Origin of the sequence: Mucilaginibacter sp., assembly GCF_965225845.1 — a bacterium.
Lineage (GTDB): Bacteria > Bacteroidota > Bacteroidia > Sphingobacteriales > Sphingobacteriaceae > Mucilaginibacter.
Window position 1 is genome coordinate 288,358 of record NZ_CBDDBL010000002.1, and the last position, 57,671, is coordinate 346,028.

57 protein-coding genes (1 of these 57 running past the window's edge) are annotated in these 57,671 nt (G+C 41.7%); 40 read left to right on the plus strand and 17 right to left on the minus strand.

Features of this window, described 5'->3' with window-relative positions:
- The 5 genes from ACYZ0U_RS05055 to ACYZ0U_RS05075 form a co-directional block, all read right to left on the minus strand.
- Window positions 1-1,085: the 5' portion of a carboxy terminal-processing peptidase gene (locus ACYZ0U_RS05055; protein WP_461450485.1), read on the minus strand. It extends 1,060 nt beyond the left edge of the window; 1,085 of the gene's 2,145 nt are visible here — the first part of the coding sequence; it begins with the start codon at window positions 1,083-1,085; the stop codon falls past the left edge of the window.
- Window positions 1,086-1,274: 189 nt separating this feature from the next.
- Window positions 1,275-1,910 (minus strand): hypothetical protein, encoded by a 636-nt coding sequence (locus tag ACYZ0U_RS05060; RefSeq protein WP_461450488.1) that lies wholly within the window; start codon window positions 1,908-1,910, stop codon window positions 1,275-1,277.
- Window positions 1,911-2,023: 113 nt separating this feature from the next.
- Entirely contained in the window at window positions 2,024-2,869 is an 846-nt protein-coding gene (locus ACYZ0U_RS05065; RefSeq protein ID WP_461450490.1) for an isoaspartyl peptidase/L-asparaginase, read from the minus strand.
- 48 nt (window positions 2,870-2,917) lie between these two features.
- Window positions 2,918-3,823, minus strand: a complete 906-nt coding sequence (locus tag ACYZ0U_RS05070; RefSeq protein ID WP_461450492.1) for a cyanophycinase — start codon at window positions 3,821-3,823, stop codon at window positions 2,918-2,920.
- A gap of 89 nt (window positions 3,824-3,912) precedes the next feature.
- Window positions 3,913-4,173, minus strand: a complete 261-nt coding sequence (locus ACYZ0U_RS05075) for a hypothetical protein (protein ID WP_461450494.1) — start codon at window positions 4,171-4,173, stop codon at window positions 3,913-3,915.
- A gap of 93 nt (window positions 4,174-4,266) precedes the next feature.
- Here ACYZ0U_RS05075 and cphA point away from each other — a divergent pair, with 93 nt between their 5' ends.
- The gene (cphA, locus tag ACYZ0U_RS05080) at window positions 4,267-6,894 is read left to right on the plus strand and encodes a cyanophycin synthetase (RefSeq protein ID WP_461450496.1); all 2,628 of its coding nucleotides are present in this window, start codon (window positions 4,267-4,269) and stop codon (window positions 6,892-6,894) included.
- Between the two features lie 426 nt (window positions 6,895-7,320).
- Here the strand turns inward: cphA and ACYZ0U_RS05085 are convergent, their stop codons facing one another.
- Together ACYZ0U_RS05085 and ACYZ0U_RS05090 are read right to left on the minus strand one after the other, a co-directional pair.
- Window positions 7,321-8,559, minus strand: coding sequence for an MFS transporter (locus ACYZ0U_RS05085; protein ID WP_461450498.1), 1,239 nt, complete (start codon window positions 8,557-8,559; stop codon window positions 7,321-7,323).
- Window positions 8,560-8,608: 49 nt separating this feature from the next.
- The gene (locus ACYZ0U_RS05090) at window positions 8,609-9,211 is read right to left on the minus strand and encodes a TetR/AcrR family transcriptional regulator (RefSeq protein WP_461450500.1); all 603 of its coding nucleotides are present in this window, start codon (window positions 9,209-9,211) and stop codon (window positions 8,609-8,611) included.
- Window positions 9,212-9,465: 254 nt separating this feature from the next.
- On the opposite strand from ACYZ0U_RS05090, the gene ACYZ0U_RS05095 reads away from it, so the two are divergent.
- Together ACYZ0U_RS05095 and ACYZ0U_RS05100 are read left to right on the plus strand one after the other, a co-directional pair.
- A complete protein-coding gene (locus tag ACYZ0U_RS05095) occupies window positions 9,466-9,918 on the plus strand; it encodes a hypothetical protein (RefSeq protein ID WP_461450502.1) in 453 nt (150 codons plus the stop codon).
- Between the two features lie 186 nt (window positions 9,919-10,104).
- Window positions 10,105-10,626: a DsbA family protein gene (locus tag ACYZ0U_RS05100; RefSeq protein ID WP_461450504.1), complete on the plus strand. Its 522-nt coding sequence runs from the start codon at window positions 10,105-10,107 to the stop codon at window positions 10,624-10,626.
- A 157-nt stretch (window positions 10,627-10,783) separates the two neighbouring features.
- Here ACYZ0U_RS05100 and ACYZ0U_RS05105 read toward each other — a convergent pair whose 3' ends face one another.
- The 4 genes from ACYZ0U_RS05105 to ACYZ0U_RS05120 all read right to left on the minus strand — a co-directional run bounded on the left by ACYZ0U_RS05105 (window position 10,784) and on the right by ACYZ0U_RS05120 (window position 14,726).
- On the minus strand, window positions 10,784-11,689 hold the full coding sequence (locus ACYZ0U_RS05105) for a helix-turn-helix domain-containing protein (RefSeq protein ID WP_461450506.1): 906 nt from the start codon (window positions 11,687-11,689) through the stop codon (window positions 10,784-10,786).
- 52 nt (window positions 11,690-11,741) lie between these two features.
- Complete coding sequence (locus ACYZ0U_RS05110; RefSeq protein ID WP_461450508.1) at window positions 11,742-12,554, minus strand: SDR family oxidoreductase; 813 nt, start codon at window positions 12,552-12,554, stop codon at window positions 11,742-11,744.
- A 183-nt stretch (window positions 12,555-12,737) separates the two neighbouring features.
- Window positions 12,738-13,784, minus strand: coding sequence for an LLM class flavin-dependent oxidoreductase (locus ACYZ0U_RS05115; protein WP_461450510.1), 1,047 nt, complete (start codon window positions 13,782-13,784; stop codon window positions 12,738-12,740).
- Window positions 13,785-14,087: 303 nt separating this feature from the next.
- Window positions 14,088-14,726, minus strand: coding sequence for a DNA-3-methyladenine glycosylase family protein (locus ACYZ0U_RS05120; RefSeq protein WP_461450512.1), 639 nt, complete (start codon window positions 14,724-14,726; stop codon window positions 14,088-14,090).
- A gap of 64 nt (window positions 14,727-14,790) precedes the next feature.
- Between ACYZ0U_RS05120 and ACYZ0U_RS05125 the strand changes: the two genes are divergently transcribed.
- The 5 genes from ACYZ0U_RS05125 to ACYZ0U_RS05145 all read left to right on the plus strand — a co-directional run bounded on the left by ACYZ0U_RS05125 (window position 14,791) and on the right by ACYZ0U_RS05145 (window position 20,822).
- Complete coding sequence (locus ACYZ0U_RS05125) at window positions 14,791-16,071, plus strand: replication-associated recombination protein A (RefSeq protein ID WP_461450514.1); 1,281 nt, start codon at window positions 14,791-14,793, stop codon at window positions 16,069-16,071.
- Between the two features lie 28 nt (window positions 16,072-16,099).
- Window positions 16,100-17,575 (plus strand): DUF5687 family protein, encoded by a 1,476-nt coding sequence (locus ACYZ0U_RS05130; RefSeq protein WP_461450516.1) that lies wholly within the window; start codon window positions 16,100-16,102, stop codon window positions 17,573-17,575.
- Between the two features lies 1 nt (window position 17,576).
- Entirely contained in the window at window positions 17,577-18,308 is a 732-nt protein-coding gene (locus ACYZ0U_RS05135; protein WP_461450518.1) for an ABC transporter ATP-binding protein, read from the plus strand.
- 62 nt (window positions 18,309-18,370) lie between these two features.
- Window positions 18,371-18,868: a GNAT family N-acetyltransferase gene (locus ACYZ0U_RS05140; protein WP_461450520.1), complete on the plus strand. Its 498-nt coding sequence runs from the start codon at window positions 18,371-18,373 to the stop codon at window positions 18,866-18,868.
- Window positions 18,869-18,929: 61 nt separating this feature from the next.
- Window positions 18,930-20,822 (plus strand): beta-N-acetylhexosaminidase, encoded by a 1,893-nt coding sequence (locus tag ACYZ0U_RS05145; protein WP_461450522.1) that lies wholly within the window; start codon window positions 18,930-18,932, stop codon window positions 20,820-20,822.
- Window positions 20,823-20,905: 83 nt separating this feature from the next.
- Here the strand turns inward: ACYZ0U_RS05145 and metK are convergent, their stop codons facing one another.
- Window positions 20,906-22,156, minus strand: coding sequence for a methionine adenosyltransferase (metK, locus tag ACYZ0U_RS05150; protein ID WP_461450524.1), 1,251 nt, complete (start codon window positions 22,154-22,156; stop codon window positions 20,906-20,908).
- Window positions 22,157-22,380: 224 nt separating this feature from the next.
- Here metK and ACYZ0U_RS05155 point away from each other — a divergent pair, with 224 nt between their 5' ends.
- The 30 genes from ACYZ0U_RS05155 (at window position 22,381) to ACYZ0U_RS05300 (ending at window position 48,302) form a co-directional block, all read left to right on the plus strand.
- Window positions 22,381-23,271, plus strand: a complete 891-nt coding sequence (locus ACYZ0U_RS05155; RefSeq protein WP_461450526.1) for a diacylglycerol/lipid kinase family protein — start codon at window positions 22,381-22,383, stop codon at window positions 23,269-23,271.
- Window positions 23,272-23,338: 67 nt separating this feature from the next.
- Window positions 23,339-23,677: a translation initiation factor gene (locus ACYZ0U_RS05160; protein ID WP_461450528.1), complete on the plus strand. Its 339-nt coding sequence runs from the start codon at window positions 23,339-23,341 to the stop codon at window positions 23,675-23,677.
- 495 nt (window positions 23,678-24,172) lie between these two features.
- On the plus strand, window positions 24,173-25,009 hold the full coding sequence (locus ACYZ0U_RS05165; RefSeq protein ID WP_461450530.1) for a MotA/TolQ/ExbB proton channel family protein: 837 nt from the start codon (window positions 24,173-24,175) through the stop codon (window positions 25,007-25,009).
- A gap of 91 nt (window positions 25,010-25,100) precedes the next feature.
- Window positions 25,101-25,709, plus strand: coding sequence for a biopolymer transporter ExbD (locus tag ACYZ0U_RS05170; RefSeq protein WP_461450532.1), 609 nt, complete (start codon window positions 25,101-25,103; stop codon window positions 25,707-25,709).
- Window positions 25,710-25,712: 3 nt separating this feature from the next.
- Window positions 25,713-26,249, plus strand: a complete 537-nt coding sequence (locus tag ACYZ0U_RS05175) for an ExbD/TolR family protein (protein WP_461450534.1) — start codon at window positions 25,713-25,715, stop codon at window positions 26,247-26,249.
- Window positions 26,250-26,279: 30 nt separating this feature from the next.
- A complete protein-coding gene (locus tag ACYZ0U_RS05180; protein ID WP_461450536.1) occupies window positions 26,280-27,110 on the plus strand; it encodes an energy transducer TonB in 831 nt (276 codons plus the stop codon).
- A 4-nt stretch (window positions 27,111-27,114) separates the two neighbouring features.
- A complete protein-coding gene (locus ACYZ0U_RS05185; RefSeq protein WP_461450538.1) occupies window positions 27,115-27,345 on the plus strand; it encodes a hypothetical protein in 231 nt (76 codons plus the stop codon).
- Window positions 27,338-28,249 (plus strand): PstS family phosphate ABC transporter substrate-binding protein, encoded by a 912-nt coding sequence (locus tag ACYZ0U_RS05190; RefSeq protein ID WP_461450540.1) that lies wholly within the window; start codon window positions 27,338-27,340, stop codon window positions 28,247-28,249. The genes ACYZ0U_RS05185 and ACYZ0U_RS05190 overlap by 8 nt, the downstream gene beginning before the upstream one ends.
- A 26-nt stretch (window positions 28,250-28,275) precedes the next feature.
- Window positions 28,276-29,964, plus strand: a complete 1,689-nt coding sequence (locus ACYZ0U_RS05195) for a tetratricopeptide repeat protein (protein WP_461450542.1) — start codon at window positions 28,276-28,278, stop codon at window positions 29,962-29,964.
- 75 nt (window positions 29,965-30,039) lie between these two features.
- Window positions 30,040-30,411 (plus strand): NADH-quinone oxidoreductase subunit A, encoded by a 372-nt coding sequence (locus ACYZ0U_RS05200; protein ID WP_461450544.1) that lies wholly within the window; start codon window positions 30,040-30,042, stop codon window positions 30,409-30,411.
- Window positions 30,412-30,527: 116 nt separating this feature from the next.
- A complete protein-coding gene (locus tag ACYZ0U_RS05205) occupies window positions 30,528-31,070 on the plus strand; it encodes an NADH-quinone oxidoreductase subunit B (RefSeq protein WP_461450546.1) in 543 nt (180 codons plus the stop codon).
- Complete coding sequence (locus ACYZ0U_RS05210) at window positions 31,070-31,573, plus strand: NADH-quinone oxidoreductase subunit C (RefSeq protein ID WP_461450548.1); 504 nt, start codon at window positions 31,070-31,072, stop codon at window positions 31,571-31,573. Before ACYZ0U_RS05205 ends, ACYZ0U_RS05210 begins: the two co-directional genes overlap by 1 nt.
- A gap of 3 nt (window positions 31,574-31,576) precedes the next feature.
- Window positions 31,577-32,788, plus strand: a complete 1,212-nt coding sequence (locus tag ACYZ0U_RS05215) for an NADH-quinone oxidoreductase subunit D (RefSeq protein WP_461450550.1) — start codon at window positions 31,577-31,579, stop codon at window positions 32,786-32,788.
- Window positions 32,781-33,308, plus strand: a complete 528-nt coding sequence (locus tag ACYZ0U_RS05220; protein WP_461450552.1) for an NADH-quinone oxidoreductase subunit NuoE family protein — start codon at window positions 32,781-32,783, stop codon at window positions 33,306-33,308. Before ACYZ0U_RS05215 ends, ACYZ0U_RS05220 begins: the two co-directional genes overlap by 8 nt.
- A 186-nt stretch (window positions 33,309-33,494) precedes the next feature.
- On the plus strand, window positions 33,495-34,856 hold the full coding sequence (gene nuoF, locus ACYZ0U_RS05225) for an NADH-quinone oxidoreductase subunit NuoF (RefSeq protein WP_461450554.1): 1,362 nt from the start codon (window positions 33,495-33,497) through the stop codon (window positions 34,854-34,856).
- A 164-nt stretch (window positions 34,857-35,020) separates the two neighbouring features.
- Window positions 35,021-35,263 carry a four helix bundle protein gene (locus ACYZ0U_RS05230; protein ID WP_461453686.1) on the plus strand — a complete coding sequence of 81 codons (243 nt, stop codon included), beginning with the start codon at window positions 35,021-35,023 and terminating at the stop codon, window positions 35,261-35,263.
- A 34-nt stretch (window positions 35,264-35,297) separates the two neighbouring features.
- The gene (locus ACYZ0U_RS05235) at window positions 35,298-36,296 is read left to right on the plus strand and encodes an NADH-quinone oxidoreductase subunit G (protein ID WP_461450556.1); all 999 of its coding nucleotides are present in this window, start codon (window positions 35,298-35,300) and stop codon (window positions 36,294-36,296) included.
- Entirely contained in the window at window positions 36,296-37,324 is a 1,029-nt protein-coding gene (nuoH, locus tag ACYZ0U_RS05240; protein ID WP_461450558.1) for an NADH-quinone oxidoreductase subunit NuoH, read from the plus strand. The genes ACYZ0U_RS05235 and nuoH overlap by 1 nt, the downstream gene beginning before the upstream one ends.
- 13 nt (window positions 37,325-37,337) lie before the next feature.
- A complete protein-coding gene (locus ACYZ0U_RS05245; RefSeq protein ID WP_461450560.1) occupies window positions 37,338-37,835 on the plus strand; it encodes a NuoI/complex I 23 kDa subunit family protein in 498 nt (165 codons plus the stop codon).
- 59 nt (window positions 37,836-37,894) lie between these two features.
- Entirely contained in the window at window positions 37,895-38,398 is a 504-nt protein-coding gene (locus tag ACYZ0U_RS05250; RefSeq protein ID WP_461450562.1) for an NADH-quinone oxidoreductase subunit J family protein, read from the plus strand.
- On the plus strand, window positions 38,398-38,727 hold the full coding sequence (gene nuoK, locus ACYZ0U_RS05255; RefSeq protein ID WP_461450564.1) for an NADH-quinone oxidoreductase subunit NuoK: 330 nt from the start codon (window positions 38,398-38,400) through the stop codon (window positions 38,725-38,727). The genes ACYZ0U_RS05250 and nuoK overlap by 1 nt, the downstream gene beginning before the upstream one ends.
- A gap of 60 nt (window positions 38,728-38,787) precedes the next feature.
- On the plus strand, window positions 38,788-40,692 hold the full coding sequence (gene nuoL, locus ACYZ0U_RS05260) for an NADH-quinone oxidoreductase subunit L (RefSeq protein ID WP_461450566.1): 1,905 nt from the start codon (window positions 38,788-38,790) through the stop codon (window positions 40,690-40,692).
- A gap of 23 nt (window positions 40,693-40,715) precedes the next feature.
- On the plus strand, window positions 40,716-42,188 hold the full coding sequence (locus ACYZ0U_RS05265; protein ID WP_461450568.1) for a complex I subunit 4 family protein: 1,473 nt from the start codon (window positions 40,716-40,718) through the stop codon (window positions 42,186-42,188).
- A 63-nt stretch (window positions 42,189-42,251) separates the two neighbouring features.
- Window positions 42,252-43,631, plus strand: coding sequence for an NADH-quinone oxidoreductase subunit N (locus ACYZ0U_RS05270; RefSeq protein ID WP_461450570.1), 1,380 nt, complete (start codon window positions 42,252-42,254; stop codon window positions 43,629-43,631).
- A gap of 54 nt (window positions 43,632-43,685) precedes the next feature.
- Window positions 43,686-44,324: a DedA family protein gene (locus tag ACYZ0U_RS05275; RefSeq protein WP_461450572.1), complete on the plus strand. Its 639-nt coding sequence runs from the start codon at window positions 43,686-43,688 to the stop codon at window positions 44,322-44,324.
- Window positions 44,325-44,347: 23 nt separating this feature from the next.
- Complete coding sequence (locus tag ACYZ0U_RS05280; protein WP_461450574.1) at window positions 44,348-44,896, plus strand: inorganic diphosphatase; 549 nt, start codon at window positions 44,348-44,350, stop codon at window positions 44,894-44,896.
- A 3-nt stretch (window positions 44,897-44,899) separates the two neighbouring features.
- Window positions 44,900-46,234: a hemolysin family protein gene (locus tag ACYZ0U_RS05285; RefSeq protein WP_461450576.1), complete on the plus strand. Its 1,335-nt coding sequence runs from the start codon at window positions 44,900-44,902 to the stop codon at window positions 46,232-46,234.
- 94 nt (window positions 46,235-46,328) lie between these two features.
- Entirely contained in the window at window positions 46,329-47,036 is a 708-nt protein-coding gene (locus ACYZ0U_RS05290) for a 16S rRNA (uracil(1498)-N(3))-methyltransferase (RefSeq protein WP_461450578.1), read from the plus strand.
- The gene (locus ACYZ0U_RS05295; protein ID WP_461450580.1) at window positions 47,037-47,702 is read left to right on the plus strand and encodes a DUF4159 domain-containing protein; all 666 of its coding nucleotides are present in this window, start codon (window positions 47,037-47,039) and stop codon (window positions 47,700-47,702) included.
- Window positions 47,703-47,801: 99 nt separating this feature from the next.
- Window positions 47,802-48,302, plus strand: a complete 501-nt coding sequence (locus ACYZ0U_RS05300) for an acyl-CoA carboxylase biotin carboxyl carrier protein subunit (protein ID WP_461450582.1) — start codon at window positions 47,802-47,804, stop codon at window positions 48,300-48,302.
- 80 nt (window positions 48,303-48,382) lie between these two features.
- Here ACYZ0U_RS05300 and ACYZ0U_RS05305 read toward each other — a convergent pair whose 3' ends face one another.
- Window positions 48,383-50,026: an SUMF1/EgtB/PvdO family nonheme iron enzyme gene (locus ACYZ0U_RS05305; protein WP_461450584.1), complete on the minus strand. Its 1,644-nt coding sequence runs from the start codon at window positions 50,024-50,026 to the stop codon at window positions 48,383-48,385.
- Between the two features lie 240 nt (window positions 50,027-50,266).
- On the opposite strand from ACYZ0U_RS05305, the gene porV reads away from it, so the two are divergent.
- Window positions 50,267-51,382, plus strand: a complete 1,116-nt coding sequence (gene porV, locus ACYZ0U_RS05310; protein ID WP_461450586.1) for a type IX secretion system outer membrane channel protein PorV — start codon at window positions 50,267-50,269, stop codon at window positions 51,380-51,382.
- Window positions 51,382-51,867: a 2-C-methyl-D-erythritol 2,4-cyclodiphosphate synthase gene (gene ispF / locus ACYZ0U_RS05315; RefSeq protein WP_461450588.1), complete on the plus strand. Its 486-nt coding sequence runs from the start codon at window positions 51,382-51,384 to the stop codon at window positions 51,865-51,867. The genes porV and ispF overlap by 1 nt, the downstream gene beginning before the upstream one ends.
- A 70-nt stretch (window positions 51,868-51,937) precedes the next feature.
- Here ispF and ACYZ0U_RS05320 read toward each other — a convergent pair whose 3' ends face one another.
- The 4 genes from ACYZ0U_RS05320 to ACYZ0U_RS05335 all read right to left on the minus strand — a co-directional run bounded on the left by ACYZ0U_RS05320 (window position 51,938) and on the right by ACYZ0U_RS05335 (window position 57,626).
- Entirely contained in the window at window positions 51,938-55,309 is a 3,372-nt protein-coding gene (locus tag ACYZ0U_RS05320; RefSeq protein ID WP_461450591.1) for a polysaccharide deacetylase family protein, read from the minus strand.
- Between the two features lie 62 nt (window positions 55,310-55,371).
- The gene (locus ACYZ0U_RS05325; RefSeq protein ID WP_461450593.1) at window positions 55,372-55,533 is read right to left on the minus strand and encodes a FeoB-associated Cys-rich membrane protein; all 162 of its coding nucleotides are present in this window, start codon (window positions 55,531-55,533) and stop codon (window positions 55,372-55,374) included.
- Window positions 55,534-55,578: 45 nt separating this feature from the next.
- The gene (locus ACYZ0U_RS05330; RefSeq protein WP_461450595.1) at window positions 55,579-56,787 is read right to left on the minus strand and encodes a hypothetical protein; all 1,209 of its coding nucleotides are present in this window, start codon (window positions 56,785-56,787) and stop codon (window positions 55,579-55,581) included.
- Window positions 56,788-56,795: 8 nt separating this feature from the next.
- The gene (locus ACYZ0U_RS05335; protein ID WP_461450597.1) at window positions 56,796-57,626 is read right to left on the minus strand and encodes a type 1 glutamine amidotransferase; all 831 of its coding nucleotides are present in this window, start codon (window positions 57,624-57,626) and stop codon (window positions 56,796-56,798) included.
- Window positions 57,627-57,671: the final 45 nt, after the last annotated feature.

The following is a 57,671-nucleotide window of genomic DNA, read 5'->3' on the forward strand; positions in this document are numbered from 1 at the left end:
ATTTTAACAATTTTGCCATTGCTGTTATAGGTTCGGATTTCCTTTTTAGCTAATTCATCTTTTAAAACGATTTTTTCACGAACCATTTCAACAATTTTGATCTTGCCACTTGCGCCCGAACCTGCAGGTAAAACTTGTAATTTAACTACCGTACCTTTTGCGCCGCGTATCAGGGCAATGGCATTATCAATTCTCCATCCTACTATATTCTGAAATTCACCGTCTTTTCCTTGTGCAACACCAACAATGCGGTCGTCTGCTCCTAATTGACGGCTTTTATCAGCCGGCCCGCCCGGTACCACGCTTTTGATAGTTACATATTCATTTTCGGAGCCTAATGTTGCGCCGATACCTTCTAATGAACGCGACATTTCCATGTTGAACTGTGCCGCATTAAAAGGGTTAAAGTAGTTGGTATGCGGATCTACAGCTTCAGTAAATGCATCCATAAATGTTTGGAACACTTCCTGGTTCGATAGCTTATTTGATTGCGATAAAAGATCCTGGTAGCGTTTCTTTAAAGTTTCTTTATTCTTAGCCATATCCGGGTTGGCTATTTTAAGATTTAAAAGATCGTACTTAACGCGTTTAATCCACAGCTCATTCAATTCTTTTTGCGTAGCAATAAATGGCAGGTCCTCGCGGTCATAAGTAAAGGTTTCATCCTTGTTATAATCAAAGTCGTCATTAATGTGTGCCAATGAGTATTTGATCAGATCGAGGTAACGCTTTTGAAAAACGTTGAACATATAGAAAACATCATTCAAATTACCGGCTTTCAAATCATCATCTAACTGGTATTTAAAATTATCAAATGCTTTTACATCTGATGCTAACAGGTAATTATGATCAGGATCGAGTTTTTTAATATAACGCGTGTAAACCACAGCCGAAAGTGAATCATTCAGATTAACCTTTTTGTAATTGTATTTTGAAATTAATGATGCAACCTCTTTACAAACCAAATTTTGGCGTGCATCGGGCTGCAGATCATTTGAACCATCAACCTTAATTGGTTTTGATGGGGCTGCATGGCATGCTACTGCGGCACTCAGTACTAATACGAAATATAATTTCTTGAACATATCTTTTAGAGTATTTAAACGGGGATTAAAATAAAACATCAATACTTGTGCCTAATGTGAGTTGCTAACGTAAATAAAAAAGGATCATTTAGAATTGACCGCAATTTAGAAATGCCAATATTACAATAATGTTTGAATTTATAGTAAGTAGACGGGCATTTTACTTAATTGTTACAATCCTGATATATATTAGTCTACTTTTTTATTTGGGGTAATCAGGGCATCAGCGGCGTAGCGCCATTCGGCTTTTGTAAGTACCGGTTTAAATTGTTGTACAAATTTTAGTTCTTTTTGTATGTCGGAAATATTGGCAAGCAATCCTTTTAACTGGGCCAGTTGCTGAGCTTCGGCAAGGTCTTCCTGTGCCTTTACCGGGTCGCCCATATTGGCTTTAACAATGGCCAGGTCCATTAAATTTGACAACGTAAGCCTATCATTATTTTGCTGGCGCGAAATATTATTGCTTTGCAGCAAAAACCACATCGCCTCAGAAAAGCGTTTTTCCTTGATATAAAGTTTGGCCAGATCGCTAAAATTATAGCTGGCGATATCATATATCCTGAAACGCATATTGTGCTGGGCCACCTTCATAATGGCTGACTCCTGCAGTTCAATATCATATTCGCCTTCGAGCGAAATATTTTTTGGCAATTTTGGTTTTGCCAAAGCCATAGCGGGAAAATTTTTAAAAGGGTGATTTTGTTTAAGCGCTATCTGCGGGTAACGAACATGCTTTTTAAAGCTGATATTAAACAGATCGGAAAGCTGGGCAGATGCCGATAAACTGATGCCTACAGATAATACTACTACTAAAAGAAATTTCATTTATTTTCCCTGAGGTTTAAAAAATTACTTAACGGGCAATTGTACGTAATTAATATACGGCAAGTTAGTTATTATTACAGGAAAAAGCAATATTATATTGATTTGACAAATAATCAGGCAAAAACCTCGGTTTGCTTTTCATCATGTAAGGCCCAAACCATGTAAGGGTGAGTATCAGCATGATAGATGTCTCCGGTTGCAGAGATACCGATTACCCCTGCAAAGCCATCAATTGGCTTAAGCTCGTCAAGGGTTTTTTCAGTCGCTGCCGGTAATGTAAAACCATCTGTTACCCGTGTAACAATTTTAGTAGCTACTGCTCCGCTCACAATATCCTCGCCCACACCTGTACAGGATATGCCTGCAAACTGGTTGCAATAATTACCAGCGGCAGTTGCAGAATCACTCACACGGCCGGGTATTTCAAAGCCTTTACCCCCGGTTGAGGTACCGGCTGCCAGGTCGCCGTGCATATCCATTGCCACGCAGCCAACTGTACCTAAACGGATGGAATCGCTTAGTTTTTTCTCGTATTCCCAGCGGCGCTGCGGTATTTCGGGGTTGTAGTATTTAAAGCCATTGTCGCGGGCATAGGTTAGTGCACCCCTGCCGCTTAGCACCTTATCTTCTTGATCCATTAGCTTACGCGCGATGCATATAGGATTTTTAACATCTTCGATATTGATAACACCGGAAAATCCCAGCGTTTTGCCATCCATTAATGAGGCGCTCATCCGTATTTTACCATCACTCTGAATTTGTGATCCGGTACCCGCGTTAAAAAGGTCGCAGTCCTCCAAAAGTCGTACGGTATAAACCACGGTTTCCAGCGCGGTATGTGCGGCGAGGTGCTTATAGCCCAGCTGTACAATTTCCTTCAATGCTTCCTGCTTGGCTTTTTTAACCTCCAGGTTAGTACCCGATTCGCTAAAAAACCCACCGTGAATGATTAGTTTCATGCTTGTTAGATTAAGCCCTCTCTTCCTGGGAGGGTTGGGAGGGGATTATTATTTATCAGCCTTTATAAACACCCCGTCTTCTACTTTAACAATCTTTTTGATGAGCAGTTTGTTTTGTAACAGGTCGTATTTATCATAAATGGACATGACATGCACTTTCAGGTTCTCGATGGAGACAGGTGCTCCGATCTCCACATCGTAAATATTGGTTTCTACCATATTGCGGCCATCTACCAAAATGATTAACCCGGAGCCGATGGCTTCCATCATGCTGCCTTCGGTGATCAGCAAGCCTGCATCCTCGCCTAATCCAATCCCTAAAATACCGGGATTACTGGCAACGGCATACAGTAAACGACCGATCCTGCCGCGCTGCACAAAATGCGTATCCACAAAAACAGAATCGATAAAACCAAGTCCCGCGGTAATTTGTACATGGCCCTTGATCAGCGCTTCGTTGCTCGAGCCACGATAGATCATGTGTGCCGAAGCTGCCGCCGCGCCTGCCGAAGTGCCGGCTATTACAAAATGCTCATTTTTATAACGTTTTTTCAGGATCTGCAAAAACTCGGTCCCGCCAAAAATTGCGCTTAAACGCAGCTGGTCGCCACCACTAAACATCACTACATCCGCTTCGCGGATGCGTTGCAAGTATTCTTTGTTAGCCGTATCCTCACGGTTACGGATATCCAGGATGTTAACATTGGTAACATTTAAATGGTTAAACGCGCTGATGTATTCGGTGCTTACCAGTTCAGGTATCTGCGATGCGGTAGTGATAACCTCAATCTTTGATCCTTCCTGATGAGTGGATTCAGTAATGATGCGCTTCAGGATCCCGGTTTCAAAAAACTTAATATAATTAGGCTGCAAAATATTTTCCTGAGCGCTGATATTACTGCCCATATCAACGGCTCCTCCAATTATGATCAGTTTTCCTTTTGGGACACTCATGTTAGTTTATTTAGTTTTAAGTGGTTGATCCGGTTGATTAAGTTAAGTGGTCAATAGGTTCTACGTTTATAACTATTTACTCAATCAACTTATTCAACTAAAACAACAACTAAATACAAATTAAAATAAAAAGTGGCATAAAGGCTATGCTTATTTGTTAATAGTGGCATGTTTTTATGCACAATTGCCGCGGTGGTGAATCCTCCGGCTACGCTGCGCCGGACAACCTCTCTTTGCCTGCGACGCAAAGAGATGGAAAACATTTGAACTTCGCACTCTTTATAGCTTGCGGGAGAGCGGGCAGATGAAGCGGCTGAGCGGGGATCGGGTGAATCATCTACACCTTTCATAATATTTTATTTTTTACCATCAAAAATCTTGTTAGCTTGTTACGGTTTTAGATTTAGTAAATTTAAGCCCTTTTAACACAGAACATCCTTTTTATGAAGATTGAAAATATACAGGTATTGCGTGGCCCGAACATATGGAGTGGTAGCCGTAAAAAACTGATACAAATGCGGTTAGACCTGCAGGAACTTGAACATAAGCCTACCAATGCCATCGACGGGTTTTATGAGCGATTGAAAGCGCTTATCCCCAGCTTATACGAGCACCGTTGCTCGCCGGGTGTACCGGGTGGGTTTTTTCAGCGGGTTATAGCCGGTACCTGGATGGGGCACGTAATTGAACACATCGCTTTAGAGATCCAAAGCCTTGCCGGGATGGATACCGGTTACGGCCGTACCCGCGAAACTAAAACGCCCGGCGTATACAATGTGGTGTTTACTTACCTGGAAGAAAAAGTAGGCATTTACGCTGCTGAAGCATCGGTAAAAATTGCCGAAGCTTTGATCACAGGTGAAGCATATGATTTGGAGCACGACATCCAGCAGATGCGCGAAGTTCGCGAGGCTACCCGTTTGGGCCCTAGCACAGGGTCGATCGTGGAGGAGGCTATTGCCAGGGATATACCCTGGATCAGGCTGAACAACCAATCGTTAGTGCAATTGGGTTATGGAAAAAACCAGGTACGTTTCCGTGCTACCATGACCGAGAAAACAAGCAGCATCGCGGTTGATATCGCCAGTAATAAGGAAGAAACCAAACGCCTTTTGCAGGAGCAGGCCATCCCGGTTGCTAAAGGTATTACCATATCATCAACCGAGGGTGTAGATGAAGCCATCCGCAAAGTTGGTTTCCCGTTGGTGTTTAAACCATTGGATGGTAACCACGGGCGTGGCATATCTATCAACATCCGAAACAGGGAAGACGCGGTTGCGGCTTACGAGTTTGCTTCCAAAATATCGCGCAAGGTAATTGTAGAACGTTTTGTGACCGGCTATGATTTTCGTGTTTTGGTGATCGATAACAAAATGGTGGCTGCCGCCCTGCGCGATCCTGCGCATGTGAAAGGCGACGGTACATCAACCATACAACAATTGATCGATATTGAAAACACCGACCCACGCCGCGGTTATGGGCACGAAAATGTGCTGACTTTAATAACGGTCGACCGGGATACGCTGGATCTGTTAGAGAAAAAAGGTTATACTTTAGACACCGTTCCCGCCGCCGGCGAAAAGGTATTTGTAAAATCAACAGCCAACTTGAGCACCGGCGGAACATCTATTGATGTAACCGACCACGTGCATCCGCAAAATATATTCATCTGCGAACGCATCTCTAAAATTATCGGTTTAGATATTTGCGGGATTGATATTATGGCGGAGAATTTAACCGAGCCATTAACCGAAAACGGCGGTGTTATATTAGAAGTGAATGCCGCGCCGGGTTTTCGCATGCATATTGCACCAAGCGAGGGTTTGCCGCGCAACGTGGCGGGCCATGTGATAGATATGCTGTATCCGCAGGGAAAATCGTCACGCATACCCATCATCGCGGTAACAGGCACCAATGGTAAAACTACCACAACCCGTTTAATTGCGCATATAGTTAAAAATACCGGGCACAGGGTAGGCTTTACCACTTCGGATGGTATTTATGTACAAAATACCATGCTGCTGAAAGGCGATACCACCGGCCCGGTAAGTTCTGAGTTTATTTTGAAAGATCCGACGGTGGATTTCGCTGTGCTGGAAACAGCCCGCGGCGGTATCCTGCGTTCGGGATTGGGCTTTGGTTTTTGCGATGTAGGCGTGATTACCAATATCCAGGAAGACCACCTGGGCCTGGCGGATATTCATACTTTGGATGATTTGACACGCGTTAAAAGCGTCATCATCAATTCAGTTAAAAAGGATGGCTGGGGCGTGTTGAACGCTGATAACGAATATTGCGTTCGCATTGGTAAAAAGGCGGATTGTAACATCGCTTATTTTAGCAGGAACGAGAATAACCCGGTGATCAAATCGCATTGCCGCAAGGGCGGGATCGCCTGTATTTTGGAAAATGGCTTTATTACCATAAAAAAAGGTGATTGGAAGATCCGCGTACAACGTGTTTCACTCATCCCGATCACCTTTGGCGGAACGGTTTCGTTCATGATCGAGAATGCGATGGCGGCTACGCTGGCTGCCTTTGTATATGGCTTTAAAACCGAGGACATCAAAACCTCGCTGGAAACCTTTATACCGTCTGCTTCACAAACACCGGGAAGGATGAATATTTTTGATTTCAGGGATTTTAAATTCATGATCGACTTCGCGCACAACCCGGATGGTTTCCGCGGGATCAAAGAGTTTTTAGGCCATGTTGATTCTCCGCTCAAGATCGGCATCATAGCCGGGACCGGCGACAGGCGCGATGAAGATATCCGCGAGTTAGGCAAGCTATCGGCAGAAATGTTCGATTACATCATCCTCCGCCAGGAAAAACATTTGCGCGGCCGTACCGAAGAAAATATCCTGGACCTGCTGCGCGAAGGGATATTGTCCGTTGATACCAACAAGCAGTTCGAGGTGGTATCCAAAGAGATTGACGCCATTAAACATGCCATGAGCCTTGCCCGCCCAGGTACCTTTATTGTAGCCCTGAGCGATGTGGTTGATAATGCCATTGAAACCGTGCAAAATTACCAGGAACAGGAACGGAACGGGTTGTTTAATGTGTAAATGTTTCACAAATGGATGTAAAATAAAAGCACATTAAATTACCTGACCGAAACAGCTATTAATTGGAGCGGAACATACGTAAACAACACTGAAACAAACCGAAACAGGCCATAACAGGTAAAATAAACCGAAACAAGCCCGAACATGTAATTCATTGCAAATCATTGAGTTATATATTTATGCCTGTTTCACTTGTGAAAAGGTTTTTAGTGTAATGAGCTTATTAATAATTCAGTATTATTTGCCTGTCAGGCTATGAAACAATAATTATCAATGAAAAATAAAACTCACTGACTGGAAATTATCGAGCCCCTCAGTATCTCAGTTGGTAACTAAAGTCTACAGGTAAAGCCAGTTTATAACTGATGGTAAGCAGTTTTAGTTTTCGCAGGGTCTCTCGAAGAGGATCCTGCATTAAACTAAATATCATTGCTGCGCACTAACTACCTTTTCCCTGCGAAATAAAAACCTGATAAACACTAAGGCAATAATCAAGGCAATAATGCCCTGGCCCAGTACGGTAGCCGGTGCGCCAAAGCGTTCAGATACGGCGCCGGTGATCAAGCTGCCCAGCGGCGACATGCCAAAGATCGCCATCAGCAGGATGCCGATAGCCCGGCCGCGCATGGCCGGGTCTGAGCCTGACTGCACCATAATATTGCTCGCGGTATATTGTCCCATAGCGCCAAAACCGGCTACGGCGGCAAATACCATAGCCAGCGGGAAAAACTTGATCTGTGAAAAACAAATTAGTCCCACACCCAACAATATGGCGCTCAAAAATAAGATCCTTTTTAAATTGCCGCCCGGTTTACGCGATGCCAGGAAAATGGTTCCGCTTACCGCGCCAATGCCTATAAAGCTATTGATATAACCAAAGGTGGATGCGCCTCCCTTAAATATAATCTTGGCAAATACCGGCAATACGGTATTATAGGGCAACACCAGTAAACTTATGGCGGCTGTCATCACTACAACCAAACCGATTGAAGGCGTGTTTTTGACGTAGGCCAGGCCTTCAGCAAACTCTGCCACTACCTTTTTGCGAACTGTTTTAGGTATATAAACAGGCAATTTCATCAGCATAATAGATAAAATAACCCCTCCAAAGCTTGCCGCGTTCAGCAGGAAACATACGCCGGCACCAAACGCGCTGAGCACAATCCCTGATAACGCCGGGCCAAGCAATTGCGCCAGGCTGGCGGTAGCCGTGGTGAGCGCTACAGCGTTAGGCAAATGATCCGGGTTGGACACCACATCATGCAGCATGGATTGCCGGGCAGGAATGTCAAACGCGTTGATGATACCCAAAAATACGCTTAACACCAATATTTCCCACACTACGGTATGCCCGGTGATAACCAGCAAGGCAAGCAGCACCGCCTGTATCATGGAGCTAACCTGGCAAATTTTAATAATGGTATAACGGTTATAACGATCAGCGGCTACTCCACCGGGAATGGAAAATAAAAACGATGGGAACTGCTCGGCAAAAATTGTTACCCCGATCAAAAATGGCGAGTGGGTAATGGAGTAAACCACCCATATTACCGCGGTACGCTGCATCCAGGTGCCAAACTGCGATACTGCCCTGCCAAAAAAGTAAAGTGTATAATTTCGGCTTGCAAAGGCCGAAAATACATTGAGTTGATTTATTTTTTTCATTTGGTAGTTGACAAAATTTAAATAAATGTCGAAAAAATGTTAAAAAAAATTAGAGCATAAGCCATTTAGCCACCATGCCGCTTAATAACTTTGCAGCATCTTTGGCATTATGGGGATCATTATAGTCATTAAGCTCGCGCCTGATGCCACGGACGCTGCTCGAAATAATAAAAGCCATCAGGTCAAGCTCGGCTGCGTTATTCCTGCGGGTTGCTTGCCCGTCGGCAGATGATAAAGCTTCTACTAATATTCCTCTTTCCAGGTAGATCAGCTTATTATGCAGGGTATCCATCAGGTTGGTATGTTTTGATTTATCATCGGCACCCATCAACTGGTCCATGGTATGGAACACATGTTTCCAGCCGTCGCTGGTCTTTATCTTAGCCAAACAAAAAGCGTAGATCTTATCATTCAAATTTGTAGCCGATATTACAGCAGCGCTTATTTCAGCGGCAACATCATCAGCTATCCGGTTCATCACCGCAAGGAAGATCGCGTCGCGGTCTTTAAAATAGTAGTACAGTGAGCTGCGGCTACGGTTGGTGGCTTTTGCCAAATTATCCATTGTAACTTTTGTAGGCCCATATTTACGGTATAACCGCAAAGCTGCCTGCAAAATTTCCTCGTGTATGATCTCGTCCTGATTTGACATTGCTTTATCTTAAAACAAAGGTAAATGCTAAAGTTGACAAAATAAAATATTTTGTCAACTTTTATTAATTGTACACTCTGGCTCATTAAGATTTGATTTTAATAATCAGCAGCTAAAAATAAATCGATAGTTTGTAATAAAAATTATTATAAACTATCAATTTATAAAGCTTATTTTTATAATCAGATAGATGATCCTTTTTCATTTTCGACGATAACCCTGTTCGTATTATTGTTAACCTCTAAATTATTGTTATGGACCAGGTAAACAGATTGTATTGTGCTCAATGTCATCTTTTGGAACGCTTTAGCGAAATTGTAGACCTTACAGACTTTGCAGATTTACGCGCATACATAGCATCAACTATTGAAGGCCTGGATACGCAAATAAACGATACTGCTGAAATTTTTGAGGTATTAAAAAACAAATATTCGTTTGATGCCTGCGATAATTTATTAGCGTGCCTTGAATCGGACTTCAACAAGATCTATGAAAATACCATTTTGGTCCGTTCCCGTGACCTCGCACTACTGAATTATCTTCAGAACATTCAGAACAATATAAGCGCGGCTTTCCAAATAGTTGATTTAAAGTATACTCATACGAAAGAGCGGATTGCCGAAATAGTAGCGCAAAACGCGACTAAGCAACCGGGGAGCCTGTTAAAGCAATCATTGCTATACCGGTTACATGAACCATCAAATTAATACACAACATCAAGTTAGCTAAGTTTTGGTGGCATATATTTTCAGCGTGAGGTTGTTTGATTACAGGGGTGTAAGTTTTCTCCGACGCAAACATCTTTCGGGAGATATAATCTGCTTCACGCACTAATTAATTACCTACCTTAGTGGTGCGTGAAAACAGCGCTCAAAAAACCAAAACAATAAAATATGCCTGTTGAATTAACCCCACCAGTTAGCGAAAAAGACCATGTGCTAGGCCCTGCAAAAGCGGCTATTGAAATTGTAGAGTTCGGTGATTATCAATGCCCGGATTGCGGCGTTGCCTACCCTGTCATCAAACAGATACAAAAAATCTATGGCGACCAGATCCGTTTCGTGTTCCGAAACCTGCCGTTAACTGATATACATACCTACGCCAAAGCCGCTGCTATGGCTGCCGAAGCCGCTGGTCAGCAAAATAAATTTTGGGAAATGCACGACCTGATCTACGAGCACCAAACACAGCTGGATAATGAACTCTTGTATAGCTTGGCACGTAAATTAGGCTTAAATGCCGAACAGTTTGAACAGGACCTGCATAACCGCGCGCTGCTGCAAAGGCTAAAAGACGACACCCAAAGCGCCGAAGACAGCCAGGTACCGGGTACGCCAACCTTTTTCGTGAACGGAAAAATGTTTGATGGCAGTGCCGAGGATTTGCTGCAGGTGCTTGGGGAAAGTGCGGAGTAACGAATCTATCTAAATAAGATTTTCTAATTGCAGAGGAATAAGTATCGTATAGCGCAAACTATCCTCCCATTTAATTTTGGACACGTGAACAGGAAGAAGCAGATACTGTCATTAGCTGGCAAACAGCAATAAAGGCTTCCATGAGGACATTCTATTGCTAATTTACCAGCCGAAACTCGCTTGGCGATTTACCGGTTTTAGATTTAAATATCTTGGTAAAATGTGATGGGTGCTCAAAGCCCAAACCATAGGCAATTTCGCTGATGGAATTATTGGTACTCCAAAGCATGGTTTTGGCTTTGTCTATCAGTTCTAAATGGATGTGTTCCTGCGTGGTTTTGCCGGTAAATTTGTTCAGCACATCTGATAAATAATTAGGCGATAAGTTCAGCTTCGATGCGAAATACTTAACATTAGGAAGGCCTGCATTGATCAAAGCCGGCTGGGCGAAGTAATCTTTTAGCAAGCTTTCAAATTGTTGTACCACATCCTGGTTAACTTTGGCCCGGGTGTAAAACTGGCGATCGTAAAAGCGGTTGCAATAATTTAACAATAGTTCAATATTACTTACAATAAGCCCTTGTGAGTGCTTGTCGATATTTTGGGCGTATTCTTTTTCAATCTTGTTGATGCAATCCTTTATCGTAAGTTTTTCCTCTTCCGAAATATGCAGCGCCTCGTTGGCTTCATAATTAAAAAATGTGTATTGATGAATGCGTTTACCCAGGTCGGTGCCGTGTATTAAATCAGGATGGATAAACAATGCCCAGCCTTCAGCAACCGTAACGCCTGGCCCAGATGAGATAACCTGCCCCGGTGCCGTGAATAGTAACGAGCCTTCGCCAAAATCGTAACTGCCCTTACCATATTTTAAGGAACCATCAACTTTTTTGCAGGAGATGGTATAAAAACCAAAGCGGTACGCGCATTCGCCACTTGGGCGGTGTGCATAAAAATCATTATGGTCTATAATGCTCACCAGAGGATGTTTTGGTGGCAAATATTGCACCAGCCGGTGCAGCTCACTTATTGATTGTACATCTTGGAATTTATCTGTCATCATTATCAAAGTTAGTAAAAAGCCGTCCGCCTGAATCAGAGCGGACGGAATTTTATTACATGCCAAATTGTGCAGCCATCATTTTCTTAAAATCCAAATCGCCCATCCGGTGCCTGGTTTGTATCAATTCAGCGGCATGAATATCAGCAGGATAGCGAAGCTTTTCATCGCCATCGGTAGCCGCTTCATATATCGCTTCTGCAACCTCAACAATGTTTTCCGACATAGGCCAGTTGGCTATCATGGTCATAAAATGCTCAAAAGATGGTTTATAATCAGCCGGCCCGTCAGCGTTAAGAATACTCATAGAACTACCTGCAAACTCGGTTTTATAACCGCCCGGTTCCACAATTTTTAAGCTGATGCCAAACTGGTTTAATTCGTATTGTAAAGACTCCGTCAATCCCTCAACCGCAAATTTAGTTGCATGATAAAGTGAGCAGTATGGGAATGTTAGCCTGCCGCCTACAGAAGAGATATTGATAATTACACCGTTACGGTTTTCGCGCATGCCCGGCAATACTGCTTGTGTTACCGCTATCAAACCAAAAAAGTTTACATCAAATTGTTTCCTGATCTCTTCTTCCGTTGCCGATTCTAATTCGCCGAATGCACCATAGCCTGCGTTGTTCACCAACACATCGATACAGCCAAATTTTTCAATACCTGCGGCAACCGAGCTTTGTATGCTTTGCTTATTGGTTACATCCAATTTAGTTAACAGCACATTATCAAGCTTATTCAGCTCTGTTTCCTTTTCCGGCGAACGCATGGTTGCTATCACATTCCAGTTTTTCGCGTTAAATAACTTAACGGTTTCCCTGCCAAAACCTGATGATGCACCAGTTATTAATATTGTTTTTTTCATTTTGCTAAATTTTATAAAGCAAAGGTGAGTGTAAACAGACCGGCACATTTATATTTTTCAATGCATCACTTATACATTTTAATGATTGATGTAGTAAATATGTTTTTACGTCCTAACAAAACTTATCGGAGAGGACCCTGCTAATGGATAATTCGAGATAGACCTATTTTGCCTTTACTACAATTACTTTTTAATGAGCGGAATTACCTGTTTGCCAATCAACTCAATTGAACTCATTAATTGCGAATGGGTGAGCCCCGCATTATCCATCTGGAAGGTAAAGCGGTCTACCCCGCCTAAAGCTTCGCTATGCCGGATTAGTTTTTCTGCCACCTGTTCCGGCCCGCCCACTACCAATACGCCTCTTGGCGCAATCAATGAATCGAATTGGCTTTTGGTTACCGGCGGCCAGCCACGTTCCCGGCCTAATTTGGTCCACAGCTCTGCATAACCGGGGTAATAATCAGCTACCGCCTGCTCATTAGTTGCCGCAACGTAGCCTGGTGAATGTAAACCTACCTTTAACTGCTCCGGTGTAAAGCCTGCCCGTTTCCCGGCTTCACGGTAAAGATCGATCAGCGGACGAAAGCGATGCGTTTCACCGCCTATAACCGCTACCATTAAAGGCAAACCCAATGTGCCTGCCCGTGCAAATGATTCCGGCGTACCACCAACGCCAAGCCAAACAGGCAATTTTGGCTGTAAAGGCCTTGGGTAAACAGGTTGGTTTTCCAAAGTAGCCCTAAACCTGCCCGACCAACTTACAAACTCCTGGTCGCGAATTTGGAGTAGCAGGTCAAGTTTTTCTCTGAACAAAGCATCATAATCATTCAGGCTGAACCCAAACAAAGGATAAGCCTCTACTGAAGAACCGCGGCCAACCACCAATTCGACCCTGCCTTTGGAGATCAGATCAAGCGTGGCAAAGCTTTGAAATACCCGAACCGGGTCTGCAGCGCTTAATACCGTTACGGCGCTCGTTAGCTTAATGCGTTTGGTGCGTGCCGCCGCCGCGGCAAGTATAACTGCTGTGGCAGAATCCAGGAACTCTTTTTTATGATGCTCACCAATACCGAAAACATCCAGCCCGGCTTCATCAGCAAATGCTATCCTGTCCAGTAATTGTTCCATCGCGTCCACGCTGCTTAACGAGTTGCTGCCGTACATCGCCGAGGCGAAGCTGTCTATACCAATTTCCATTTGAGTTGCTCCTGATAGTTGTTGTAACACTTAATTCAAAGTTCGACTTTTTTACTTGATTAAATAACAGGATAATCTCATAAAATTGTTGTTTCAAAAGCATACAAGTTATCGATATTTTTGGTCAGAAAGTTACATTTTTCATCAATTTTTAACCTGAAAAATGGTTTTTTTAGTCACTTTTCAGGTCAAAAACAGTCGATTTTTTCTGTTTTTGCGCCAAAAAACAGTAAAATTTGATTGTAAAATCGGCATTTTTAACTCTTTTAAGGCAGAAAATGCGAGGAAAAGTGTACCAAATGTACCAGGTGTTTCATATATTTTGTGGTACACTCAACGCTTTTTCCGGAGGGCTAACTGGGAGAGGTAGTAATGCCAAAGCAGCATGGTGGCGACTGTGCGGTAGGGTTGCCATTGAATAGTTATTTCTAATAATTCCTCTTTGGTAGTGCTTAATGATAATTCTTTAACCCGTTTTAAAGCATTTATCGCTGCCAGGTCACCTGCGGGAAAAATATCAGCGCGTTGCAATACAAACATCAGGTAAATATCTATGGTCCAGTTGCCTATACCTTTCAGGGTAATTAGTTTGGCGCGGATGTCATCGTTTGAAAGACCTTCCAGCTCGCTTAAATTGAGTTTTCCGCTTAGTAAAGCCTCGGCTAAGTATTTGATGTAGAGCGTCTTTTGACGGCTGCAATAGCAGGCGCGCATTTCCTCGTCGGTAAGCAGTAACAAGCGGGATGGGGTTAATTCCTGCACACGTTCCTTCAGTTTATTCAATGCTGATAGGGCAGACGCCAGCGAGACCTGCTGCTCCAGGATGATATGCACCAAGGTCTCAAACGTATTCGGCCGCGACCACATGGGAGGATAACCGTAGTTGTTCAGAATTTGGGCGAGATCAGCATCCAGAGCCGCAAGTTTATCACAAATTGAATGGAAATTGGTTTTGCTAAACTGTTCGCTCATATAATTGTTATGTTAAAATTACTAATTTCTTTAGGATTAAGTATTTATTTCTGACTTTTACAGTATGACAAACCTGCCGCCATTAGCCGAGCGTATGCGCCCTAAAAATCTGGATGATTATGTGGGGCAAAAGCACCTTGTGGGCAAGGGCGCGGTTTTGCGCAAGGCCATCGAGTCGGGCGTGTTGCCATCGATGATCTTTTGGGGGCCGCCGGGTGTTGGTAAAACCACGCTGGCTTATATCATTTCACAAACGCTTTATCGTCCATTCTTTTCGCTAAGTGCCATCAATTCAGGGGTTAAGGATGTGCGCGAGGTTATCGAAAAAGCCGCCCTGCTCAAAGAGCAAGGCGAAACCTTACCGATATTGTTTATTGATGAGATCCACCGCTTCAGTAAATCACAGCAGGACTCGTTATTGGGTGCAGTAGAGCGCGGTACAGTTACACTGATCGGTGCCACCACCGAGAACCCGTCATTCGAGGTGATCTCGGCTTTGCTGTCGAGGTGCCAGGTCTACATCCTGCAGCCTTTGGGCGAAGAGGACCTGCTGAGCCTGATCGGTAAAGCCATGAAGGAAGATGTGGTGCTGAAGGAGAAGAAGATTGACATTAAAGAAGATGAAGCCTTGCTGCGTCTTTCCGGCGGTGATGCCCGCAAACTGCTGAATATATTCGAGTTGCTGATCAATGCCTTCAAAAGTAAAAAGATAGAATTGACCAACGATGTGGTACTGGAGCACGTGCAACAGAACATGGCGCTATATGATAAAGCCGGCGAGCAACATTATGACATCATATCGGCATTCATCAAATCCATGCGCGGCAGCGACCCTAACGGCGCGGTTTACTGGCTGGCACGGATGATCGTCGGTGGTGAAGACCCGCTGTTTATTGCCCGGCGGATGCTAATCCTGGCATCGGAGGATATTGGCAATGCTAACCCTAATGCCCTGCTACTTGCACAGGCTTGTTTTGAATCAGTGAATAAGATTGGCATGCCGGAGTCGCAATTAATCCTTTCGCAAACGGTAATTTATTTGGCAACATCGCCCAAAAGCAATTCGGCTACTACGGCTATAGGTGCAGCTATTGCTTTGGTAAGGGAAACCGGCGATCTGCCTGTGCCGCTGCACCTCCGCAACGCGCCAACCAAGTTTATGAAGAACATAGGTTACAGCAAAGGTTATAAATATGCTCATAGTTTTGAGGGTAATTTTACCGACCTCGATTTTCTGCCGGATGCCATCAAAGGCACTAAAATCTATGACCCCGGAAACAACGCACGGGAGAACGAAGCCAAAGAAAAATTAAAAAAACTTTGGGGCGACAGATATAAATATTAGTATCTTACGGCTTAATCCAAGCCTTTAAATGATCACTACTTTTCTTCAGCACGAGCTTAAATCCTTTTGGCGTTCGCGCAATACGGGTAAAAATCTGGCCGTAAAAATCATTATGGGGATACTCATATTGTATCTTTTACTCTGTGCGCTAAGTCTCGGCTTTTTTATGGACGGGCTTTTATACAAGCTATTTCCAAAGCAAGATGTGATCGTATCATTCAGCGGCCTAATCCTGGTTTATTTCATGTTCGAGTTTATTTCGCGTACCCAATTACAGGAACTGCCAACCTTAAAAGTTCAGCCTTACCTGCAATTGCCGGTTAAGCGTAACTCGCTGGTGCAATACCTGGCGCTTACGTCAATAATCTCCGCATTTAACCTGATACCTATTTTGCTTTTCATACCGTTTGTTGCAAAGGTAATTGCAGTTAAGGCAGGTGGCGGGGTAGCCTGGGCGTATGTGGTTTCCATATTAGGGTTGATGATATTTAACAATTACCTGGCCTTATATATTAAAAGAAAAGCAAGCGTTAACGGCTGGATTTTGGTCGGCATAACTGCCCTGTTGGTATTTATTTGCCTGGGCGACTTCGTATGGCACATCTATTCCATCCGCGATCTTTCCTATCACTTTTTCGGTCGTTTATTCCGATCCCCGGTATTCGCGTTGATACCTGTTTTACTGGCTGTTGTGATGTATTATATCAACTTCCTGTATTTAAAGGATAACCTTTATTTGGAGGAGTTAAGCAAAAAGGCATCTAAGAAAAGCAGTACTGAATATCCGTTCCTCGACAGGTTTGGCATAACCGGCGACCTGGTTGCCAACGAAATTAAACTGATCATCCGCAATAAAAGGCCAAACTCAGCTATTAAGGTAAGCTGTATGTTCTTATTTTATGGTCTGCTGTTTTACACCAAACCAGCTTTTCAGCATTCCGATTATCCTGTAATTTTAATAGGTATGCTGATGAGCGGTATATTCATCATTAACTACGGTCAATTCATGTTTAGCTGGCAGGCAGCGCATTTTGACGGATTGTTGGTTAGTAAAATGAACTTTAGCGACTTTTTGAAAGCGAAATACCTGCTATTTACCATGGTGTCAACCATAACTTTTATTCTTACTACACCATACGCGTATTTTGGCTGGCGCATTTTGCTGATACAGTTTGTCATGTACCTATGGAATATCGGTGTTAGTACCACTATTATTTTATATACTGCTAATTATAACTCCAAACGCATCGATCTTTCCAAAGCTGCTGCCTTTAATTGGGAGGGTGCAGGCGCTACGCAATGGCTGCTGGCATTTCCCCTTTTTATAACACCAATTATAATTTACCTGCCTTGTAAGTTGTTGGGTTCTGCTAATATTGGCCTCGCGCTGATTGCTTTAGTAGGACTTGCATTTGTACTGACCCGTAATTTCTGGGTTGAAAAACTGAAAGAGAATTTTTATAAACGAAAATATAACATCGCCGAAGGCTTTAGAAATAAATAGTATGATACAGATCCATAACCTTAAAAAAGTATATAGCGGGCTTACGGTAGTGAACATTCCGCAGCTCGAAATAAAGAAAGGCGAAAGTATTGGCCTGGTAGGTAATAATGGCGCCGGGAAAACTACATTATTTAGGATGATGCTGGATTTGATCCGGCCTGATGCCGGGGAGGTATTATCCAAAGACGAAAACGTAGCGGGAAATGAAAACTGGAAAAATTATACAGCCTCCTATTTGGATGAAGGATTTTTGATCGACTATCTCACCCCCGAAGAATATTTTTACTTTATCGGCAGCCTGCACCAGCAAAGCCGCGCCAGTGTTGACGAATACCTGGCCTCGCAAAGCGATTTTTTTAATGGTGAGATCTTGAAAAGAGGTAAATACATCAGGGACTTATCTAAAGGAAACCAAACCAAAGTTGGTATCGCATCGTGCCTGTTGCAAAACCCGGAATTATTGATGCTGGATGAACCATTCGCCAACATTGACCCAAGTACACAGATCAGGCTTAAAAATATGCTGAAGGATATTAATAAAAACAAAGGTGTTACCACGTTAATATCAAGCCACGACCTTAACCACATAACTGACGTTTGCGAGCGGATTTTGTTAATGGAAAAAGGCAAGATCATCAGGGATATCGCTACAAGCTCATCAACATTGGCTGAACTGGAAAATTATTTCGCTGTGGGGCAGGGTGATAGTACGCCACCGGTTAAACAGGAATAATATGATATTGGGGCAAGAAAAAGGCGTTTCTCTTTTAATAATGCACTTACGATATTTGCCGCATGTATACGATCAGAACCGCAACTGTTGCAGACGTTGAAACCATCCGCCAATTGGCGCAGGAAATATGGTATGAAACTTATTTATCCATATTAACCAAGGAACAGCTGGATTATATGCTGGCGGAAATTTATTCAACCGAAAAGTTAACACAGCAGATCAGCAACAATGAGCAAACGTTTATTTTGATTGTTGAGGATGGCCAGATCGTCGCTTTTGCGGCCTATTCGCCGCGTGAGGAAGATGCGGAGATCTATAAACTACACAAACTCTACTGCCTGCCTGCTACTCAAGGTAAAGGCTATGGCAAATTGCTGATCAGCGAGGTTAGTAATCAGGTTTTGGAAGCAGGCAAGCATTTGCTTGAACTGAACGTGAATCGTTACAACAAAGCCAAAAGCTTTTATGAAAAGATGGGCTTCAGAGTTATGTATGAGGATGATATCGCCATCGGCCCGTATTGGATGAATGATTACATCATGCGCAAAGAGCTCCGCTGATTGATAAAACGGAATTAAATGCCTAAATAGCATTCAATATCAACATCTAACAAAACAATGTATGAACAAAGGCATCATAACCGCTATTCTTAGCGTATTCATTGTATTTACCAGCCTGGCGCAAACGCCGCAAATTATACCGCAACCGGTATCGCTCAAAACAACTTCAGGGCATTTTCAGCTTAGCCGGCAAACCACAATCGTTATTCCTGCAGGCACGGGAAATGTGGAGTGTAAACGACTTGCGCAACTTTTAGCAGAGATGCTTAGCAGCCCCACAGGTTACCATATTGCCGTAAGCACAGCCAATAAAGCTTCGGGAGCGATCCGCTTAAAATTGAATAGTATCCATGATGCAGCAATTGGCGAAGAGGGCTATAAGCTAAAAGTTACCCCTATAGGCGTTAGCATTTATGCCAATACTACTAAGGGACTGTTTTACGGCATACAAACGCTGATGCAATTGTTGCCGCCTGATATTGAAGCTAAAAACAAAGTTGAAGGTGTAAAGTGGAGCATCCCGGATGTGGATATAACCGATTATCCGCGCTTTGGCTGGCGAGGCTTGATGCTGGATGTAAGCCGTCATTTCTTCCCGAAACAGGTGGTTGAGAATTATATTGACGAAATGGCCAGGTACAAATTCAATACCTTCCACTGGCATTTGGCAGATGATGAAGGCTGGCGCATTGAAATAAAAAGCCTGCCGCAGTTAACCAAAGTTGGCGCCTGGCGGGTAATGCGTACCGGGCCTTTGTTTGGCGTGGGTAATTTTGCGCCACCACAGCCCGGTGAAAAAGCCACATACGGTGGTTTTTATACCCAGGATGAAGTACGCGAGATTATTAAATACGCCCAGGACAGGTATATCACCATTTTGCCTGAAATTGATGTGCCCGCGCATAGCATGGCGCTTATCGCTTCGTTTCCTAATTTGTCATGTACACAAGTGCCTTACCCGGTTAATGCCGGTACCCGCTATAACCCGCAGCAGGATAATGTACTTTGCGTAGCTAATGACTCTACCTACCTGATATTGGACAAAATATTTACCGAAATAGCGCAATTGTTTCCATGCCCATATATCCATGTTGGCGGAGACGAGGCTTACAAAGGTTTTTGGGCCAACGATCCTAAAGACCAGGCATTAATGAAGCGCGAGGGCCTGAAAAATGTTGACGAGCTACAAAGTTATTTTGTAAAGCGGGTTGAAAAGATCATCACCTCGAAAGGAAAAAAACTAATTGGCTGGGACGAGATATTGGAGGGCGGTTTGGCGCCAAGCGCCACAGTAATGAGCTGGCGCGGAGTAGAGGGGGGTATTGCGGCTGCTAAATTAGGCCACGAAGTGGTAATGTCGCCGTGGGGCAGCACTTATCTTGACCTTTACCAGGGCGATCCTTCGGTTGAACCACATACCTATGGTAAACTATGGCTACGCGATTCCTATGAATATGAGCCGGTACCGGATAGCGTTGACGCTAAGTTTATTTTAGGAGGACAGGGTAATTTGTGGACAGAATCGGTACCTGACGAGCGCCAGGTGCAATACATGACCTGGCCACGTGCGCTGGCTTTGGCAGAAGTTTTTTGGTCGCCCAAAGAAAAAGGCAGCTTTGATAACTTCACGCAAAGAGTGGAAACTCATTTTAAAAGGCTTGACGCAGCGCAAATTAAATATGCCCGCAGTATTTACGACCCGGTTATCACAGCGGTACGTATGCCGGGAGATACTTCATTAAAAATAAAGCTCGATTCGCAGATAGGGCACCTGGATATTTATTATACGTTTGATACAACGCTGCCCGATAGCTTTTCGACAAAATATAAAGGGATACCAATTGCTATACCGACTGGTGCGGCTCAGTTGAAAGTTATCACCTACCGCAATGGCGAACCTATTGGCAAGAAAACGCAGGTTATGATCAGCGACCTGGCTAAGAAAAAGGATTAAAAAAAGAGCGATGGACTAAAATTCCATCGCTCTTTTTGTTTTAAAAGTCTTCCAAACGGGAGAGATTAAGAGGGGGCTGGGTGTTACAAGCTAAAAGCTGCTTTTACCTTATCCACATAATCTAATTTTTCCCAGGTAAACAGTTCCACCTCCTTGGTAATAACGTGCCCGTCATGAGCGGTAAAGCTTTTGGTTACAAACTGGCTTGGTTTGCCAAAGTGGCCGTAAGCAGCAGTTTCACTGTATATTGGGTTGCGCAGTTTAAAACGGGTTTCAATAGCGTATGGGGTCATGTTAAAGATAGACTCAACCTTTGTAGCGATCTCGCCATCATTTAAACCAACTTTGCTTGTACCATAAGTATTTACATAAATACCCATTGGCTGGGCAACGCCGATAGCGTAAGATACCTGCACCAAAACCTCATCGCAAACACCGGCAGCTACCAGGTTTTTAGCGATGTGGCGGGTTGCATAAGCAGCCGAGCGGTCAACTTTTGATGGATCTTTACCGGAGAATGCACCACCACCATGCGCACCTTTGCCGCCATAAGTATCCACAATGATCTTGCGGCCGGTTAAGCCGGTATCGCCATGTGGCCCGCCGATAACAAACTTGCCGGTTGGGTTAATGTGGTATTTAATATCGTTGTTAAAAAAGTGGGCGTATTTAGGATATTTAGCTTTAACACGCGGGATCAGGATGCTGATAATGTCGCTGCTGATCTTAGCAAGCATTGCTTTTTCCTCATCAAAATCATCATGTTGGGTTGATATAACGATAGCATCAATTCGCGTTGGTTTATTGTTATCATCATACTCTAAAGTAACCTGTGATTTAGCGTCAGGGCGCAGATATTTGATCTCGCTGTTCTCACGCCGGATAGCAGCCAATTCAATTAACAAAGCGTGCGCAATATCCAAAGCCAAAGGCATGTAGTTATCGGTTTCGCTGGTAGCGTAACCAAACATCATACCCTGGTCGCCTGCGCCTTGCTCTTCCTTAGCCTGGCGGTCAACACCCTGGTTAATATCCGGTGATTGCTCGTGGATGGCTGAAAGCACACCGCATGAGCTGCCATCAAACATATACTCGCCTTTGGTATAACCAATTTTGTTGATCACCTCGCGGGCAATTTTTTGTACATCTAAATAAGCTTTTGATTTTACCTCACCAGCCAAAAAAACCTGGCCTGTGGTAACTAAAGTTTCGCAGGCAACCTTTGAATCAGGGTCGAAAGCTAAAAATTGATCAATAAGCGCGTCCGAAATTTGGTCGGCAACTTTGTCCGGGTGCCCTTCCGACACGGATTCTGAAGTGAATAAGTATGGCATGTATTTTAAATAACTTAAAAAATAGATAAACGTAAATACCGGGCGGAGGGATGTAACTGGATAGCAGTAAAAAGAAGCATGGTTTTAGCACTTTTTTACGTGGTTGCAATCCGGACCCGATATGCTCGGGACATTAAATCAGTCCACCGTTGGGTGGCAAAAATAAAACAATTTTTACAAAGCCGAAAATACATTTACTTTTGCCGCCACCAAAATATATGTAGTTGAAAAGGAAAGCTTTATTTATAATTAACCCGGTATCAGGAGGGAAAAGCAAAGACGGGGTGCCGGACCTGATTGAGAAAAACCTGGATAAGGCGATTTTTGCGAGTACTATTATATATAGTGATGGCATAAGGCACGCGCACGAGCTTGCACAGCAGGCTGTCGGTACTTATGAGTTAGTTGTGGCTGTTGGCGGCGATGGTACGGTTAATGAGATCGCATCGGCCGTTGTGGGCAGCAATATTGTGATGGGTATCCTGCCTTATGGTTCCGGTAACGGGCTTTCGCGGTTTTTGGGCATACCGATGGATACCGAAGAAGCCATCAGGAATTTAAACAACTGGCATGTAGAAGCCATTGACGCGGCTACCGCTAATGGCGAATGGTTTTTTAATATGGCAGGCATGGGTTTTGATGCCCATATAGCAGAGGTTTTTTCGCACGAGGAAAAAAGGGGCTTCAGTACTTATGTAAAATCCGCATTTCATGAGATCTCAAATTATAAAGCTGATACCTATGATATAGATATTGACGGCAAGCTTTACCAGCGCGAAGCATTTATGCTCAGTTTTGCCAATTCATCCCAATATGGTAACAATGCACATGTGTCGCCTGATGCATCGGTTCAGGACGGCTTGATAGATGTTTGCATAATAAAACCTTTTCCTTTGTGGCGGTTTATTGAAATGGGTATCAGGATGTTCACCAAAACATCCGATAAATCTAAATATGTGGAGATATTTCGTGGTAAAAAAATAAAGATCAACCGCGGTACCCCCGGCCCCATGCATTTGGATGGAGAACCAAATATTGCACCCGCCAATGTTGAAATAAATGTGGTACCTGCATCGTTAAAAATTATCGCGGGCGAAAGTTATAAGCGCAAGTAATAATAAGCGGCTTTTTTTATCTTGCATTCTCAAAAAAGTTCAGATCATACATCTAAACGCAAGCATTATGTCTAAAAAAAATAATTACACCGGGATCATGTACTCAACTGATCCTGACTTTCAATACCAGCAGGCAAATAACGGTTCAAACGAAGCATTGCCTCCTCAACAACAAAACCTTAAAATATATTTAGATAGAAAAGGCGGTGGTAAACTGGTTAGCCGGGTGAGTGGTTTCGCGGGGCCGGATGCCGACCTGGAAGAGATCGGTAAAAAGCTAAAATCAAAGTGCGGTGTAGGCGGTTCGGTTAAGGATGGCGAAATACTGATACAAGGAGATTTCAGGGATAAAATTTTAATTTTATTACAAGCCGATGGCTACAAAGTAAAAAAAGCAGGCGGATAACATCGTTTTAGCTAAATAAAAAAGATGAAATTTTAATGAAATTGGTACAATTCCATGCCAATACCTGCGTTATATAGGCTGAAAAATGCTATATATAATAATATTAAACATACGTCGAAAAATAAAACGGCTAGATATAAAAGGCTTTAATATTCTGTAAATATGGGCGTTGGCAGCGTTATATGCAGGCTTTTGTACGCTTAAACGAAATCATATCAGGATAGTTACATGCTTTTTCTAAATTATTTTTTGTTAATATTGAAAAAAATAGGTTGTATTGTAAAAAATACGTGTTGCACATACAATTTATTGGGTTTGGGCGTTTATCATCCACCAATTATTGTGTCACCGGTTTTAAAAACAATAAAAATTGCGGCTTGCTACAGAAAAAGTTTTTTTATTTCATTAAAATTCTATTTTTGTTATCCGCTTTAAAACATGCATTTAATTAACATATTTATATAAACACTGACTAAAAACTAAAAATTTAAAGTAATGGCAAATGTACCATCAAAACCAACCGCTCCTGTAAAAAAAGAAAGCTCAAGCTCATCGAGCATCTTTGCCACTTTGGCAATCCCGATCTGCTTAGTAGTGTCAATATGTATCTACTTATTTATATTGGCTGATCCAAGCCACTATAAAGGCGGTGATGTTCAAAATGGAGAACCATCAGATCCGTTCGGTATCGTACACAGAGGTGGTGTATTAGTACCATTGGTAATGGGATACGTATTAATGGTTATCGTATTCTCTATCGAAAGATTTATTGTTATTGGTAAAGCTACCGGTACAAGCAGCATTGATACCTTTGTTAGAAAGATCCAAAGTTTCCTTTCTGCAGGTAACATTGATGCAGCCTCTGCTGAGTGCGACAAACAAAAAGGTTCAGTTGCCAATGTAATTAAAGCCGGCTTGAAAAAATACCGCGAAATGGAAGTTGAATCAGATCTTACAGTTGATCAAAAATCATTAGCTATCCAAAAAGACATTGAAGAAGCTACTGCTTTAGAAATGCCAATGTTAGAGCAAAACTTAACTATCATCGCTACTTTGGTATCTATCGGTACATTAACCGGTTTATTAGGTACAGTAATCGGTATGATCAAGGCCTTCGCTGAGTTAGCGGGCAATGGTGGTGGTACTAACACAGGCGCGTTATCAGCAGCTATCTCTGAAGCGTTGGTTAACACCGCTTTGGGTATCAGTACTTCAGCTTTATCAATTGTAATGTACAACGTATTTACATCAAAAATCGATAACCTGACTTACGCAATTGACGAAACAGGATTCAGCATTGTGCAAACATTTGCTGCATCACACAAAAAATAAAAAGGTACAATTTATTTAATACACCGGCGACCACATTTGCCGCCGGTGTATAAGTGAATTAACAGATTTACTCATTTTAATAAAATAGATTATGCCCAGAGTAAAAGTCGCAAGGAAAAGCACCGCAATTGACATGACAGCAATGTGCGACGTGGCGTTTCTTTTGCTTACCTTTTTCATTTTATCAGCAAAACCAAAAACAGACGATCCGTCAAAAGCACAGATCCCTGCCGCAGTAGTAATAGGCCCTATACCCGAAGTTGATTTTGCAACCATCAGCATAGGCCAGGGAAAAGTTTTCTTTGGTATTTCAGGTGATGATGTACGTAAAAAAACATTGGATATAATGGGCGATAAATATAAGATCGCTTTTACACCCGATGAAAAGAACGTTTTTTCCGGAGTTGAAACATTTGGTGTTCCAATCAACCAGCTTAAAGGCTTTTTGGATATGGATGCTAAACAAAGGTCATCAATAGCGCAACCAGGTATACCGGTTGATACAACCGCTACCAATGAATTGTATGACTGGGTTCACTCAGCACGTTTGGCCGATCAGTATTTGCATAACAAGGAAATGAAAATTGGAATCAGAGGTAACAGCCAGGAAGAATACCCTACTGTACAGAAAGTAATTTCTACCTTGCAAAAGCAAAAAGTCAACAGATTTAATTTGATAACAGCCCTAAAATCGAAATAAGAAATGGCAGAATTAGATACCTCCGGCGGGGGGAAGCATAAGGGTGGCAAGGTAAGAACCAAAAAGAAAGCGACACGCGTGGATTTAACAGCCATGGTGGATTTAGCTTTCCTTTTAATTACCTTCTTCATCCTTACTACTACCCTGAACAAGCCGAAAGCACTGGAACTGGTCATGCCTGATAAGGATGATAAAAACACCCAGCTACCTGTTCCGGAATCAAGAACGATGACCCTTTTATTAGGCGATAATGATAAACTGGAATGGTTTGTAGGTGAACCAGGTAAAACACAACCTGCCGTTATTGGATACGGAAAAGAAGATCTGCGTAAAGTATTGGTTGATCAAAATACAGCTATCAAAGCAAGCCATGGTGGCGAGCCTATGATTGTTGTTATTAAACCAAGCGCGCAAAGCACCTATAAAAATATGGTTTCCGTAATGGACGAACTGAATATAACCGGAATTGAACAACGCGCGATAGTTGATATTACGCCTGTTGAACTTGGACTGTTAAAAAGGGACGGATTATTTAAATAGGATTATTAATAATATTAAAGCCTTAAAAAAATGTTAGGATCTAAATTAGATATTTTTAAAAAGGATTGGACCGATGTTATCTTTAAGGGGCGCAATAAAGAATATGGCGCTTACGAATTAAGACAACATAACTCGAAAACCACCAATCTTGCCCTAATCATTGGCTCAGCAGTATTTATATTTGTTATATCTATAAATACAATTGTTAACGCCATTGAAGGGTTCATCCCTAAAGCAGCTCCTGTAGTGAAGCTTACGGATGTAAAACTTTTACCGCCGCCACCCGTTGACCCGGCCAAAAAACCACCTCCCCCACCTCCGGAACCACCAAAACCGAAGGTTGACCAGGTGAAATTCCCTCCTCCGGTAGTAAAACCGGATAACCAGGTGAAAGAACCACCTCCGACAGTTACGGAATTAGCTAAAGCTGACCCGGGGCCAACCACCCAAAAAGGTAACCCGAACGCTGATGTTAACATTGATGCTCCGGTTGGAAATAGCGACGCTAAAGTTACCGAAGCTGACCCTAATACAGTGTTTGCAGCGGTAGAGCAGGAGCCGGAATTTAAAAACGGCGGGCAGGCAGGCTTTAACGCTTATCTTGCTAAAGCAGTAAAATTCCCGGCGGTTGACAGGGAGAACGGAACCTCTGGTAGAGTAATTGTTACGTTTGTAGTTGAAAGAGACGGTAGTTTAACTGACGTTAAAGCACTACGCGGGCCGGATCAAAGTATGGAAGATGCAGCTGTTGCGGCAGTAAAATCCTCACCAGCCTGGAAACCAGGTGTACAAAATGGTCAAAAGGTACGTGTTCAATTTACAATATCGTTTGCTTTCTCACTTGCAGACGCGGATCAGTAAAAACATGTCATCAAATTTACATGATAAGCAAAAATCGCTCACAAGGCGGTTTTTGCTCATTTTAGGCGTCGCTACATTATTATGTGTTACCATTTTTGGTTTAATGATTATGTTTAACAATAATCTTGAGCTTAACATGGGTACAACACAACGCATGGCCGTTGGAGGCTTATTAGTGGCTTATGGTATTTATAGGTCCTTCCGCATTTTTAAAAAGCAACCTCAAGATGAATAAATTAAAAATAGCAGGTTTCGCTCTCTTCATAATAACATTACAGGCATGCAAGCAGAAGCCTGTTTCCTATAATGATACTATTTCTGAGGGGAGTGCAAAATTTGCAGCAGATGAGTCGTTTCAACCGATTGTTGATGCTGAGAATTATATTTTTAAAGCCTTAGACCCCAAGGCCAAACCCGAGCTTGTTTATAAACCTGAAAACATGGTTGTAAATATGTTGCTGCAGGATAGTGTTCGGGTAGCAATTCTGTCGCGCACTTTAGATAGCAGCGAGCTTAAAGTTTTAAAAACTAAAAATTTATCGCCTGACATAGCCCGTTTTGCGGTAGATGCAGTTGCTGTAATTGTAAACAAAGCATCAAATGATACTACTATTACCGTTGATGCGATTAAGAAAATGCTAAACGGGCAGGCAAAATCAGCTAAGAATATTGTATTTGATAACCCAAATTCAAGTTTGGTTAGATATTTAAAAACATTATCGGGTGTTAGCGACTTTAAACTAAGCAACATTTTTGCACTCAAATCAAATAAAGAAGTGATAAGATACGTTAGTACTCATCCGGACGCGATTGGGTTTGTTGGGTTTAACTGGCTGGATGATCCTGATAAAGATTATGCGGATGCCGTAAACAATATTAAAATTGTTGGTGTTAAAGATGAAGCTAATCAAAAATATGCGAATGGGTATTATACACCGTCCCAGGAAACATTGTCATTGGGGCAATATCCGTTAAAAAGAGATTTATATATTATAAACTGCACAGGCAGGCAAGGATTAGGCACTGGTTTCGAACTGTTTTTAACCAGCGACAGAGGGCAAAGGATAGTTTTAACCTCGGGCCTGTTGCCAAGCACAATGCCGGGCAGGGAGATTGAAATAAAACATACAACTAACTAACAAATTCTAAATATAATTAATTCCAAATGAAAATTTCCAGTAAAGTAGCTGCGGCAGCATTAGGATTGTTATTCGCGGGTTCTGCAGCCAAAGCACAGAGCCTTGACGATGCTAAAAAAGCGATTGGTGCCGAGCAATATTCTAAAGCAAAATCAATGCTGAAAAACCTTACGGTTACACAGCCAACAAAAGATGAAGATTATTTTTACCTGGGTTGGGTATATTTACAACAAGACGAACCGGATTCGGCTAAACTTTGGTTCAACAAAGGTGTTGCTGTTAATCCTAAATCATCATTAAATTACGTTGGTTTAGGCGCTGTAGCATTTGTTGATAAAGACAGAACTACAGCTACATCAGATTTTAATCAATCATTAGCTTTTGCAGGAAAAAAAGACGTGGAACCATATGTGTACATTGGCAGAGCATATTTGCTTTCACCAAGTGGTGCACCTGTGCAACCTGCTGATGAAAAAGCAGCGGTTGATATCACTACAAAAGGTTTAGCGATCAATCCTAAAAGTACTGACCTTTTATTAGCCAGGGGCGCTGCTTATTTATCACAATTAGATAATAGCAATGCCTACTCTGACTTTTCAAGCGCACTGGACATTGATCCGAAATCTGCAGCAGCTGATGTTGCTTTAGGTGTAATATCAAAATATTCAAATAACTACACTAATGCTGAACAGAGTTTTCAGGCAGCAATCGCGATCGATCCTAATTATGGCCCGGCTTACCGTGAGTGGGCTGAAACAGACTTGCGCTGGTCAAATAACGATGCGTCACAAGCAGCTAAAAGACAGGAAGCTGTTGAACATTATCAAAAATATTTAAGCTTAACTGATATGTCAGTTGAGTCACAAATGCGCTATGCGGATTTCCTGATCTCTGCCCATGATCCTGCGGATTATAAAATACTGCAGCAAGTTGCTACAGATCTGTCAAAATCAGCAAATACCAACTTGAGGATTTATCGTTATTTGGGTTATGCTGCTTATGAGAACAAGGATTATGCTGCCGGTTTAACAGCAATGAATACCTGGATGACCAAAGCTGATCCTAAACGTATTATTCCCGCCGATTATTTGTACTTAGGCCATTTGCAAATCGCTTCGGGCCAGGATTCAATTGGCATGATGAACCTGGAAAAAGCTTATAAATTAGATAGTACACAAACTGATGTATTAGCTGAAATAGCCAAAGCAGAATATACCGATAAAAAGTACAAACAGGCTGGTGATGAGTATGCTTTATACATATCAAAATCAAATAAAGCAACCTTGAACGATTATTTCCGCGAAGGAAGCGGTTACTACTTTGCTTATATTTATCCTGCTGCTAAAACAACACCTGATACCGCCTTATTAACTAAGGCAGATTCAGCATTTAGTAAAATTCAGCAAAAAGCCACAACACCTGTAGCAATTGCAGCATTGTACAGAGCATATGTTGCTGATGCTAAAGATGCAGACCGTAATAACATTAAAGGTTTAGCAAAACCTTTTTATGAGGATTTTATTAAGATAACTACTTCAAAGCCATCAATAACCGATGGTGATAAAAAGAACCTTGCCATAGCTTATGATTATTTAGGTACTTATTACGAGTATAAAGTAAAAGATATGGCCCAGGCTACCGATAATTATCAAAAAGCACTGGCCAATGACCCAACCAACGCCCAGGCATTGGATTACATGAAACGGAAAAAATAATTAAACAGATTATAAATAAAAAAGCCTCATGAAAATGAGGCTTTTTTATTTACTGTCCATTAGTATATTTGCAGCATGGAAGTACAAAGTTTACCGGTAAATTATTTACCAATCATTTTTCAAATGGTAGTAGCCGTTGGTTTTGTGGTTACCACCATGTTTGTAACGCATAAGATTGGCCCAAAACGCGAAACCAAAGATAAACTGACCCCTTTTGAATCAGGGATTGAAGTTGTTGGTAACGCGCGTACACCTATATCTATTAAATACTTCCTGGTAGCGATACTTTTTGTGCTGTTTGATGTTGAGGTTATCTTCATGTATCCATGGGCTGTGAATTTTAAGGCATTAGGTGGCAGCGGTATGATAGAGATGTTCATCTTTATGGCAACATTGCTGTTGGGTTTCATCTACATCATCAAAAAAGGCGCATTAGATTGGGATTAATTTAGAATAATTCTAAATATATTCTATCGCTATGATAGTGTACTAAATACAGCTTTAAATATTGTAAATTTGCTTATCCTTTCCACATTTGGATAGGTTTTTGTATTATAAATTTCATGAGTGATATTCAGTTAGTTGAAGCTCCTCCTGGTGTAGAAGGTGCTGGGTTTTTTGCTACTTCGCTTGATAAAGCAATAGGTTTAGCACGTTCAAACTCGTTATGGCCACTGCCATTCGCTACTTCATGCTGTGGCATCGAGTTTATGGCCACTATGGCGTCTCATTATGATTTGTCGAGGTTTGGTGCCGAGCGTTTGAGTTTTTCTCCACGCCAGGCCGACTTGTTGATGGTTATGGGTACCATTTCTAAAAAGATGGGTCCTGTACTTCGGCAGGTGTATTTGCAAATGGCTGAGCCACGCTGGGTAATGGCTGTTGGCGCTTGTGCGTCGAGCGGTGGTATTTTTGATACTTACTCAGTGCTGCAAGGTATTGATGAGGTTATCCCGGTTGACGTTTATGTTCCCGGCTGCCCGCCACGCCCCGAAGCCATCATCGACGGTTTTATGGGCATACAGCAATTAGTTAAAACAGAATCGCTACGCCGCCGTAATACGCCGGAGTACCAGAAATTATTAGCTTCATACGGAATTCAGTAATGGGTAAGATCACTAACGAAGAGCTTTTAAAAAAGATCAGCGATAAGTTCGATCAGCAATTTACCGTTGTTGGCGAGCCTTATGGTTTGTTAACCATTGAAACCGGCCGCGATAACATTATCTCTATTTTAGAATATTTAAAAAATGATTCTGTATTACAGTTCATTTATTTAACAGATATAACAGCAATTCATTATCCGGAGCAGGAAAATCCTATAGGGGTTATTTATCACCTGCATAGCCTGGTAAATAATGTGCGTATCCGCATTAAAGTTTTCTTGCCTGCCGAAGATTACCACATCCCAACTGCAACAACAGTTTGGCATGGTGCTAACTGGATGGAGCGCGAAACGTATGACTTTTTCGGCGTGATATTCGATGGTCACCCGGATTTACGCAGGATTTTAAATGTTGACGACATGACGGTTTTTCCGATGCGCAGAGAATATCCGTTGGAAGACCCTAACCGTGTTGATAAAAAAGATTATTTTTTCGGAAGATAGCATATGCAGAACCACCCGGTATATACAGATAACGATCCGCAAACCGCGCCCTCAACCCTTAACTTAGGGCCAACGCACCCTGCTACGCACGGCGTTTTTCAAAACGTGCTGCAGCTGGATGGTGAAAGGATCATAAGCGGGGTATCAACCATTGGTTACATACACCGTGCTTTTGAAAAAATTGCCGAACACCGCCCTTTTTACCAGATCACTCCATTAACTGATCGTTTAAACTACTGTTCATCACCCATCAACAACATGGGCTGGCACATGACGGTTGAAAAGCTGTTAGGTATCGAAACGCCAAAGCGTGTTGATTACCTGCGTGTAATTGTAATGGAACTTGCCCGTATAGCCGATCATATTGTTTGTAACGGTGTATTGGGTGTTGATACCGGCGCTTTCACAGGTTTCCTTTATATGATGGAACACCGCGAGGCTATTTATGAGATTTACGAAGAGGTTTGCGGCTCGCGCCTTACGACCAACATTGGCCGTATAGGTGGTTTCGAGCGTAACTTTAATACCATAGCTTTTAACAAACTGCGTAAATTCTTAAAAGATTTCCCGGTAACGTTAAGGGAATTTGAGGCATTGTTTAACCGTAACCGCATATTTGTTGACCGTACCAAAGGCGTTGCGGCAGTTACCGCGGAAGAAGCTTTGGCTTATAGCTGGAGCGGCCCTTTATTGCGTGCAGCTGGTGTTGATTATGATGTGAGGGCGATGAACCCTTATTCATCATACGAAGATTTTGATTTTGAAGTACCTGTTGGCGAGAATGGCGACGTGTATGCGCGTTTCCTGGTTCGTAACGAAGAAATGTGGCAAAGCCTTCGCCTGATAGAGCAGGCTTTAGCCAAATTGGAGAAAGAACCAACAGATATCTTTCATGCGGATGTACCTGAGTTTTATCTGCCCCCAAAAGAAGAAGTTTACAATAATATGGAAGCCCTCATCTACCACTTTAAAATAGTGATGGGCGAAATAGATACCCCGAACACCGAAGTATACCACTCGGTTGAAGGTGCCAATGGCGAATTAGGTTTTTATTTGGTTAATGATGGTGGCCGTTCGCCATACCGCCTGCACTTCCGCAGGCCGAGTTTCATTAACTACCAGATGTATGCGCCTATGAGCCGCGGGATGTTATTGTCTGACGCGATTATTAACATGAGTAGTTTAAACGTTATAGCCGGAGAATTAGATGCTTAGAGTTGACAATTCAGAAGCGATCCCGGTAGAGTTTTCACCGGAGCTTGTAGCCAAGTTTGATGATATAGTTAGCCGTTATCCCGAAGGAAAACAGAAATCGGCATTATTGCCGATTTTGCACCTGGTTCAAGCCGAATTTGGCTGGGTAAGTGCCCCTGCAATGGACAAAGTTGCGGACTATCTGAAAATACAGGACATTGAAGTTTACGAAGTGGCTACTTTTTACAGCATGTACTTTATGCGCCCGCAAGGCAAATATGTACTGGAGGTTTGCCGTACCGGCCCTTGCTGTTTAGTTGGCGCTGAGAAAATAATGGATCATTTAGAAGAGAAGCTGGGTGTTAAGGAAGGTGATGTTACACCTGACGGATTATTCAGCTGGAGGGGGGTAGAGTGTTTGGCAGCCTGTGGTTACGGCCCGGTATTGCAAATAGGCCCTAAATATACTTTTTATGAAAAATTAACCAACCAGTCGGTTGACCAGTTGATCGCTGATCTTAAAGTACAAGCCGGGAACTGATATGAATAGCTCGACTTTAATTATTACAGATGTTGTTTTGGTTTTAGTTGTAGTATTGATATTGGCCACTGATGAAATAAAAAAACACGGTACAATTTTAATACCGTTAATAGCAATAGCATGTGCAAGCTGTATTGTAAGGCATATTAGCCATTACAAGCACACAAAAAAGATATATTAATAGCAATGGGACGAAAACTACTTTTAGAACATATAAACGTACCCGGCATTAACACCTTTGAGGTTTATCGCCAAAAGGGAGGTTATGCTGCTGTTGAAAAAGCGTTGAAAACTATGTCGTCCGACGATGTGGTTGAAGAGGTAAAGAAATCAGGCTTGCGTGGCCGTGGTGGTGCAGGTTTCCCTACCGGGATGAAGTGGAGCTTTTTGGCTAAGCCGGAAGGTGTTGCCCGTTACCTGGTTTGTAATGCCGATGAGTCAGAGCCCGGAACTTTTAAGGATCGTTATTTGATGACGCATATCCCTCATTTATTAATTGAGGGGATGATTGTTGCCAGCTACGCTTTAGGCGCAAAAACTTCCTACATCTACGTTCGTGGTGAAATGATGCCGCAGATCCGTATACTGGAACGTGCCATCGCGGAAGCAAAAAATAAAGGATTTTTAGGAAAAAATATTTTAGGCACAGGTTATGACCTGGAGCTATATGTACAACCGGGTGGTGGCGCTTACATCTGCGGAGAAGAAACCGCTTTGTTAGAATCACTGGAAGGTAAACGTGGAAACCCGCGCATTAAACCGCCATTCCCGGCTATTGCCGGTTTGTATGGCTGCCCTACGGTGGTAAACAACGTAGAGTCGATTGCGGCAGTGGTACCGATTATCAACGAAGGGGGAGAAGAGTACGCTAAAGTTGGTATTGGCCGCAGTACAGGTACTAAACTGATCTCTGCCGGTGGTAATGTTAAAAATCCGGGTGTTTATGAAATTGACTTAGGTTTGCCGGTTGAAGACTTTTTATATAGCGAAGAATATTGTGGTGGAATTGCCAATGGCAAACGTTTGAAAGCGGTTGTTGCAGGCGGTTCATCAGTTCCGATCTTACCGGCTAACTTATTCATGAAAACCATAACCGGCGAACCACGCCTGATGAGCTATGAATCATTAGCTGAAGGTGGTTTTGTAAGCGGTACCATGATGGGTTCAGGTGGTTTTATCGCTTTTGACGAAGATCAATGTATCGTGCGCAATACCTGGAACTTCGCCCGTTTCTATCACCATGAAAGCTGCGGACAATGTTCGCCATGCCGTGAAGGTACCGGATGGATGGAAAAAGTATTACATCGCCTGGAACATGGCCATGGTAAAATGAGCGACATGGACCTGCTGGTTGATGTATCTAAAAAGATCGAAGGAAATACAATTTGTCCGCTTGGTGACGCGGCAGCATGGCCTGTAGCCAGCGCGATCCGCCACTTTAGGGATGAGTTTGAATGGCACGTAACAAACGGCGCTGAAGCAACGACAAAGAATTACGGGATAGCGCATTACGCTGATCCGTTACCAAAGGTTGAAACGGCGCAGTAAGTCAAAATTAAAAAGTCAAAATTCAAAAATAAAAAACAGCGAAACTTGAACGAAAAGCCTTATGACATCAAGCACAGATGTTATCAATTCTCAAAAGAGATCGTTCAATTTATATCAGCTGCCAAAATTAAAAGAATTTGCTTTTCAATATTTGATCAACTAAAATAAGAAGCGGCACCTCAATTGGAGCCAACATAATAGAGGCAAAGTCGGGTAGTTCGACAAAGGATTTTAGGAACTTTTATACAATATCCTTAAAGTCTGCAAACGAATCTAAATACTTGCTCTGTTTGATAAGAGATACAATAGATAGCAATATCGAAAAAGATAAAATAAATGAGTTGATAAAAGAAGCTGATGAGTTATCAAAGATCATCGCTTCGATAATTATCAATTTGCAAAAGTAAATTTTGACTTTTGAATTTTTAATTTTGAATTTAAATGAAGGTTACCATAGACGGAATATCTGTTGAAGTAGAAGCAGGAACATCCATCCTAAATGCCGCAAGGATCATTGGGGGCGATATTGTACCGCCTGCTATGTGCTATTATTCTAAATTAGAAGGCAGTGGTGGTAAATGCCGTACCTGTTTGGTTAAAGTAAGCAAAGGTTCTGAAAAAGACCCGCGCCCTATGCCTAAACTGGTTGCATCTTGCCGTACCGCAGTGATGGATGGAATGGAAGTGCAAAACATTACTTCGCCGGAAGTTATTGAAGCGCGTAAGGGTATTGTAGAGATGTTATTGATCAACCACCCGCTGGATTGCCCTATTTGCGACCAGGCCGGTGAGTGCGACCTGCAAAACTTAGGGTATGAGCACGGTGCTGCTAAAACTCGCTATGAATTTGACCGCCGTACATTTGATAAGATAGATATTGGTGATAAGATCCAGTTGCACATGACACGTTGCATCCTTTGCTACCGTTGTGTTTTTACTGCCGACCAGATCACTAACCACCGCGAGCACGGTATCTTAAACCGTGGCGATCATTCTGAAATATCTACCTACATACAAAAAGCAGTTGATAACGATTTCTCCGGAAACGTAATTGATGTTTGCCCGGTAGGCGCCTTAACTGATAAAACGTTCCGCTTTAAAAACCGCGTGTGGTTTACCAAGCCGGTTGAGGCACACCGCGATTGCAGCCACGAAAACTGCAAAGGCAAAGTAACCCTTTGGTACAAAGGCGAAGACGTTTTACGTGTAACCGCACGTAAAGATGTATACGGAGAGGTAGAGGACTTTATTTGCAACGAGTGCCGTTTCGACAAAAAGAAAACAGCTGATTGGGTTATTGAAGGCCCGCGTAAAGTGTCAAACCACTCGGTTATCAGCTCAAACCATTACGATACACTAAAGCCGCTGCCGGTTGTTAAAACCAACCCGGTATTGATAGAGGCGAACCAGGAACAATTTGAACGGGAGACACGCTTATAATGGAATTAGCAGATATTATCATAAAATTAGTTTTGGTAGTGATCATTTTCGCTATCAGCCTTGTAGTAGCCATGTATTCTACCTATGCCGAGCGTAAAATAGCGGCATTTTTCCAGGATAGGGTTGGCCCTAACCGTGCCGGTCCATGGGGTATATTACAGCCTTTATGCGATGGCGCGAAGATGTTTTTGAAAGAAGAGATTATCCCGACAAACGCCAGCGCTTTCCTGTTTATTGTTGGCCCGTCATTAGCTATTCTTACGGCTTGTATCGGTTCTGCAGTTATTCCGTGGGGACAACGATTAACTATAGGATCGCATGTAATTGACCTACAGGTTGCCGATATTAACGTAGGTGTTTTATACATCTTTGGTGTAGTATCCTTAGGTGTTTACGGTGTGATGATCGGTGGCTGGGCATCAAATAATAAATACTCTTTATTGGGTGCTATTCGTGCTGCATCACAAAACATCAGCTACGAAATTTCAATGGGGCTTTCAATCATCGCTTTGTTAATGTTGACAGGAACTTTAAGCCTGCGCCAAATTGCTGAGCAACAGCATGAATGGCACTGGAATATTTTACGCCAGCCTTTAGGCTTCCTGTTATTTATCGTTTGTGCTTTTGCGGAAACTAACCGTACGCCATTCGACTTACCGGAGTGCGAAACTGAGTTAGTAGGCGGTTACCATACTGAGTATTCCTCAATGAAATTAGGTTTTTACCTTTTTGCTGAATATATCAACATGTTTGTTTCATCGGCAGTTATGGTTACGCTTTATTGGGGCGGCTACAACTACCCGGGTATGGATTGGATGCTGGCACATGCAGGCACCACCATTGCGCCTATAATAGGTTTGGTGATCATGTTTGCGAAAGTATTCTTGTTCATCTTTTTCTTTATGTGGGTGCGCTGGACAATCCCGCGTTTTCGCTACGATCAGCTGATGGACCTGGGCTGGAAAGTATTGATACCTTTGGCAATTGCCAATATTGTGTTAACGGCTGTTATCAGCACTTATTTATAAGATTAGAGGGATAATGGAATCATTAAGTAATAAAAGAAAGTTAATTGAATCAAAGCCGCTCAATTTTTGGGAGCGAGCCTACTTGCCTGCTATTGTTAGTGGCTTGTCAATTACCATGAAGCACTTCTTCAAAAAGCCGGTTACGATCAGCTATCCTGAAGAAAAACGCGAGTTCTCTGAAAATTTCCGTGGCATGCACTCGCTTAAACGCGATGAGAATGGTAAAGAGCGCTGCACTGCTTGCGGCCTGTGCGCATTATCATGCCCTGCGGAAGCCATCACCATGACTGCCGCTGAGCGCCAAAAAGGTGAAGAGCATTTATACCGCGAAGAAAAATACGCTGCTGTTTACGAAATAAATATGCTGCGTTGCATTTTTTGCGGATTGTGCGAGGAGGCTTGCCCTAAAGAAGCGATCTATTTAGATGGCGATATTGTACCGGCTGACTACCTGCGTAAGGATTTTATTTATGGTAAAGACAAATTAGTAGAGGCACCCTTAAATCAATAAAGAAGTTTTATACCTTTGCCCAACCTTTTCAAGAGCATAGGTATTTTGTAAATATAAACATGAATACATTTTACTTCATCGCGTTTTTGTCCATATTCTTCGCAATACTGGTTATAACTGCAAAAAATCCGGTGCATAGCATACTTTACCTTGTACTCACATTTTTCACTTTCACTATACACTACATTTTACTAAACGCCCAGTTTTTGGCTATAGTAAACTTTATTGTATACATGGGTGCCATTTTGGTATTGTTCCTGTACACGCTTATGCTCATTAACCTTAATAAGGATTCGGAGCCGGTAAAATCAAACATCGTAAAAATTGCGGCTGTATTAGGCGGTGGTTGTTTATTGGTTGTGCTGGTAGGCTGCTTAAAACAGGTTGGCGTTGCAAGTCCGGTTTTGCTGAAAGACCCGGGATTAGGATTGGTACAAAACTTAGGTAAAGTATTATTCAACGAATTTTTATTGCCATTTGAAATTTCCTCGCTGCTGCTGTTATCAGCAATGGTTGGGGCGGTTTTGTTAGCAACTAAGGACCCTCAATCAAAATCATTGTAATGGAAAGTTTAACCAACACCATAAAATCAGTACCGCTTAATCATTACATTTTATTGTGTACTATCATTTTTTCGATAGGCGTTATGGGTGTATTGCTTCGCCGTAATGCTATCATCATTTTCATGTCGGTAGAGTTAATGTTGAATGCAGTTAACTTATTGCTAACTGCTTTCTCAGTTTACCATGGTGATGCATCCGGACAAGTATTCGTGTTTTTTATTATGGCATTAGCCGCGGCCGAAGTTGCTGTGGGACTGGCTATCATTGTGATGATATACCGCAACACCAACTCTGTTGATATTAACGTGTTGAACAGGTTGAAGTGGTAAAATAAATTTCAGATTTCGAATTTTCGATTTCGGATTTGTAAAAAGAAATAAAATATAGAAATGGACAAATACATCTGGCTTATTCCTGTACTACCCTTAGCCGGTTTTATTATTAATGGCATTGGCCGTAAAGCATTCTCAGAAAAACTGATAGGCTTTATAGGCAGTTTTTTAGTGTTGGTTGCTTTTGGATTGAGTGTTGCGGCATTTTTGCAGATCAAATCAACAGGCGCAGCTATAAACGTTACTTATTTTAACTGGATTGATGCCGGTAAAGTACATATACCATTTGCATTCCTGATCGATCAGCTTAGCTCATTAATGTTGCTCATCATTACCGGGATAGGTTTCCTGATCCATTTATACTCTATCGGTTACATGCATTTGGATGAAGGTTTTGGCAAGTTCTTCGCTTACCTTAATTTGTTTGTATTCTTTATGCTATTACTGGTATTAGGCTCAAACTATGTAATAATGTTTATTGGTTGGGAAGGCGTAGGCTTATGCTCATACTTATTGATCGGTTACTGGTTTACTAACCCGAGCTATGCTGATGCCGCTAAAAAAGCATTCATCATGAACCGTATAGGTGATTTAGGTTTCCTGATCGGTATATATATGATCAACCAATATTTCGGTAGTTTTGCTTTTGCAGATATCTTTCCTAAAGTAGCTATGCTACATGCAGGATCAGCGCCATTTGTTTTGATAACTATTCTATTATTTGTAGGCGCTACAGGTAAGTCGGCACAGATACCATTGTTCACCTGGTTACCGGATGCGATGGCCGGACCAACTCCGGTATCGGCTTTGATACACGCTGCAACAATGGTTACGGCAGGTATCTATATGATCGCGCGTTCAAATATTCTGTTTACGCTTGCTCCGGATACCATGCATGTTATTGCTATCATCGGTTTGGCAACAGCCATTTTCGCTGCACTGATCGCCTTAACACAAACTGACATAAAAAAAGTACTGGCATATTCAACCGTATCGCAACTGGGTTATATGTTTTTAGGTTTGGGCGTTGGCGCTTACACAGGTGCATTCTTTCACGTAATGACGCATGCTTTCTTCAAAGCATTATTATTCCTGGGTGCAGGTTCTGTGATCCATGGCATGAGCAATGAGCAGGATATGCGTAAAATGGGAGGGTTAAGAGGTAAACTTCCGGTTACATTCATCACTATGCTGATCGGTACATTAGCTATATCAGGTATACCGCCGTTTGCAGGTTTCTTTTCTAAAGATGAGATTCTGGCACATACGTTTGCGCAAAGCCCTATCATGTATATATTGGGTGTAATAGCGGCTATGTTCACTTCATTTTACATGTTCCGCTTATTGTTCCTTACTTTCTATGGTAAGTTCCGTGGTACACATGATCAGGAGCATCATTTACATGAGTCGCCTCCAAGCATGACTATTCCACTAATCGTATTAGCTATATTATCTATAGTAGGTGGTTTTTTAAACGTACCGGAATCATTGGGTGGTAGTCACTGGCTGGCAAATTACCTTGCACCAATCTTCAAATATTCGATTGCTATTGCACCAATAGCTGAAATGAAGGGTAGCACGGAAATGATTTTGATGTGTGTATCAGTAGGGTCAGCGGTATTGGCCTTTATTTATGCTTATATCAAATACATTAAAAATGCAGAAGTTCCGGTATCGGATACTGAAGAACGTAGCTTTTTGGTCAACCTTTCATATCACAAGTTTTATGTGGATGAGATCTATGATACCATTATCCGAAAACCATTGGATGCGTTGTCCCGCTTTGGTTATAATGTGATTGATAAGATGGGTATTGACGGGTTAGTAAATGGCATAGCTGATTCTCCGGTTGAGGCCAGTAAAGGGTTGCGTTTATTACAAACAGGAAATGTGGGTTTCTACATTTTTATGATGGTGATAGGCATAATAGCAGTGTTAGTGTATAGTTTTGTTAAAATATAAACCTTAGTGTTTACCAAATAAAAATGACGGTTAGTATATTAATTTTTTTACCGATAGTAGCAGCCCTGGCTGTATTGATACTTAAAAATGAAGTTGCAAAATATGTTGCTTTGTTTTTTGCTGTTGCCGAATTAGGTGTAGCCGCGTATTTTTTAGTAAATTTTATACCCAATGCAACAACACAGTTTGTTATTGATGCACCATGGATACCTAAATTCGGTATTTACTTTAATGCCGGCATTGATGGTATAAGCATGATGATGGTTTTATTAACCACGGTGTTAGTGCCAATTATCATCCTGAGCACATATGAACACACTTATAAAAAAGCATCCGCATTTTATGCATTGATCTTATTTATGCAGGCTGGTTTATTACTTGTATTTACCGCGCTCGATGGATTTTTGTTCTACGTAGGATGGGAAGCTGCTTTAATTCCAATATACTTTATATGTGCTTTGTGGGGCGGCGAAAACAGGATCAGAATTACGCTTAAGTTTTTCATCTATACTTTTGCAGGCTCCTTGTTTATGCTGGTAACCATCATTTACCTGTACATGCAAAACCCGACCAAAACTTATGACCTGATGGAGTTTTATCACCTGGTATTGTCGCCAACGCAGCAATCATGGGTGTTCCTGGGTTTCTTTATTGCCTTTGCTATCAAAATACCTTTGTTCCCATTCCATACCTGGCAGCCCGATACCTATACTGAAGCGCCATCCGCAGGTAGCATGCTTTTAGCGGGTATTATGTTAAAAATGGGTTTATACGGAGCTTTACGCTGGATGATACCCAATGCGCCGATGGGCTGGGATAAATGGTACAACGTGATCATTGCATTATCAGTAATCGGTGTAGTATATGGGGCAATTATTGCCTTCACACAAAAAAATGGCAAACGTTTAGTAGCTTATTCATCAATAAGTCACGTTGGCTTGATTGCGGCTGGTATATTTACAATGACAAGGGTAGGCGTACAGGGCGCTTTGATACAAATGCTTAGCCACGGTATAAATGTAGTTGGGATGTTTTTTGTATGGGATATCATCAGCAGGCGCTATAATACACTTAACAGCAACGAGCTTGGTGGCATAGCCAAAGTTGCGCCAAAGTTTGCTACTGCATTTTTAATAATTGTATTGGGTACGGTTGCTTTGCCTTTAACCAATGGTTTTGTGGGTGAATTTTTATTGCTGAACAGCCTTTATATGGTAAACATCATAGTGTGTGCTGTGGCGGGTTTAACTATCATATTTGCCGCGGTATATATGTTGCGTATGTACAAAAATGTTATGCAAGGCGAAACCAATAGCTTAACTGCTACTTTTACTGCCCTTGCCGGATCAGAAAAATTGGTGCTGGCTATAATTTGTATACTAATTATAGGTATCGGTATTTTCCCGGGGCCGCTAATGCATATTTCGCAGGCATCGGTTGATAAACTTATAACTACAGTAAATAACAGGGTAATGGGTTTATCCATTCCGCAATAAGCTAAATTTTAGTACATATAATAACCTGAATTAGAATTTAGAGATCAGAATTAAAAAGACAACATGAATACCTTAATAATCATATCTGTTTTACCTATAGTGCTTTTATATTTGGGCTTATACAAAGCTCAAAAAGCGTTGTTACCTGTTGCAGTTATTGGCCTGCTGGCAGCTTTGGGCTTAGCAATAAGCCAATGGAACAACGGCGCGCAACCCATTTATCATGATATGATGTTGTTTGATAATTATTCTATCGCGTTTTGCGCTATCACAATTATTACTACTATACTTATATTGCTGTTATCAAAAGGTTATTTTGAAAGGATAAGCAGCCACATCGCCGAGTATTATGCTATCATATTATTCTCGCTGGCGGGTATTGTGGTAATGGTATCCTACTATAATTTAACAATGTTGTTTATAGGTATAGAAATTATGTCGGTAAGTTTATACATACTTGCGGGTATCCGTAAACATGATTTTGCATCAAACGAAGCAGCATTGAAATACTTTTTGATGGGTGCGTTTTCAACGGGATTTTTACTGTTTGGCATCGCGCTAATCTACGGTGCAAGCGGCTCATTTAACCTGGAAGTTATACGTGATTACGTAATAGCTAACCCGCGCAACATCGACCCAATGTTTTATGTAGGTATAGGATTAATGATTGTTGGCCTTTGCTTTAAAGTTGGCGCAGCGCCATTCCATTTCTGGACCCCGGATGTTTACGAAGGTTCGCCTTCATTGGTAACCGCGTTCATGTCTACTGCTGTTAAAACTGCCGGTTTTGCCGCGTTCCTGCGTTTGTTTACAGAGTGCTTTGCACCAATCTCTAACTTTTGGATGCCAATATTATTGATCATCACCATATTGACATTATTCATCGGCAATATAACAGCCCTTTATCAGCGTAGCTTTAAACGTATGATGGCGTACTCAAGCATTTCGCACGCAGGGTATTTATTGTTCGCTATCGTAGCTTTAGGCGCAAGTTCGGCAAATTCGGTATTTGTATATGCTACCGCTTATTCAATCGCTTCTATCATCGCGTTTGCAGCTTTAATACTGGTTCGCCAGCATGCAGGCAGCGATAACTTTGAATCGTTTAACGGCCTTGCAAAAAAGAATCCTTTTCTGGCATTTGCCTTAACTATCGCCATGCTTTCATTAGCGGGTATCCCACTTACTGCTGGCTTCATCGGTAAGTTCTTTATGTTCTCATCAGCCTTGTCTCAATACCAAGTTTGGCTGGTTATTTTGGCTGTGGTAAATGCCATCATCAGTATCTTTTATTACTTCAGGGTTATTGTGGCTATGTATTTCCGTACTGCTGAAACTGAAGAAGTTCAGATTCCGGCTTACTATAACTTTGTTTTAGGTTTATCGGCAGTTGCAACCATATTAATTGGTATTTATCCAACATTTATTACCGGGCTTATTTAATAAGAAAGTTATTATCCCATTTCAATATAATATTTGTAGATTTACAAATAGTGAATGGAAAAATTTTGGGAACACCTGCAGAATTTAACGGATGCACAGTCCATTATAAGTAGAGGCGGTTTTTACTTTTTGCTTACCGTTGTATTTGCTGAAACAGGTTTGTTTTTTGGCTTCTTTTTGCCGGGAGACTATTTACTGTTTATGGCTGGTTTGCTTTGTGCCAACGGCATCTTTCAAATTAACATTACCACACTTATTCTTTCAATAATCGCCGCGGGAATTTTAGGCAATTTTGCTGGTTATTGGTTTGGTTATCGTACCGGACCAATATTATTCAACAAAAACGATTCTTTCATGTTTAAGAAGCGATATGTGGTAATGGCAGAGCAATTTTACCTGAAATATGGAGGCATGGCATTAATTTTGGGCAGATTTTTCCCGATAATTAGAACTTTTGCGCCTATCTTTGCAGGTGTTGTAAAAGTTGATATTAAAAAGTTTACTTTATATAACATAGTGGGTAGCGTGGCATGGGTAGTAATACTTTGCTTGTCGGGTTATTTTTTAGGTATAAAATTCCCCGATGTAAAGCAATATGCGCATTACGTTATAATCGGTTTTTTTGTGCTTACATCTGTCCCGCTCGTTTTAGCTTTTTTCAAAAAGCAACATGTTCAGCAACATAATAACTAAATAAAAATATATATAACATTTAAATGAGTACTCAACATCCGTGGCACCAGGTTTCTCCCGGCGATAATTTTCCTGAAATAGTAAATGCGATAATCGAGATCCCAAAAGGATCAAAAGCGAAATATGAGATAGATAAGGATTCCGGCTTATTAAAACTTGACCGTGTTTTATTTTCATCGGTGATGTACCCTGCTAATTACGGCTTTATACCACAAACTTATTGCGATGACCATGATCCTTTGGATATATTGGTTTTGTGCTCCGTTGATGTGTTCCCAATGTCTATCATCGAAGCTAAGGTTATCGGTGTAATGCATATGGTTGACAATGGCGAACAGGATGATAAGATCATCGCGGTAGCAAAAAATGATATGTCGGTTAATTATATTAACGACTTAAATGAATTGCCGCCACACGCTACCAAAGAGATCGTTCGTTTCTTTCAGGATTATAAAAGCCTGGAAGGAAAAAACGTAACCATTGAGCATTTGCTTGGTATGCGTTATGCGCATAAAGTAATTCAAGAAAGTATGGAACTTTATAAGTCTACTTTCCCTGTGTATCAACAATAACGAATGGACCCCGATCATATAAATATTTCATACCTTATCCTTACCGGGTTTTTAGTCCTGCTTAACGGATTTTTTGTTGCTGCTGAATTTGCCCTGGTGCGTGTTCGCGGTTCTCAAATTGAAATAAAAGTAAAAGCAGGCAGCCGCGTTGCAAAAATTACGCGTAGCATCATGAGTAACCTTGACGGTTACTTAGCAGCTACACAGTTGGGTATTACCATAGCCTCTTTAGGTTTAGGTGTAATAGGCGAAGGGGTTTTTACAGATGTTGCGCTAAACTTATTCAGATTACTTGGTTTTACGATAACATCAAGCGTAACTATAACTGTCGCGCACATAGTGGCGTTTGTTTTTATTACAGTTTTAATTATTGTTTTTGGAGAGTTAGCTCCCAAAACGCTGGCAATACAAAGGTCAGTACGTACAGCGCTGGCAATCTCAACACCATTAAGGATTTTCTTTATTGTGTTCAAGCCCATTATATGGGTGTTAAATAAGCTGGCTAATTTTATCTTACGGATTTTCGGTATCAATGCTTACCAGGGTGAAACACACCATAGCTCCGAAGAATTACAATATTTGTTGGAGCAAGGTAAGGAAACAGGTGCGATCGACTCTAATGAGCATGAACTGATACAAAACGTATTTGAGTTTAATGAGCGGGTGGTGAAAAATATAATGGTGCCTCGTACCAAAATATCGGGCGTTGATATCAATACAGAAAAAGACGAGTTACTGGAGATCTTAATTACAGAAGGTTACTCCCGCATACCTGTGTATGATGATGTGATCGATAAGATTGTAGGTATTGTTCATGCCAAAGATATTTTGCCTTTGCTGGCGCGAAACGAGCCGATCGTTTTAAAAGATATCATCCGCAAACCATACTTTATTCCGGAAACCAAGAAGATCAATGATCTGATGGCTGAACTGCAGCAAAAACGTATCCAGATAGCAATCGTGTTGGATGAATTTGGCGGCACTGCAGGCATGGTTACGCTGGAAGATATTGTTGAAGAGTTGGTGGGCGAAATACAGGATGAGTACGATGAGGAAAAGCCTATTGTTGAGCGAATAAACGACCGTGAATTTATTGTAAACGCGCTTGCACCAATATATGACGTAAACAGCCACCTGCCGCATGATCTGCCTGAAGATGGTGATTATGATACCGTATCCGGCTGGTTAGGCGATATTTTTGGGAAGATCCCCGACGTAGGCGAGCAAAAAGAATCTAACGGTTATAATATTACCGTGCTTAAAAAATCCGATCAGAACATCGAATCTGTAAAACTTGAATTGCTGATAAATGAGGAAGATGCTGTAGATTTACATTAGGAATGAGAGTCATGAATAAAGAGCCAGGAATCAAGATAGGTTTTAGGCGATTTTATCATGACTCCTGATTCTTGACTCTTGATTCTATACAGAAATGCATCTTTTCTATACACCAGACATCCAGCCAACAAATCCCCAGTATTTTCTGAGCGAAGAAGAAAGCAAGCATGCTATTCGTGTGCTGCGATTGAATATTGGCGATGAAGTTCAATTAATTGATGGTCGTGGCGGTTTATACGGCGCTGAGATAAAAGTTGCTCACCCTAAAAGAACCATTCTGCAAATAAATTCAGTTATCAGCGAGTTTAATAAGCGAAATCATTACCTGCACATCGCCATTGCCCCAACAAAAAATATGGAGCGATTGGAGTGGTTTTTAGAGAAGGCTACCGAAATAGGAATTGATGAGATCTCGCTCATCATCTGCCAGCGTTCAGAGCGGAAGGAAGTAAAAACTGACAGGTCAAATAAGATCATCACCGCCGCTATAAAGCAATCTTTAAAAGCTTATCACCCTGTTTTAAACGAACCTGAGCCATTAGCGAAAATATTAGCACGTGAGTGGGACGGCCAAAAATTTATAGCGCATTGTGAGCCTGGCGAAAAGATCAATCTTAAAGATGGTATAACACCAGGCGGCAAATATTTAATATTGATAGGCCCCGAAGGTGATTTTACACCAAAAGAGATAGAAGATGCGTTAAGTAATGATTACAAAGCCATAACTTTAGGCGAAAGCAGGCTGCGCACAGAAACTGCCGCGCTTGAAGCCTGTTTTGAAATAAATTTTTTAAACCGCTAAATGACAAAGATAGTCTATATAGTTTTTTCAATGCTGGCGCTGTTCTTAATGAGCAGCTTTAGTCAGCCTACCTATAAAATGGCCCAACTAAAGTACAATGGCGGCGGCGATTGGTATGGCGACCGTACGGCCTTGCCTAACCTGGCTAAGTTTTGCAACGAAAATTTAAAAACCAATTTTCAAATCGAGAATGAAACGGTGGAAGTTGGTAGCTCGGAGATATTTAATTATCCCTTTATTTTCATGACCGGGCACGGCAATGTGATCTTCTCCGACCAGGAAGCACAAAACCTGCGTGCATATTTAACAGGTGGTGGTTTTCTGCATATCTGCGATAATTACGGGTTGGATCAGTTTATCCGTCCGCAGATGAAAAAGGTATTTCCGGAGCTGGATTTTGTGGAGTTGCCGCTAAATTATCCCATTTATCACCAAAAATATGATTTCCCTAATGGCCTTCCTAAAGTCCACGAGCATGATGGCAAACGGGCACAAGGTTTCGGGTTGATATACAAAGGCAGGTTGGTTTGTTTTTACGACTATCAATGCGATTTAGGCAATGGGTGGGAAGACTTTGGTACATACGCCGGCGATACCCAGGAAACCCGCTTAAAAGCCTTAAAAATGGGCGCGGATATAATTCAATATATATTCACTAACCGATAATCGTTAATTTAGTTGAATAGTGGATTTCGTTGAATATTGAAAAAAGGTAAATTAGCAATATAATCAGATCAATCATTAAATATACGTAATAAGCGGTTCATGATAACAGCACAAGTAAACTCCCAATACAATTTCGAGATCGATAAAACTGATGATGTTTTACTCATTAACGGTGAACCTGTTGCTGCTGATATTAAACCATTGAATGGATCCGCTTATCATATTATACATAATTTAAAATCTTATAATGCCGAGGTGGTAAGCTTTAATCCTGCTATGAAAACGGCAGAGATCAAGGTTAATAACAATTTGTATACCATCTCTGTTAAAGATCAGTATGATACACTGCTGGAAAAATTAGGCTTAAATAACTTGAACAGTGTTAAAATAAGCGAAGTGAAAGCACCTATGCCCGGCTTGGTATTAAAGGTATTTGTTGCCGAAGGCGGCGAAGTAAAAAAAGGTGATAACCTGTTAATTTTGGAAGCCATGAAAATGGAAAACATTATAAAAGCTGCTGCTGATGTCACTGTTAAAACAGTTAAAATAAAAACCGGCGACAAGGTTGAAAAAGGACAGGTGTTATTGATGTTCAAATAATGATGAATTAGAAATCTTATAAAATAAAAGAGGCGAAAAGTATATACTTTTCGCCTCTTTTATTTTATAAAGTTTACAGCTTAGTTAGAAGCAGCTTTAAATGGTTTTGATTTTTTAACACTGAAGTGAGGTTTGCCTTGTGGGTGGATCTCAGGAGAACCAACAAGGTCCATCGCACAACGGAAACCAACTTCTGCGCTTGATTCATCCTCATCCATAAAACGGCGGGTCGCGGGGTTTAACCAGTAAGCCAAATCGTTCCATGAACCACCTTTGTATACTTTAGATTGATCATGCGCCAAGGTAACGGTACCATAAAGTACACGGTTCACAGTATCATTATAACCTCTTTGATCCGCATTGTATGCTTTACCAACTAAATCGCTTCTAAGCGGCGGAGCTGCTGAATTTGCGTTAGCAGGTTGACCGGCCACAGTAGGAGCACCACCAGTAGCAACGGCACCGCCTCCTTGCGAAGCAGTGAGCTCGGCATAGGTTAATTTTTTGCGTGATGTAGCGGCATCTTTAATTGGATGTCCATATTTATCTTTTGCATAGATGCCTTTCACAGGGTCGGCTAAACGCTTGTTTGTATACTCGTTACCACGAAAAGGGTTAAAGTCATCAACCTCGTCAGATGAAGTTTGGCGATAAGTATCCTGCACCCATTCGTTAACATTACCTGCCATGTTATACAAACCAAAATCATTAGGCGGGTATGAACGTACAGGAGCGGTTATATCCGCCTTATCATTCAGGTAACCGCCAACACCCGCGTTATCACCTTCGCCACGTTTAAAGTTGGCTAATATCATACCACGTGTTGATTTTTTAGGTGAACGTACACCAAGGCCATTCCATGGATATACTTTGTTATCATTAATATTTTCAAACTGGGTATTACCAGCTAAAGCTAAAGCAGCGTATTCCCATTCAGCTTCAGTTGGTAAACGGTAGGCTTGTTTTAATATACCGTCTTCTAAACGTACCGGCCTAACAGATTTACCTTTACCTGTAGTGTTGCCCGCGTTCAAATCAGGTAGCATTTTTTTACCGTCGATACCTGCGCCTCTGTATTGCCCGTTCAAATACATATCGGTATTGAATGGAGCCTGGCCTGCAGGAGCCGCAGCCGGTGCTTTACCTTTAGTGTCCTTAGGGTTAGCCAATATGCCTTTTTGTTGTAATATAAATTCGTTAGCACGGTCGGTACGCCATTGGCAATAATCCTGAGCCTGATCCCATGACACACCTACAACCGGATAATCCTGAAAGGCAGGGTGCCTTAAATAGTTTTGTACATAGGGTTCGTTGTATGATAAAGGCCTGCGCCATACCAAAGTATCCGGTAAAGCATCATAATACAATTCGTGATCTTGCGGGAAGGTAACGCTTATCCAGTGCAGATAATCCAACCAATCCTGGTTTGATACCTCGGTTTCATCCATGTAAAAAGATGGTATAGTAACACGTTTACGTACGTTGTTATAATCAAATGTAACATCCTGATCGGCACTGCCACCTAACACAAATGTACCACCTTCAATAGGAACAAGGCCCGGTCCCGGTGAAGGGTGAGTTTGGCGGAATTTGGTATAACCCCCATTTGCCTTATCATTATAAGGAATGCCGGTTTTATCAGACTGCTGTTTTTTTGAACAACTGCTCATCAAGGCTACAACACCCAACATCACCACAGCAGTTTTAGTAAAAAGTATTTTCATATTTTTACAGTTATATTAATTGTTTTATGAAGTGTAAATTTAGAAACATTTGGCTTAAAAGCTAACTTTTATACCTTCCAGGTCAAATAAAAAAAACCTGTTTAGGCTTTTAAACGTAAAGAGTAGAAGTTGTGTTACATTTGCGCAAATATTTTTGGTATAAAGGTAACTTATCTTTATGCTTGTATGCCATAGTGCAATTATGTAGTTAAAATTTAACTTCAACTTTAAATTTATTCGATGATACTTTTATCCAAAAAAGGCCTTTTGTTTTCTGTGATGTTGCTGATGCCATTTTTTACTTTGGCTCAAACAGCCGTAAATACAAACGGCAGTAATTTAAATGCCATACCTACAGCGGTACCATTTTTGACTATTTCGCCTGATTCCCGTTCCGGGGCTATGGGTGATGCGGGGGTTGCTTTATCGCCGGATGCTAATGCCAATTATTGGAACCCGTCGAAACTCGCTTTTATTGAAAATAAGGATGAAGTGAGTTTGTCCTATGACCCGTGGTTGCGTAACCTTGTTCCTGATATAAGCCTTTCCTATTTGAGTTATGCTCACAAGGTGGATGAGCGGAATAGCATTGGTTTATCGCTCCGGTATTTTAATTATGGTTCAATTCAGAGCACAGGTTTGCAAGACCAGGACCAAGGTACTTTTACACCAAATGAATTTTCGATTGATGGCTCCTTCGCCCGTAAATTTGGCGAGAATCTCTCATTAGGATTAACACTTCGCTACATCCACTCCAATATATCAAAGGCATTTACATCGTCATCAACGCAGGGATCGGCCAATGCGGTTGCTGCAGATGTATCCATGTATTACAAAACAGCATCAGGCGAGGATAGCCAGTTTGCTTTTGGTACAGATATTTCAAATATCGGCTCAAAAATTCAATACTCAAGCGGCAGCCCGGCAGAATATTTGCCTACGAATTTAAAAATAGGCGGGGCGAATACCTGGAACCTCGACGAAATGAGTTCACTCACATTAACCCTCGATTTGAATAAATTGTTGGTGCCAAGTTTGGCAAATAGCGATGTTTCTGTACCGGCAGGTATTTTTCAATCATTCTCAGATGTTGGCGCGGCCGAGGAATTCAAAGAGATCTATTATTCTGCAGGCGCAGAGTTTTTGTACGATAAAATGTTTGCTTTGCGCACCGGTTATTATTTTGAAAACCAGGACACCGGTGGCCGCCATTACTTAACATTGGGTGTTGGCTTTAAATACACTGATTTTGGCTTTGATTTTTCATACCTGGCAGCCAGCCAGCAAAATAGCGCGTTAGCTAATACATTACGTTTTACATTAACAGCCAACTTTGGCAGTACCAAGCAACAATAGTGGGAAAAATAAGGGTAGGTTTTGGGTTTGATGTACACCAGTTAAGGGAACAACATCCATTTGTTTTGGGCGGAGTTAATTTGGAACATCATTCAGGCACGTTTGGGCACTCCGATGCTGATGTAATGCTGCATGCTATTTGCGATGCCTTATTGGGTGCAGCCAACTTACAGGATATTGGCTTCCATTTTTCTAACACCGATAACCGCTGGAAAGGCATTAGCAGCCTGGTTTTATTACAACATGTAGTGGACCTGATCCGCTCTAAAGGTTGGGAGATAGGCAATATTGACGCGATGGTTTGTTTAGAAGCTCCGAAGATCAATCCGCACATTCCCGCAATGAAAGTGAATATTGCCAAAGCCGCCGGCATCACCGAAGATGATATTTCAATTAAAGCTACTACAAACGAGCAACTAGGCTTTATAGGGCGGGAAGAAGGGGTAGTTGCTTATGCTGTTTGTTTGATAGAACGCGATAGTTAATTAGTGATTGGAGAATAGTTACTTAGGTTACTTATTCAACTAATCAACCAATTAACTATTTTTTAATTAACTATTTCCTCGCCGGTTCTTCTTTCATCGTAACCGTGCCTGTACGCTTCACCGTACCCCAGCCGCTTAATTCACCTTTTACTGCCCTGCGAATTGATTTAAATAATACGTAGTACATTAACTGGCGCCATATAAAACGTTGCGGGATGATGTACCACAGCTTCCTGTAATCTTCTTTTTCCATCCAAAAAGCTATAATGCCTACTATGAAATCGACTAATATGAAGGCTATATAGTAGAACAGTATTTTACCCGGATGCCCGCCGAACAAACCAAAGATCATTAACAGATCGGCGATTGGAGAGAAGAGCGGCAATATGATCTGGAATACCAGGATATTAGGCATTCCGATCATACCAAAGAACTTGTATTTCTTATTGAATAATGCGTCTTTATTTTTCCAAAAGCTTTGTATTACCCCAAAGCTCCAGCGGAAACGTTGTTTTAACAGGATATTTACGGTTTCCGGCGCTTCTGTGTAAGCTATGGCTTCGGCACAATTCTTAACCACGTAACCAGCCTTTAATATGCGCATGGTTAAATCACAATCTTCGGCAAGGGTGTCATAAGTGAAACCACCTGCTTTAAATATGGCTGATTTTCGGAATGCGCCAATTGCACCCGGAACAACTGTAATACTATTGATCAGATCGAATGCGCGCCTGTCCATGTTTTGGGCAGTGATATATTCGATAGCCTGGAAGTTGGTGATCATATTATGCGTATTACCAACTTTTACTGTACCCGCCACCGCGCCGATTTCCTCGTCAATAAAATAGGTCATTAAGTGGAAGATAGCATCAGTTTTAAGTTGCGTGTCAGCATCAATACAAACCACAAACTGGTTTTTAGCGTGCGCTATACCGAAGTTTAATGCCGATGCTTTACCACCATTTGGCTTATCAAGTACTTGCACTAAAGGATTACCGGCAAATGCTTTACTAACAACCTCAAAGGTTTTATCCTTTGAGCCATCATTTATAAAGATGATCTCGAAGCTAGGATAATCTGTCTTTAATAAGCTATCAATTGTTTTTACAGCTGTAATCTCCTCGTTATAACCCGGAACGATGATACTTACCGGCGGTAATTGCACATCGTCCATGCTAAGGCGTACGTATTTTTTGCTATCAGCGTATTGCCTTAATGAAAGTATGCCGATCAATACCACCCTGCCTAGTGCCAAGAATATGGCCGTTAAAAAGAGGTAGATTAAAAACCAGTTAGTATAGAATGAACCGTTCAGGTAGATGTTGTAAAAGAAACCCACAAACCCGCTATTGGCGTCATCTTTAATTGGCGGCATTAACTCGCCTTTGGTTTTATGCAGTACATCGGCTATGGTAGTAAACTGATAACCATGGCTTTTGAAAAAGTGAATAATCTCGGGCAATGCTTTAACCGTCTGCTCGCGGGTTTCGCCGCCGGCATCGTGTAACAACAGGAACGAACCTGCATCTTTCTGACGTTCAACACGGGCAATAATACTATCAGCAGTTACACCAGGGTACCAATCCCATGGGTCGATGGATTCACCAACGGTAATATAACTTTGCCTGCGTGCCTCAGCAACCGGGATAATTTCGGCTAATGTTTGCGGCTCGGCATCAGCATTATATGGTGGCCGAAAAAGGATGGTGCTACGGCCTGTAACCGATTCGATAATACGCCGGGTAGCGTTCAGTTCAAGGTTAACGCGCTCCAAACTTATGGTTGATATATCCGGGTGAAAATAAGTATGGTTACCGATCTCGTGTCCTTCATCAAACTCACGGCGCAGTAACTGGATGTTTTTCTCCGCCATTGATCCCACAACAAAAAACGCCGCGGGCACATGTTCGCGTTTTAGAATATCTAGTATACGCGGTGTATAATCCGGGTCGGGGCCATCATCAAACGTTAAAACTATTTTACCGGGCGCGTACCCATAGCGACGGATTACATATTTAGTCGGCAGCTTAATATACTGCTGATTAGTGATCGTAAAGTTTGAGTTATTTAACGATACATCAATTTGGCCCGCAACCGGGGTTGTTACCAGATCGAGCACCTCACCATCGCCGGTGTAATCTATCCGGTTATTTAAACCTACTTGTGTAAGTCCTTTAATATCAACACCGGTTTTTCTTAAGGAGTCGATAGATAAGTTCTTTTGGAAAAAAGTCCACAAGCGGGGGTCTTCCGAGCCTAAGCGCCACAAAGCCACTCCGCCGGTAGCCCAGTCATCCGCCATACGAATGATGTTAAAATTTGTGCCTGCATCTGTAAAAAATACAGTGTGTGTAAGGCCGTCTTCGCCGGGGTAAGTATAATGCGAATTTGCAGAGCTTGGGTCAAAAGCTATTTTGCTTTGCATTTCCTGTGCGGTACTTATTGCCTGTTGGTAGCCGATAGATTTTCCTAAGCTGTGAGCAGGCCAATCGCGGGCACCGCCCTGTATGGTTAAAATTACTTTTTCACTTGGGATTTTTGAACAAACATCATCCAGGATCTCTTCAACCCAGTGCTGGTTTGAAAGTTCACCGGCGTTACTGTTTTCATCATGCTGATCAATAGCCATAATGAACAGGAAGTCGTTCATAGTAGCTAATTTTTGCAAGTTATACTGCTCGTCCTCAGGAATTACATTCTGGGTAACCAGCATGTTATGCGCATGCAGGGTTGTGTAAAGCTCTTTTTCAAACTCAATATAATCTGGCGTGTTCCGGTTGATTATATTATCAAAATCAAGGTCGATACCTTTTAAATTATATTTTGTTAACGCTCTTACAATACTGCCGATAAACAAGGTGCGGGATTTTTTACTTTTTACAATCCGTTCTACGTCTTTAATATCAAAGTCGCCGTTGGTTGCGCTATAATTAACATAGTTGGAAATTGATACCAAAACCGGTTTTTTATACCGTTTTTTAAGCCTGATCAGCCCGGTGTCAATATTGGTGGTAATCGTATCTGCATTTTGGGTAAGAGAGAAGCCCTCGCTAATCACCATATCCAGCTTGCCCATGTGGTCAGCTAACGAATTATAGGCCTGCGGATCCCAGGGCATATAAAAGCCTGCATTTATACGATCTTTATTATTAGGCTGCTTAAGCTGATGCAGTTTTTTTGCCCGCTCAAGTTTTTTAATTTCGTTAACCTGGATAGTAAAGTTTTTGTATTTGGCGGTTTTCTTTAAAGCTTCAATATTTTCCTTGGTTAAAGCTTTTGGCGCTTCGTTAAGGTTAGGCAGGGTTGGGTATTGTTTTGAGGTAATGGCAATTGCTGCTGCGACGATTGCAGCGGCAAGTACAAAAATTAATATGCGGCTAAGCCATTTAAAACGAAGCCACCGGCCTTTTGAATCAGCTTGAAAAACCTGCTTGTCTGACATTCAGTTAAAACTTTTTAGGAAAATGTGTTGGTTTAAATATAGTTGTTGTACAATGCTAATGTTTATTTATGTGTTTTAACGGCTTCAACACCCGAAAAATCAACACCACATTTACAATTGCTGCCGCAGCCCTTTTTGGCAGACAGGCTTTTATACACCATGCGGCCCACGTAAAATAGCGCGGCGGCAAAAAGTATGAGTACTATAATAACCTGGATATTCATGTCACAAATTTAATACATTTTTACCTTATAATACGTATAGACAATCTATTTAGTATAAGTTTTGCTTTTTGCAAGGGCAACCGTGCCGCCTACCCAGTCAAAATCACAATTGTAGCGTACGCCAATCGTTTTACCACGACTTAACCGCGCCAAGTTAATTGCCAATACAGGCTTTTCATTTCCATTCGGCCATAGGTAAAGCAGCCTTATTTCCATTTTTACACCGCCATCAGGTGCTTGTATAACAGGTTCATAACTAACTTTTTCCTGTAAGATCCAGTTTTCAGGATCGATAATGTTTGTAATGTCATTTTCAGTAACATCAATGATTACGCCTTGCCCAGCGAAAGAAAATAAAGGTTTGAGTACATAATTCTCAAGGTCAGCAGGGATATGATCCAGTTGATGCAGGAATTGTGTTTTAGGAATGTAGTCTCCTTTTAAAAACGGCATGGTGAATTTACTGATGCGGTAGAACCAGTTGGGATGCGTAATCCACTCCACATCCAAAGGCTGGCGGATGTCAACTATTTTGTTAAAGATTTCAGGATCATTATCTATCTCATCAAATATCAGTCGATTATAGATGCGTTTGATGAATTTCTTTTCACCATTCAGTTCATAATACAATTTAGTGCCGTCCTGTTTTAGATCATTTAAGGAAACAACAGGCGTGCCGATGAGCTTTTCGGTAATCAGGAAATCAATCAGAGTTTTTTGGTTTAATACGTTTACATCCATCAAAACTACTTCGTCCGGTTGATATGGGCCGATAATGGTTTTTTTGAGCAGATCAAAATAAGAATCTCTATCCAAGCCGCTAAAATACGGCGACCAGTTATCATCCAATCCGTAAGTCTCCTTATACGTATCACTCAAAAAAGATTGAAAGCCATAAAGTGACGGGAAGCCCTGCAATTCGATCAACTTAGGGACGATGTCACCCTGTGAATCCTTACAAACCCCAAAATCCAAAGCAATAAAATGCGGATGGCCGTTCTCATTTGCAACCCGCCATTTGTCAGGAATTGACCGTTCGGTTAAATGTTTAAAATCGGGTTGAAGTATAGTTTGGATAATTTCATCGCCTGCGTTGATAAGTTTATCCTTAAAGTCATCCGTTAAAAAAACCGGCGTTTCCGCAACCCGGAAATCTATTTTGGCAGAAGTAGTGGTATTCAGTTTTTTTAGAAATTGCTGGTACTTTTCTTCGCTAAAATTTTGATTGAATGATTGACGGGTCGAAGGAATCATATCAATTATTAAATCACCTGCAAATTCCCAATAGCTTCATCTAAAAAGTTTGGGATCATCGTGTTTTGAGTATGCTGTAATTTATCGGCATCATGCAGCAGCTCCAGCATCTGGTTGTATTTGTCGAGGCCGTGCTCATCAACCACTTCCTTTTTCTTATCGGGTTTCACCAGTAATGACATCATGCCTTTCGGGTCAGCCTCGGGATGAAACTGGGTGCCGATAAAATAATCGCTATAACGGATTGCCATCATGGCACGCGGCAGATCAATATGCGGCCGTTGTTTCTCAATAGCCAGCAACTGCATGCCCAAATCGGTAAATTGTTTCTCGTTGGGATGAATCACCTGCCAGCTGCGCGAGTCGACCGCGTAAAAAGGGTCGTCTAAACCTTTTAAGATATCCTCATGCTTACCGGCGGAGGTTTTATGTATCGGCAAAATGCCAAACGAAGCCGAACGGCGCTCATTGATAACACCTAATTTATATTTACGGCACATGAGCTGGAAGGAATGGCATACAAAGAATACATACTTTTTCTGCGGATCGTCTGAGGTGTTATGTTTCTCCAATTGATCTATCAAACCGAAATATTTCTTTTCCCACTCATCGCCTTCACTATCCAGCGGACTACCAGGCCCACCGCTCGAAAGGTAAATATCAAAATCCGGTCCCGGTACTTCACAGTTCCTCCGCACATCGAATATTTGATAGTTCAGTTCGACGCTTTGTTCAGTTTTATAACGCTGTAATATATCTTTAAAACCACGGATACCCTCGTTTTCTATGCCGTTGTACAGATCGAGTATCGCTACTTTTATTGATGGTTTGTTTGTCATGTTGCCCCCTCTAAATCTCCCCCGGTAGGGAGACTTTGTATTTTT

Excerpts from the sequence above, each read along its gene's own strand:
- ACYZ0U_RS05275 (WP_461450572.1), top strand. The coding sequence starts at position 43,686 with ATGGAAAAATTTTGGGAACACCTGCAGAATTTAACGGATGCACAGTCC.
- ACYZ0U_RS05110 (WP_461450508.1), bottom strand. The coding sequence starts at position 12,554 with ATGAAAAAAACAATATTAATAACTGGTGCATCATCAGGTTTTGGCAGG.
- ACYZ0U_RS05070 (WP_461450492.1), bottom strand. The coding sequence starts at position 3,823 with ATGAGTGTCCCAAAAGGAAAACTGATCATAATTGGAGGAGCCGTTGAT.
- ACYZ0U_RS05105 (WP_461450506.1), bottom strand. The coding sequence starts at position 11,689 with ATGATGACAGATAAATTCCAAGATGTACAATCAATAAGTGAGCTGCAC.
- ACYZ0U_RS05325 (WP_461450593.1), bottom strand. The coding sequence starts at position 55,533 with ATGAATATCCAGGTTATTATAGTACTCATACTTTTTGCCGCCGCGCTA.
- ACYZ0U_RS05095 (WP_461450502.1), top strand. The coding sequence starts at position 9,466 with ATGGACCAGGTAAACAGATTGTATTGTGCTCAATGTCATCTTTTGGAA.
- nuoL (WP_461450566.1), top strand. The coding sequence starts at position 38,788 with ATGGACAAATACATCTGGCTTATTCCTGTACTACCCTTAGCCGGTTTT.
- nuoH (WP_461450558.1), top strand. The coding sequence starts at position 36,296 with ATGGAATTAGCAGATATTATCATAAAATTAGTTTTGGTAGTGATCATT.
- ACYZ0U_RS05175 (WP_461450534.1), top strand. The coding sequence starts at position 25,713 with ATGGCAGAATTAGATACCTCCGGCGGGGGGAAGCATAAGGGTGGCAAG.
- nuoF (WP_461450554.1), top strand. The coding sequence starts at position 33,495 with ATGGGACGAAAACTACTTTTAGAACATATAAACGTACCCGGCATTAAC.
- ACYZ0U_RS05090 (WP_461450500.1), bottom strand. The coding sequence starts at position 9,211 with ATGTCAAATCAGGACGAGATCATACACGAGGAAATTTTGCAGGCAGCT.
- ACYZ0U_RS05060 (WP_461450488.1), bottom strand. The coding sequence starts at position 1,910 with ATGAAATTTCTTTTAGTAGTAGTATTATCTGTAGGCATCAGTTTATCG.
- ACYZ0U_RS05200 (WP_461450544.1), top strand. The coding sequence starts at position 30,040 with ATGGAAGTACAAAGTTTACCGGTAAATTATTTACCAATCATTTTTCAA.
- ACYZ0U_RS05320 (WP_461450591.1), bottom strand. The coding sequence starts at position 55,309 with ATGTCAGACAAGCAGGTTTTTCAAGCTGATTCAAAAGGCCGGTGGCTT.
- ACYZ0U_RS05145 (WP_461450522.1), top strand. The coding sequence starts at position 18,930 with ATGAACAAAGGCATCATAACCGCTATTCTTAGCGTATTCATTGTATTT.
- ACYZ0U_RS05210 (WP_461450548.1), top strand. The coding sequence starts at position 31,070 with ATGGGTAAGATCACTAACGAAGAGCTTTTAAAAAAGATCAGCGATAAG.
- ACYZ0U_RS05180 (WP_461450536.1), top strand. The coding sequence starts at position 26,280 with ATGTTAGGATCTAAATTAGATATTTTTAAAAAGGATTGGACCGATGTT.
- ACYZ0U_RS05305 (WP_461450584.1), bottom strand. The coding sequence starts at position 50,026 with ATGAAAATACTTTTTACTAAAACTGCTGTGGTGATGTTGGGTGTTGTA.
- ACYZ0U_RS05250 (WP_461450562.1), top strand. The coding sequence starts at position 37,895 with ATGAATACATTTTACTTCATCGCGTTTTTGTCCATATTCTTCGCAATA.
- ACYZ0U_RS05160 (WP_461450528.1), top strand. The coding sequence starts at position 23,339 with ATGTCTAAAAAAAATAATTACACCGGGATCATGTACTCAACTGATCCT.
- ACYZ0U_RS05300 (WP_461450582.1), top strand. The coding sequence starts at position 47,802 with ATGATAACAGCACAAGTAAACTCCCAATACAATTTCGAGATCGATAAA.
- ACYZ0U_RS05130 (WP_461450516.1), top strand. The coding sequence starts at position 16,100 with ATGATCACTACTTTTCTTCAGCACGAGCTTAAATCCTTTTGGCGTTCG.
- metK (WP_461450524.1), bottom strand. The coding sequence starts at position 22,156 with ATGCCATACTTATTCACTTCAGAATCCGTGTCGGAAGGGCACCCGGAC.
- ACYZ0U_RS05125 (WP_461450514.1), top strand. The coding sequence starts at position 14,791 with ATGACAAACCTGCCGCCATTAGCCGAGCGTATGCGCCCTAAAAATCTG.
- ACYZ0U_RS05245 (WP_461450560.1), top strand. The coding sequence starts at position 37,338 with ATGGAATCATTAAGTAATAAAAGAAAGTTAATTGAATCAAAGCCGCTC.
- ACYZ0U_RS05285 (WP_461450576.1), top strand. The coding sequence starts at position 44,900 with ATGGACCCCGATCATATAAATATTTCATACCTTATCCTTACCGGGTTT.
- ACYZ0U_RS05085 (WP_461450498.1), bottom strand. The coding sequence starts at position 8,559 with ATGAAAAAAATAAATCAACTCAATGTATTTTCGGCCTTTGCAAGCCGA.
- ACYZ0U_RS05185 (WP_461450538.1), top strand. The coding sequence starts at position 27,115 with ATGTCATCAAATTTACATGATAAGCAAAAATCGCTCACAAGGCGGTTT.
- ACYZ0U_RS05205 (WP_461450546.1), top strand. The coding sequence starts at position 30,528 with ATGAGTGATATTCAGTTAGTTGAAGCTCCTCCTGGTGTAGAAGGTGCT.
- ACYZ0U_RS05280 (WP_461450574.1), top strand. The coding sequence starts at position 44,348 with ATGAGTACTCAACATCCGTGGCACCAGGTTTCTCCCGGCGATAATTTT.
- ACYZ0U_RS05265 (WP_461450568.1), top strand. The coding sequence starts at position 40,716 with ATGACGGTTAGTATATTAATTTTTTTACCGATAGTAGCAGCCCTGGCT.
- porV (WP_461450586.1), top strand. The coding sequence starts at position 50,267 with ATGATACTTTTATCCAAAAAAGGCCTTTTGTTTTCTGTGATGTTGCTG.
- cphA (WP_461450496.1), top strand. The coding sequence starts at position 4,267 with ATGAAGATTGAAAATATACAGGTATTGCGTGGCCCGAACATATGGAGT.
- ACYZ0U_RS05290 (WP_461450578.1), top strand. The coding sequence starts at position 46,329 with ATGCATCTTTTCTATACACCAGACATCCAGCCAACAAATCCCCAGTAT.
- ACYZ0U_RS05065 (WP_461450490.1), bottom strand. The coding sequence starts at position 2,869 with ATGAAACTAATCATTCACGGTGGGTTTTTTAGCGAATCGGGTACTAAC.
- ACYZ0U_RS05235 (WP_461450556.1), top strand. The coding sequence starts at position 35,298 with ATGAAGGTTACCATAGACGGAATATCTGTTGAAGTAGAAGCAGGAACA.
- ACYZ0U_RS05170 (WP_461450532.1), top strand. The coding sequence starts at position 25,101 with ATGCCCAGAGTAAAAGTCGCAAGGAAAAGCACCGCAATTGACATGACA.
- ACYZ0U_RS05100 (WP_461450504.1), top strand. The coding sequence starts at position 10,105 with ATGCCTGTTGAATTAACCCCACCAGTTAGCGAAAAAGACCATGTGCTA.
- ACYZ0U_RS05140 (WP_461450520.1), top strand. The coding sequence starts at position 18,371 with ATGTATACGATCAGAACCGCAACTGTTGCAGACGTTGAAACCATCCGC.
- ACYZ0U_RS05215 (WP_461450550.1), top strand. The coding sequence starts at position 31,577 with ATGCAGAACCACCCGGTATATACAGATAACGATCCGCAAACCGCGCCC.
- ACYZ0U_RS05220 (WP_461450552.1), top strand. The coding sequence starts at position 32,781 with ATGCTTAGAGTTGACAATTCAGAAGCGATCCCGGTAGAGTTTTCACCG.
- ACYZ0U_RS05075 (WP_461450494.1), bottom strand. The coding sequence starts at position 4,173 with ATGAAAGGTGTAGATGATTCACCCGATCCCCGCTCAGCCGCTTCATCT.
- ACYZ0U_RS05120 (WP_461450512.1), bottom strand. The coding sequence starts at position 14,726 with ATGAGCGAACAGTTTAGCAAAACCAATTTCCATTCAATTTGTGATAAA.
- ACYZ0U_RS05335 (WP_461450597.1), bottom strand. The coding sequence starts at position 57,626 with ATGACAAACAAACCATCAATAAAAGTAGCGATACTCGATCTGTACAAC.
- ACYZ0U_RS05295 (WP_461450580.1), top strand. The coding sequence starts at position 47,037 with ATGACAAAGATAGTCTATATAGTTTTTTCAATGCTGGCGCTGTTCTTA.
- nuoK (WP_461450564.1), top strand. The coding sequence starts at position 38,398 with ATGGAAAGTTTAACCAACACCATAAAATCAGTACCGCTTAATCATTAC.
- ACYZ0U_RS05135 (WP_461450518.1), top strand. The coding sequence starts at position 17,577 with ATGATACAGATCCATAACCTTAAAAAAGTATATAGCGGGCTTACGGTA.
- ACYZ0U_RS05195 (WP_461450542.1), top strand. The coding sequence starts at position 28,276 with ATGAAAATTTCCAGTAAAGTAGCTGCGGCAGCATTAGGATTGTTATTC.
- ACYZ0U_RS05330 (WP_461450595.1), bottom strand. The coding sequence starts at position 56,787 with ATGATTCCTTCGACCCGTCAATCATTCAATCAAAATTTTAGCGAAGAA.
- ACYZ0U_RS05270 (WP_461450570.1), top strand. The coding sequence starts at position 42,252 with ATGAATACCTTAATAATCATATCTGTTTTACCTATAGTGCTTTTATAT.
- ACYZ0U_RS05190 (WP_461450540.1), top strand. The coding sequence starts at position 27,338 with ATGAATAAATTAAAAATAGCAGGTTTCGCTCTCTTCATAATAACATTA.
- ACYZ0U_RS05165 (WP_461450530.1), top strand. The coding sequence starts at position 24,173 with ATGGCAAATGTACCATCAAAACCAACCGCTCCTGTAAAAAAAGAAAGC.